The organism is Streptomyces sp. NPDC005574 (assembly GCF_040605435.1).
In the GTDB taxonomy this organism is placed as follows: domain Bacteria; phylum Actinomycetota; class Actinomycetes; order Streptomycetales; family Streptomycetaceae; genus Streptomyces.
Genome location: NZ_JBEXCW010000026.1, coordinates 24,576 through 81,118, shown reverse-complemented (window position 1 = coordinate 81,118; position 56,543 = coordinate 24,576). Strand labels below are relative to the sequence as shown.

The following is a 56,543-nucleotide window of genomic DNA, read 5'->3' as shown; positions in this document are numbered from 1 at the left end:
CCCACCCATGTCGCCACCACCGCCGCCGACCTGACCCCCGGAGCACCGCTGCGCCTGCTGGAGCACCGGCTGGACGTCCTGGCCGGCGAACTCCTGTCGTTTGTGACCTCACGGACGTCCCCCGCGTCCTTCCCCGTCCTCAGCTGAAAGGCCTCACCACCATGGGCTCCCATCTTCTGCTCCTCGCCGGGATCGGCGGTCACGCCCCTGCCGAGGCCCTCGACTCGCTCTCGACCGTCAGCGACAGCGTCAGCGTCGTGTACGTGAGCGCCTGGAACCCCTCCGACCAGATCCGCGCCGACTTCCAACAACGCGACCTGGGCGGTGAGTTCGTGGACGCGGCCGATCTGGACGCGGCCGTCACCGCGGCCGTCGCCCTGCACGGGCGCCGGCCGCTGGACGGCGTGGTGACCTACTCCGAACTGCTGCTGCGCCCCCAGGCCCAGATCGCCGACCGGCTGGGCCTGCCCGGCAACCCGCCCGAAGCGGTGGCCATCGCGCAGTCCAAGGCCCGCCAGCGCCTGGTCTTCGCCGAACACGGCGTGCCCTGCCCCGGCTTCGAGATCATCACCAGCGAGCGGGACCTCGCGGCGGCCGCCGCCCGCGTCGGACTGCCCGGCGTGTTCAAGCCGTCCCTGGGCGCCGGCAGCCAGGGCGTGCGCCTGGTGTCCACCTACGCCGAACTGATCCACTCCTTCACCGTGGCGCGCGCCGAGAAGACCGCCTTCCTGCAGTCCGACGAGGCCTACCTGCTGGAGGAGCAGCTGGCGCTGGAGGCCGACGGCGACAGCGGATACGCGGCCTACTGCAGTGTGGAGTCACTGCTGGCCGGCGGCAGCGCCCACCATCTGGCGATCTCCGACCGGCTGCCGCTGGAACACGGCTACGTCGAGGAGGGCGCCGTCCTGCCCAGCCGGCTGGACCCGGCGACCCAGGCGGCCGTCATCGACGTCGCCGACCAGGCGATCAGAGCCATCGGACTGACCAGCGGCGCCGTCCACACCGAAATCGCGCTCACCGCTCAGGGCCCGCGCGTCATCGAGGTCAACGCGCGCGCCGGCGGGCCGCTGCCCACCATGTTCAAGGCGGCCGCCGGCTACGACTACGCCGCCGAGATCGGCCGCAGCGCCCTGGGCCGGCAGCCGGCCGCGCGACCCGCCTTCGACCAGGTCGCCCTGCTGCGGTTTCTGCCCATCCCGGCCGGCTCCTGGCGGCTGGCCGCCCAGACCCCCGCCGACCAACTGCTGCGCGCCTTCCCCGAACTCCTCTACGTCTCCCCCCGCTTCCTGCCCGGACAGCGCGTCAGCCGGCAGCGCAGCATGCACCTGGCCAGCTTCCTGGTCAAAGCCGCCGACCGAAACGCGGCCCTGGACGTCATGCGGCGGGTGGAAAGGGCCCTTGACATCCGGCTGGTGCCGGGTTTCGGGGCGACGACGGGGGCCGACCGTGACTGACTCCCCTCCCGCGGCCAAGACCGGCGCGGCGGGGCTGCGCCGCTTCTACGCCGTCGGCCTGTGCGACGCGCTGGGCCTGGGCATGTATCTGTCGCTGTCGGTGCTGTTCTTCGCCCACGCGGCCGACCTGAGCAACCAGCAGGTCGGCATCGTCCTCAGCACCTCGGGCGTGGCGTCGTTGCTGGGCGCCATGCCCATCGCGCGGACCGCGGAACGCCACGGGGTGCGGGCCGTACTGGCCGCCCTGTTCACCATCCGCTGCGCCGCCTTCCTCGCGATGGCGGCCGTCTCCTCCTTCGGTCAGGCCCTGGGCGCGGCGGCGGTGGCCGGGCTGCTCAGCCGCGGCATCGGTCCGCTGATCGAGTCCGGGGTGATCAGCCGGGCCGGTGACGCCCAGGCGGTGGGCACCCTGGCGCGGCTGCGGACCCTGCGCAACGCCGGCCTCGCCGCCGGCGCCCTGCCCACCGGCGCGGCGATCGCCGCCGGCGAGGCGTGGGCGTACCGGACGGTGCTGATCGCCTCCGCCGCACTGTTCTTGTGCTGCGCGGTGATCTGCCGCGGCTTCCCCACCTCCCCCGCCACCGCCCGGCGCGGCGGGCGCGCCCGCGTCCTGCGCAACCGCGCCTTCCTCGCCATCACCACCCTCTACGGGGCGTTCACGCTGTCCGCGCTGCTGCTGGGCATCGGGATGCCGCTGTGGATCGTGCAGCGCACCCAGGCGCCGTCGTGGACGGTGACGCTGATCCAGTTGCTGAACACGGCGGTCGTGGTGGCGTTGCAGGTACGGCTGAGCCGGGGCTCGGACCGGCTGACGCGGGCGAGGGCGCTGATGTGCCGCGGGGGTCTGCTGGCGGGACTCGGCGCGCTGGCGGTGCCGCTGACGGTGCTGGGCGGCGGCCGTGTGGACCTGCTGGTCGTCGTCGTGGCGGCAGTCCTGCTGTCGCTGGGCGAACTGCTGATCACCGCGGGCACCACCGGGGCGGCGCTGCTGCACATCCCCCCGGGCCACAAGACCAGCCACCTCGCCGCCCTCAACCTCGGCTTCGCGGCGACGACGGTCATCGGTCCGCCGCTGATCAGCGTCAGCGTCGGCTGGAGTGGGGCCTGGGTGGGCTGGGCGGTGTTCTTCGCCCTCCTTGGCCTGCTCGCCCTGCGCGTGCCCGAACCACCGCCGCGCAGCGCCATGACCCCGGCCGCCCGGCCGCAGGGTGTCACCGCGGGCTGAGCGCGTACGGCGAGAAGAAGAGGCGCCATGCCCAACCGGCCGGTGGGAGGCATCGGTACGACCGCGGTGGCGTCCGCCGGATCCACCACGGTCCGGACCGGCGGGACCCGATCCTCTGCGTCGTGCCTCAGGAGGAGCACCGGCCTGCGCTCCTTCAGCTCCGGTTGCCGGCATCCTGTCCCCGCCCGAGGGCCGGAGGTCCCCAAAACAGGGGTGCGCAGGCGAGGTTGGGGGGAACAATGGCCGCCATGACGTACGAAGGCTCCTCCATCGACCCGGCCAAGCCCAGCATCGCCCGCGTCTACGACTACCTGCTCGGCGGCAAGGACAACTACGCCGTGGACCGTCAGATCGGCGACGTGTTCAAGCGCGACCTGCCCGGCTCGGTGGCCATCGCCTTCGCCAACCGCGCCGCCCTGACCCGGGCGGTCAGGGAGATCGCGAAGACCACCGGCATACGGCAGTTCATCGACCTGGGCAGTGGCCTGCCGACCGCGGACAACGTGCACCAGGTCGCGCAACGCCACGCTCCCGAGTCCCGCGTCGTCTACGTCGACATCGACCTCCAGGTGCTGGTCCACGGCCGCGCGCTGCTGGAGGACAACGACCGCACTCGCGTCGTCGCGGTCGACGTGCGCGACCCCGAAGGCGTCCGCACCCACCCCGACACCCTCGAAGTCATCGACTTCACCCGGCCCGTCGCCGTCATCCTCAGCGCCATCCTGCATCACGTCAACGACGACGAGGACCCGGCCGGCATCGTCCGCTACTGGCGCGACAACGTCCCCTCCGGAAGCTACTTCTTCGTCAGCCACTTCCGCTCCGGCGACAACCCGGAGACCGCGGAGGCCGAGAAGGTCCTCCAGCAGACGTTCGGCCGCGGCCGGTGGCGCACGGACGCGGAGATCGCCTCCCTGCTGGACGGCCTGGAGATCCTCGACCCCGGCATCGTCCCCGCGTCCCTGTGGCGCCCCGAGGAGAACGACAACCCGTGGAGCAGCGGCCGACGACGAGAGCTCACGGTCTGGGAACACCTCATCGCCGCCGGACTCGCCCGGAAGGCGTGAACGTGATCCGCCGTCCCTCGCCCCCGCGCTGACACCCGGACCGCTGCGGCGGCGACCGGCGGGTGCGGGGCCCGCGCCGTCCGGACGGGGGCGGGACGGTGCAGGGCCGGGGGGTCAGTCGATGACCGGGCCCTGGGAGCGGGAACGCTTGAGTTCGTAGAAGCCGGGGGTGGCGGCCAGCAGCACCAGGCCGTCCCACAGCCGTAGCGCGTCCGGGCCGCGCGGGGCCGGGGTAACGACCGGGCCGAAGAAGGCCCGCCCGGTGCCCTCCGGGCCCGGCAGTGCGATCACCGGGGTGCCGACCTCCTGGCCGACCTGGTCCATGCCCTCCTGGTGGGAGGCGCGCAGTTCACGGTCGTAGGTGTCCTGCTCGGCGTAGTCGATCAACTCCGGTGCCAGGCCCGTCTCCTGGAGCGCGCCCGCCATCGCCTCCCGGCCCGGGCCGAGGCTCTGGCGGTGGATGCGGGTGCCGAGCGCGGTGTAGAGGGGGCCGGTCACCTCCTCGCCGTACTTCTGGCGGGCGGCGGTCATCACGCGTACCGGCCCCCAGCCCTCGGTCAGCAGCCGGCGGTAGCGCTCCGGCAGGTCCTGGCGGCCCTCGTTGAGCACGGCCAGGCTCATCACGTGCCAGCGGATGTCCAGGGCACGGTGTCCGGCGACCTCCAGCAGCCAGCGGGAGGTCATCCACGCCCACGGGCACACGGGGTCGACCCACAGGTCGACCGGGGTGGGGGTGGCGTCAGTGGTGGACATGGTCGTCTTCTCCTTCCGGTTCGGCGACCCGCTCCAGCAGGGCCATGGCCCGCTGCCTGGCCGCCGTGGCGTCGCGGACGGGGAGGCCGGCCACGTCGAGCAGGTGCGCGAGCAGGGCGGCGAGGCGGCCCTCGCCGGCGTGCGGCAGGGCTATGGCGCCCTCCCACAGCACGGCGCGGATACGCTCCGCGGTCGGTTCGCCGTCCGCCGCCGACGCGTCGAGCAGCCGGCGGGCACTCCAGCGCTCCAGCGGACCGGGCCGCCAGGCCTCACCGGCCAGGTCCTGTGCGAGGGCGGCCGTCAACGTGTCGAGCCGGTCCACGGCCGGGGCGTCCTGCCCGCCCGGGGCGAGGGTGGTGTCACTCATGGGAGGTGGTTTCCGCTTCCTGTCGTACCTGCCCACGCGCGGTGCGTGCGGCGCGGGCGCCGGATCGTATGGCGTGCCCACACGGTCGGCCGGAGCGGTCGAGGCGCGACCAAGGACCGGTGAGGGGATGGCCAAGGCGCGACCAAGGGGCGGTGAGGGCGCGGCCAAGGGGCGGTGAAGGGGCGGGTGTTGGGCGGGCAGAGAGATGGTCGGGGAAGCGTGATGGGCCGGGCCGGCCCGCCCGAGGGTGGTGAGCCCGGGGTCCGACTGCGCTGTTTCGTGGACCAGGTGCCGTCCACGATCAGGACGGTGCCCCTGCGGAACCGCTTGCGCTGCTGGAGCGCGAGCGAGGGGCCCGAGGCGGTCGACGATGCGGTGAGGGGGTGACGCGCTTGCTGAACTGACGCGGACTCAGCACGGAGAACGGGGCGATCAGGAGGGCTTCGACGTCGTGTCCACACCAGCCACGACAAGGTCATGTTTCGGCCGGCTGGAAGCACTGGGGGCCGCCGTCTCCGTCCGACGGAACCGGCCGTCGGCACCGGGCGTCTGACGCCTCGGCAACCGATCGACCGTGGATCACCGACCAAGGACGTGACAGAGATGTCCCTCGCGTTCGCATCGACCACGGGCGGCCGACGTGCATCTGCCGCGTCGGCCGTCGCGCTGCTCCTGCTCGCCGTCGCCCTGAGCGGCTGCGACCGTTCCACTGCCCCGAAGACGTCCGTCACCTCGGGCGCCCTGCGGGCCGGCGCCTCCGGCTGCCCGAAGACCCGGCGCGATTTCGCCGCCCCCTGGCCGGGGGTCGCCTCGCCGGCCCGTCTCGGGCGGCTCTCCCGCCTCGACAAGGCAGTCGCGCCCGGCCGGCGGCCGGCCCGCTTCGACATCACCGTCACCAATCCCACTGCACGGACCACCCGTCGGGCCTCGCTCGCCTTCACCATCAGCGGCCCCCAGAAGATCCCCACATTCAGCGGCGGTCTCCAGATCCACTACCGCGACCGATGGTGCGAGATCGCCACCTGGATGCGGGCGGAATCCGAGGACTCCCCGTCCGTCTCCGCCGCGATCCCGCTCACGCTGGACCCGCGCGGCAGCACCGTCCTCCACTTCCGGCTCTCCGGTTCACGGCCGACACCCGGGAGCCGCTTCGAGGATGTCGTCGGCTACACCGTCGAGGTCAACCTGCTGTCCACCAAGGACCTCCAAGGCCACCACCTCCACTTCGACCTCGCCCCGGACTCGACAACCGGCCCGCCGTCGAGCCCCGCTTCCCCCTCGTGAGACGGGACGCGGCGCACGATTCTCCTGGCTGACCCGTCTAGTGCCGTGACCGGAAGGGTTCACCGGCTCGCGACGCCCGGCACGGCTCCAGGAACGGACCGTCTCGCGCGGTTCCAGGTGACGGGACAGCCCTCAGGTGGCCGGCCCGCCGGAGCGGCCCGGGCGGCGGGTGAAGCGGCGTAGGCCCCGGCGGGTGGGCTTGAGGGGTTTGTCCTCGGCCGTCAATGGGCCCTGGGCCGCGGTCAGGGCCGGGGTGTGCCCCGGGGCTCCCGGCAGGGACCAGCCGCCGTGTTCGAGGCGGCTGCGCACGGCCTGGGCCATCGCCTGGTGGGACGGTTCGAGCAGGCCCTGCTCGGACAGCCGCTCCCACATGTGCAGCAGTTCCTGGCCGCGGGTGGTGACCTGCCGGTCGTCCAGCAGCCGCTGCCACGCCGCGGTCGCGCGGGCCACGTCGGGTGCCGCCCGGCCCAGGTCGGTGCGGCAGCGGATGCGCGCGACGGCCAGCGCGAGGGTCACCGACAGCGAGTAGTCGCCGCGCAGATACGCCAGGTAGGCCTCGATCGAGCGGGCTTCCAGGGCGAGTTCGTCCTTGGCTCCCCGGCGCAGCGTGAGGTGTTCGCGCAGCGCGCTGGCCAGGACGAACGCGGCGTGCAGTTCCTCGCGCTGCGCGTGCTGGATGATGCGCTCGACGCGGGCCAGCGGCGGGAAGGCCGCCTCCTCCGCGGCGGTGCGCTCCAGCCCGGGCGGCAGGTCGTCCTCGTCGGCGATGGTCCGGCTCGAGCCGTCGGGATACACCCGCACGCGGGCCACCTGCTGCTCGGTGCGGTCGATGACGGTGGCCGCCACCGGCGCCCCCACGGTGCGGGCGAACATGGCCACCGCGTCGAGGATCGCCTCGTTCGCCGGCCGGGTGCCGCCCATGTCCAGCAGATGGCCGTTGACCACCGTCGAGCCGTCCTCGGCGACGTAGGCGTCCAGACGGATCAGCGGCTGCGCAACAAGCGCGGGCAGGTTCCCCTCACGGGGGGCCGGCGAGTGGGGCATCGGTTCAGGCTCCGGGTCGTACGACGCCGAGGATGGGCATGGAGGCGGCCGGCGCGATGGTGACCGTGCGGCCGGGCCGCGGGGCGTGGATGATCTGGCCGCCGCCGATGTACATGCCCACGTGCGTGGCGTCGCTGAAGTAGATGATCAGGTCGCCGGGCTGTGCGGACGCCAGGGCGACCCGGGTCAGGCCCTGCCACTGTGCCTGCGAGGTGCGGGGTATGGGGTGCCCGGCCGACGCCCAGGCCGTGGAGGTGAGTCCCGAGCAGTCGTAGGAGGAGGGGCCCACCGCGCCCCACACGTAGGGTTTGCCGATCTGGGCCCGCGCGAAGTCGACGGCCTGCGCGGCCGATCCGCTCGCCTTGGTCTTGCCGCCGCCCGAGCCGGTCGGGGCGGACGTGCCGCCGCCCGTGGTGGGGCCTGTCCAGCGGGAGGTGGCTTCCTGCGCCTGCTTCTTCTCCAACTGGGCGAGTTTGCGTGTCTGTTCCTTCTTCAGTCCCGCTTCGATCTGCTCGGCCTGGGCGATCTTCCCCTCGATCTTCTGCTTCGCCTCGGCCTTGTCCGCGCGGGTCTTCCTCAGCTCCCGCAGTTCTCTGGCGGCGGTGTCGGTCTGCCGGCTCAGCTGCGCGCGGGCGGCCTTCTGCGTCTGGGAGACGTTGACCAGGCTCCGCAGGGCCTGGCGGGCCTGGGACGCCTCGTCCAAGGCCTGGTCGGGGTGGTCGCCGAGCAGCAACTGGATGCCGGTGGCGGCGAGATCGCCCCCGCGGTACTGCGTCCGGGCGGCCGCGCCGGAGAGGTCGTGCAGATCGTCGACGCGCTGCTCGGCGCGGGCCAGGCCCTGGTGCAGCGACGCCAGCCGCTTCTCCTGCCGGTCCGCCTTCTCGTCCGCGGTGTTGTAGGCCTCGGTGGCCACCTCCGCCTGGCGGTAGAGGCCGTCGAGTTCGGCGCGGATGTCCTCGATCGACGGGTCGCCCTGCGGGCCGGGGTCGCTGGGAGCCGCGTAACTCGGCCCGGCCATCAGGGCGGTCGCTAAGACGAGGGTTGCTGCGGTGGCCCGGCTCCGCAGCCGTCTGCCGCCGGTCGACACGTTCATCCAGCTCCACTCCCCCAGGTCGCATGCGGGCGGCTCGGACAGACGCAAGGCCCTACGCGGTCGCCAATACGCCTCGTGGGGAGGTCCGTTCAAGCCTCGAACACACTATCGTCACCGCGACGGCCGGCCTCTTCCGCCCCGTGCGTGTCAACCCGCGCGTAAGCAACTTTTCTTCCCACCGTCCCCTCGACGCCCGGTGCGCACCGGCCTCTTGGCGCGGCGAACGGCCCGGGCCCCCCGGGGGGACGGGCGGTTGTTTGCGGGGGCGGCCGCGCGGCGCAGGCCTGTTCTGCTGTCGCCGGCGCCGGGTCTCAGAGGCGGGTGCCGACCGCGAGTGTGTCATTCCCCGCGAGCTGCAGGATCGCCCGGGTGATGATGCCCAGTCGGCGCTCATCGAGGCTCTGCGCTGCGGCGATGGTGATGTGACCGATGCCGACCATCGACAGCACCAGGCCGAGGAACGCCCGCTGCCGCTCGTCCAGGCCCAGCGTGTACTGGAGGCCCGACAGGCCCTCCCAGTGGCAGGTGGCCTCTCTGTGCCGGTTGTGGACGATCAGGTTGCGGCGGACGTGAGGCAGGGCGAGGATCGTCTGCTCGTCGACCAGGGCCTGCGCCGCCGCGCGGTCCCCGCCCGGCCTCGCTGTGCGGATGATGTGCCTGGCGAGCGTGTGCAGGTCGTCGTCCGCGTCGGCTGCTCGGTCCTCGGTGTCGATTTCGGTCGTCATGCTGATGCCTCCGTGGGGTGTCGGTACCCGCCGGGGCCGAACGCGGCGGCGAGCACGGCGGGATCAGTGAGGTGTCCGGACCCGTCGGGGCGCCAGAGCCAGAACCGGTAGTCGACGTAGGAGTTCATGGGCGGGCAGTGCAGGGACCAGCCGGCGGGGTGCACCGTCAGCTGACGCACGCCGGCCAGTTCCGCGGCGGCATCGAGCGGCACCAGCCACCAAGCCTTGTCGAGCTCCCCATCGGCGAGCACGGGCCCACGCTGGTCCTCACGGATACGCATCACTGCCGGCATGCCGGTGGTGATGCGGGACTCGGCCACGAGCCACCGCGTACCGCAGACGAGGGGGGCGAGTCTCTCGGCGTCCCAGACCTGGCGTACGAGGTCCGGGTGCGCGGAGCAGTCGGCGAGCCACGAATCCCCGGCCTGGTACCGCTGAGCGAGGTGCATCGGTAGGGCCATGACCAGCACCGTAGGAAGACCGGAGAATCAGCGTGCGCTCTGATTCGCGAATATTCGACCGCAGGCTGCGCTGATTCGCGGTGATACTCAGGTGAGGTCGGTGAAATGGGCGCGGGCCCGACCGATCAGGCGCCGGGCATGGGTGCCGTACACCGCCGACTTGTCGAGCGTCTCCCACACCCGCCGGTACAGGGCCACGCTGTCAGCGTCGTTGAGCCACAGCTCGGCGTGCCATTCCTCCACGATCGTCAGCCGGTCGTCGTACTGCCAGAAGCCATTGCCGGGCGGGAGGCCGAGGGGCGCGCCGAGCGGGACGATGCCGAGGCGGACAGTGTCCAGGCCGATCACGCTGGCCAGCCGGTCGAGCTGCGCGGCGAGGACGTCCGGCGGGGCGACGCCCGCAAGCAGGGCGGCCTCCCACATGATGAGGTGGAACTCCCGGCCGGGCTGGTAGAGCAGCTCCTGCCTGCGCATGCGGGCGCGCACAGCCTCCTCGACGTCCCGGGGCGACTGCTGCAGCTCGGACATCCGGGCGAAGACGTGACGGGCGTAGTCCGGCGTTTGGAGAATGCCGACGACCATGGCGCCCTGCCACGCCCGAAGAACAGTTGACTGCTCGTACTCGACGGAGAGGGCGTCCTGCACCGGGCGGTGGCCGGCACGCAGCTGGCGCCGCCATGAGCGGGTGTGCGTCTCCAGCCCCTGCAGCCGGGCGAGGAGCTCCTCGGCGGTCGCGGGCTGCTGTGTGGCCTGCGCCCACCCCATGAGGTCTTCAGGGGTGGCCGTCTGGCGGCCGGTCTCCAGCTTGGACACCTTGGCCTGTGGCCACCCCAGGACAGCCGCCAGCTCCCGCTGGGTCGCCGTGCCGCGCAGTTCACGCAGCCGTCGGCCGAGGGCCTCGCGGGCTTGCTGGAAGTCCGTGGTCACACAGCGAAGTTACCCGCGGAACTGGTCGTGCGGCACGGCGTGGTGCCAAGCGGCCTCGCGGGCCTGCATGTAGCGGAGGACGTCCACGGGGTCCGTGATCAGCTCGACTTGGGTGATCTCGTCGCCATCGTCGAAGTGGAGCAGGGCGACCACCCGCGAGTCGAAGATCCAGAAGTCTGTGTGCGGCAGCTGGAGTTCGCCTGCCTCGCTACGGCCCAGGACGCGGATGTCCTCGCCGACCGCAGCGTTGCGCCGCGCGTTGTCGAGGAGGTACCGCTGTCCCTCGGTGGGCGGCTCGTCGAGGATCCGCACCCGCTCGAACCGCTTGCCGAGCGCGGCCTGCTCGCGGCGGCCGCGGCACCATTCGTCGTCGAGATCCCAGGTGACCGGCTCGCCCGCGGTGAACTGCTGGTAGGTGTCGGTCGCCTCGTCGGACGCGTACCGCCGGCGGGTCTCCAGCCGCCAGGCGGAGTGCTTCACCTTGCTGAACATGCCGGCGAAGTCGTCGAAGCTGATGAACTGAGGCACGTGGACGGGCTCCTTGGGGCCGAAGTTCGCGAGCAGCTCCCTCGGGACGATGACGGCGTCCTCGTCCGCCGTGAGGTTCTCCAGCTGGCCGAGCTCACCGGAGTCGGTGACGCGGTCGCCCTGCACGACGAACCGGTCTGTGCCGGGGATCTCGTACAGGGTGGGGCATCCGTCGTTGCCGCTGTTGGTGCCGACCTTCCACAGTCGCCTGGTCATGGCGGGTTCCCTTCGTGGGGCTGGTGATCTGCCCGCGCACCGTAGCCGCCGCGGCGGCGGGCGCAACAGGGCGTCAGAAAGCAGCGCGCACGGGCGGGTGAACAGTACGGTGTCCGGACTCAACTCAGGCGGGTCTGATGAGCAATGGGAGCAGTGGGGCGGTCGACGCCGGCGTGTGTTCGTCGCCACGCTCGTGCTGCTGTACGTGAGCGCGGTGCAGGGCTGGGCGGTCCTCACGTTGCTGTGCGGGGTGGTTCTGATCGGCGTCATGGTGACGACCGCGGCGCGCCGCCAGCAGTCAGGCGGACGTACGCCAGGCGGCGGTGAGCGGCCATGGCGGCGCCGCGACTAACCACAGACCGCATAAGGGGTGCGGCTGGTTGGGTCTGGCCTGCGGTTTTCCAGGGGTGATGGCACTCGCTTGTCACACGTCTCGCGGGCCCGCAGAGGTCCGGCCCGCGGCCGAGTCGGGCGCGGTACGTAGATGCCGCGCTACTTCGGCTGCGACTTGAACGGGTCGAGGCGCAGCACGTGAATAACAGCCGTGATCATCAGGGCCCACCCAACGACACGATGGCGCTACCCAGGAAGTACAGGGCCGGCACCCACGCGGGGACGCCGCGTCGCCAAGCCACGGCGAACGGCAGGAATGCCAGCACGGACATGCTGACGAGCGGCACCGCACCCCAGCCCCAGCGGTGCCAGGGAGTGCGGAACATGCGAAGGCGTGGGGAGTAGGCCAGGTGAGCCCTCGGCGTGGGATCCCCCGATGCGTACATGTCGCACAGGATGGCCCGAGGGCGCGTACCGATCAGGTTGGTGGCTTCCTCCTGGCACCCGTTCTCCCACAGCCACGCAACCGCGTTGCACACGGCAGTGCTGGGGCGAAGTCCGTCAGCCCTGTGCTCGATCGCGGCAGCCTCGTACTGGCCGAGGCCATACAGGGCGGTGGTCAGGATCTCGGCGGGCACGGCCACGTGAGCGTAGGGGGCGGCAGGCTTCCGGGGCATGCGGTGCTCCTTCGTGGCGGTAGTCGGTTGTTCATCGCTGCATCGCTGAGTCGTTTCGTGGTTTCGTCGTCTTGTCGCTTCGTCGCCTTTCGTGACGGACGTCAGTCCTGTTCGACGTCCCGCGCGAAGTGCAGGGCCGCGATGCCCATCCGGCGGGCGTGGTAGAAGCGGTGGGCGGCCAGGTTGGTGGTGCCGGAGTCGAGTTCGAGACGGTGGCAGCCGAGCGTCCGGGCGCGCTCGGTGAGGTGGGTGAGCAGGATGGTGCCGATGCCGGCGGAGCGGCGGTCGGGGTCGGTGACCAGGTCGTCGACGAACAGGATCCGGCCGCGGCTGGTGGCCAGGACGCGGTGGGTGGCGAGCGCGACGCAGTGCCCGCCGGCGTCGTAGGCGGCGGTGAACACCAGTCCCTGCGCGTGCGCCTCCGAGGCGAACCGGTCGAAGCCGTCGTCGGTGAGGGCGGGCCGCAGGGCGCGCAGCAGGGGTCGCAGGTGTGCGGACATCTGCGGGGCGTCGGGGCTCACGTCGGTCAGGGTGTAGGACACGGCCGTCAGCGTAGGCACGCCTTCTCCCTTTGCGGGGGCCCGAGTTGACACACGACGGGCCGACCTGACGGACCGTGCCGCGCGATCGGCGCCGACCGCGCCGCAGGCCCGGGGGCGGTGCCAGACTCGGCGACCATGCGTGCCGCCTACATAACCCAGCTCGGCTCCCCCGACGTCATCGGTCACGGTGAACTGCCGCCGCCCGTGCCCGGTCCGCACGACGTGCTGGTCGACGTCGAGGTGAGCGCCGTCAACCATGTGGACACCTTCGTACGGTCCGGAGCGTGGCGCACTCCGCTGGAGTTCCCCTTCGTCATCGGCCGTGACCTGGTCGGCACGGTGGCCGCGGCCGGCCCCGGGGCGACCGGCTTCCGGGCCGGTGACCGGGTGTGGTGCAACAGCCTGGGCCACGACGGCCGCCAGGGGGCGGCCGCCGAGCAGGCGATCGTGCCGGTGGACCGGCTCTACCACCTGCCCGAGGGGGTCGACCCGGTGGACGCGGTGGCGCTGGCCCATCCGGCCGCCACCGCGCACCTGGCGCTGTTCACCCACGGACGGCTGCGGGCCGGCGAGAGCGTCGCGGTGCTCGGCGCGGGCGGCAACGTGGGCAGCGCGGCCGTGGTGATGGCGGCCCGGGCCGGCGCCCGGGTGATCGCCGTCGCCTCCGCCCGCGACGAGCCCTACGTACGGTCACTGGGCGCCGACCACGTGATCGACTACCGCTCCCCCGACGTCGCCGGGCAGATCAGGGCCGCCGCGCCGGACGGCCTGGACGTCCATGTCGACACCTCCGGCCGCAACGACCTGGAGACGGCGGTGGACCTGCTGGCGAGCCGGGGCCGCATCGTCATCCTGGCCGGGCTGCGCACCCGCCCGGTGCTGCCCGCGGGGGCGCTGTACCTGAGGGACCGCTCCGTGCACGGTTTCGCCATCTCGCACGCCGACACCGCCCAGCTCGCCGACGCGGCCCGGGGCATCAACGGGCTGCTGGCGGCGGGCCGGCTCGCCCCGCGCGCCACCGAGGTGCTGCCGCTGAGCGAGGCGGCCGTGGCGCACCGGCGGCTGGACGAGGGGAAGGTGCACGGCAAGCTCGTGCTGCGCGTGCGCGCCTGACGCGGCGCGCGCACGCCCGAGGGGGACCGGCCTGGTGAGGGCGCCGCGGCCACCGCCACGGCGCCCTCACCCGTTCCGCTCACCCGTCCTCCTCCCCCGCACCTGCCCGCCCCGGGCCGGCCCTTCCCGCCCAGCCCCGCGCCCGCCCTGCCCCGTCCGCCCGCCCGCCCGTCCGCCCGCCCGTCCGTCCGCCCGTCCGTCCGTCCGTCCGTCCGTCGGGGGACATCGCCCTCGCACGCGCCGCCGCACAACCGTGCCGCGTTCTCCCGTGACTTCACCTGATCTCGCGTGTTCTCACCTCTGTGCGGGCCGCGCATTGATCCACTGTCCACATTCCTGTCAACTTCCCTGACGCACAAGGGAATTCGACTTGACGGACACCGATCGGCTTCATTGCCCGGCTTCCGCGGGGATCGGCAGGATTGCCGGCATGACAGCGAACACTGACAGCGTCATCGACAATTCCCCGCTCTTCGAACTCGACGCCAGAATTCGTGTTTCCGTGTCCCCGGAGAAGACCTACTCCGTGGTCAGCGATCTGACGCGCAGCAAGGAGTGGAGCCCGGAGTGCATGGGCGGTGAGTGGATCGAGGGTGAGCCCTCGGCGGTCGGTTCGGTCTTCCGCGGCGAGAACCTGCGCAGCGAGAGTGTGGTCGGCTGGGCGCCGCTGATCCGCGGCACCTGGTTCACCGAGGCCCGTGTGGTGGCCGCCGAGCCGGGCCGGACGTTCCGCTGGATGATGCTCACCCATGCCCGTGAGGGCCAGGAGTCCGTGTGGGGCTTCGACATCGAGGACGCCGGCGAGGGCAGCTCCTGGCTGGTGCACCACTTCCGGATGGGCAAGGCCACCGCCGGCATCCACAAGATCGTCGCTGATCTCGACGAGGAGGCCCGCAAGCGGTTCGTCGCCGACTGGACCGCGAAGCTCGAGCAGGACCTCGACGACACCCTGGCCCGTATCAAGGACGTCGTGGAGAAGGACTGAGACAGGCGCCGTCTTTTCACCCGTACCGGCAGGCCGTCAGTTTTTTTGCCGGGCACCACCCCCCTTTCAGGATTCCGCAGCCATGGACGAGAGATCGGTTACATGTTTCTCCAGCGAATAGGAAGCAAGGGAATTCGGCTGGGCACGCTGTTCGATCGAGCGGCCGCCCGGCATCCGGCGAACTTCGTGATCCTCGACCACGACCTGGACATCGCCCCCGGCCTGGGCCGGCGGGCGACGTTGACCGAACTGGCCGATCTGGTGGACGACTTCGCCTCCCGGCTGTGGTCGGTGGGCGTGCGTCCCGGGGATCACGTCGTGGTGCACAAGAGCGACAACTTCGACATCTCCCTTCTGGCGTGTGCCGTCGCGCGCACCGGGGGCATCCCGGTGCTGCTGTCGCCGAAACTGGACGGCGCGACGGTCGCCGAGCTGCTGCGCCGGGTCGGGCAGCCGTTCCTGGTCACCGACCAGGACAAGCTCGAAATCGATCTGCCCGCCGAAGTGTTCGGCCTGTCCCGCACGGTGCTGCTGGCCTCCGGCCGGTTCGAGGGCGCGACCTCGTTCGCGGCGCTGGCCGGTGCGGCGCGTGTGCCGGCGGTGGACATGCCCATCGACCACCCCACGCTCATCACGCACACCTCCGGCACCACCGGCACGCCGAAGCTGGCCGTGCACACCGGGATGAGTTTCCAGTCCCGCTACCGGCCGCAGGCCACCGTCGTGGGCGCGGCGGTGCGCCGCAGCGAGCCCGTCGCCGTCCATGTGTCGTTCGTGCACTCGCGGATGTTCACGGCGATGCCCATCTCGATCCTGCAGGGCCACCCGCTGATCGTGCTGCGGGACGACGACCCGCAGGTGGTGGGTGATCTGTTCGCGCAGGTTCCGCCCGGGTTCATCGAGGCCCACCCCAACACGTTTTTGCGCTGGGAGACGCTGGCCGACGACCCGCGCGAGCCGCTGGCGAACGTGAAGTACTTCTCCTCCACCTTCGACGCCATCCACCCCCGGACCGTGCACACCCTGCTCAAGGCGTCGCGCCGCAAGGGCCGGCGCTTCGCCCAGGCCTACGGGCAGAGCGAGGTCGGTCCGATCGCCGCGCGCACCTACTCCCTCAAGGACGGCGCCGACTTCAACGGCCGCTGCGTGGGGGTGCCGTTCCCGGGCATGACCGGGGTGCGGGTGGTCAGCCGCAACGGCGCGCCGGTCACCCGGGAGAACCCCGGCTTCATCGAGGTCAAGAGCGACGGGCGGATCGTCACCTATCTCGGGGAGCACCAGCGCTGGCAGAAGCAGGTCAACGACGGCTGGTGGCGCATGGGTGACGTCGGCTACCGCACCCGGTTCGGCTGCCTGCACCTGCTGGACCGCGAGGTCGACGAGATCCCGGGCGTGCAGTCCACCCTGGAGATCGAGGACAAGCTGTTCACGCGGCTGCCGGAACTGGTGGAGGTCATCATCATCGCCGGGCCGGACGGGCGGGCGGTGCCGGTGGTGTGCACCCGCGACGACGCGCCGCTGGATCCGCTGGCGTGGAAGAGCGCGGTGATCGACCTGCCGGCGCTGGGCGATCCGGTCCAGTGGCGTCTGGAGGACCTGCCGCAGACCGCCACCACCAAGATCAAGCGTCTGGAGCTGGCCCGCCTGCTGGCCGCGGCACCCCAGTAGCAGTCGCTTGCGCGGATACCGCCGGGCGCCGTGGGAGCGGGGCCCGGCCGGGCCACGCACGCCCGGCCGCGGCCGCCACCCGCACACACCCGGCCCGCCTCTCCCCCGCGGACCGGCCCGCACCCGACCGGCCCGCCTCCCCCGGGGGCCGACCCCGCACACATCCGGCCCGCCTCTCCCCCGCGGACCGGTCCGCCTCCCCCGGGGCCCGCCCCGCACCCGACCGGCCCGCCACCCTCCGGGGGCCGACCCCGCACACATCCGGCCCGCCTCTCCCCCCGCGGTCCGGCCCGCCTCTCCCCCCTGCGGACCTGCGGGCCGGACCCCGCCGCCCTGCCTCCCCCCCCGTCCCTTTCCTTTTTCTGTCTGTTGCCGGTGGCCGGCCGGCCGTTCACGTCCCTGGCCGGCCGCCGGCCACCCCCTGCCCAGAAACGGAGTATCCGCATGAGCAGCACCCTCGAGGTGTGCATCATTGGTGCCGGCCCGCGCGGGCTGTCGGTCCTGGAACGGCTGCTGGCCAACGAGCGCCGCAGCCCGGCGCACAGCGCGGTCACGGTGCATGTCGTGGACCCCTCGGCGCCCGGCGCCGGCACCGTGTGGCGCACCGAGCAGTCGCAGCACCTGCTGATGAACACGGTGGCCTCGCAGATCACCGTCTTCAGCGACGACAGCGCCACCATCGACGGCCCCATCGAGCCCGGCCCCAGCCTGCACGAGTGGGCGCAGAGTCTGGCGCTGCTGGGGGATCCGGCCGAGCTGGACGCCGGCGTGGTCGCCGAGGCGCGCCGGCTGGGCCCCGACTCCTATCCCACCCGCGCGTTCTACGGCCGCTACCTGCGGGACTGCTTCGAGCGGATCGTGCGGGGCGCGCCGGACCATGTTCGGGTGCGGGTGCACCGCTCGCGGGCGGTGGCCGCGGCGGACACGCACGGGGTGCCCGGCGGTCCGCAGGGCATCCGCCTGGAGAACGGCACCCGCCTCAACGAGCTGGACGCCGTGGTGATGGCGCAGGGCCACGTCCGGGCCCGGCTGTCGGCGCGTGAGGCGCGCACGGCGAGCCTGTCGCGCATCCACCACCTCACCTACGTCACCCCGGCCAACCCGGCCGACCTGGAGCTGAGCGGCATCGAGCCGGGGCAGAACGTGCTGCTGCGCGGGCTGGGCCTCAACTTCTTCGACCACATGGCCCTGTTCACACTGGGCCGCGGCGGCCGCTTCGAGCGGGCGGCCGGCGGCGGGCTGGTCTACCGGCCCTCCGGCCAGGAGCCGAAGCTGTACGCGTTCTCCCGGCGCGGAGTGCCCTACCACGCGCGCGGCGAGAACGAGAAGGGCGCCACCGGCCGCTACTTCCCCCGGCTGCTGACCGCCCAGTACATCGCGGGGCTGCGCGAGCGGGCGGCCGGCGGGCGGCCGGTCACCTTCGGTGAGGACCTGTGGCCGCTGATCTCCCGCGAGGTGGAGAGCGTCTACTACGGCGCGCTGCTGGCCGAGCGCGGACAGGCCGAGCTGCGGGAGGAGTTCACCGGGCGGCTGCTGGCGCTGGCCCCGGACGCCGACCCCTCGGCCCTGCTGGACGCCTACGGCATTGCCGCCGCCGAGCGGTGGGACTGGGAGCGGCTGTCGCGGCCGTACGGGGAGCGGGTGTTCGCCCATCGCGCGGACTTCACCGGCTGGCTGCTGGACTATCTGCGGCGCGATGTGGAGGAGTCCCGCAAGGGCAACCTCTCCGGTCCGCTCAAGGCCGCCCTGGACGTGCTGCGCGACCTGCGCAACGAGATCCGGCTCGCGGTCGACCACGGCGGCCTGGAGGGCAACTCCCACCGCGACGACCTGGAGGGCTGGTACACCCCGCTCAACGCATTCTTGTCGATCGGCCCGCCGGCCTCCCGTATCGAGGAGATGATCGCGCTGATCGAGGCGGGTGTGCTGACGGTGACCGGGCCGGGCACCCAGGTCCGTATCGACACCACCGCGGGCACCTATGTGGCGACGTCGTCGGCGGTGCCGGGCGAGCCGGTGCGGGCCACCGCGCTGATCGAGGCCCGGCTGCCCGAACCGGACCTGCGCCGCACCGACGACCCGCTGCTGCAGCACCTGCTGGACACCGACCAGGCGGCGCCGTTCCAGATCGCGGGCGCCGGCGGCTCCAGCTACCAGACCGGCGGCCTCGCGGTCACCGAGCGGCCCTACCGGCTGCTCGACGGCCGCGGCCGCGCCCACCCGCGGCGCTTCGCCTACGGCGTGCCCACCGAGTCGGTGCACTGGGTGACCGCGGCCGGGATCCGGCCCGGCGTCGACTCGGTGACCCTGGGCGACTCCGACGCGATCGCCCTGGCGGTGCTGGCGCTGCCGCCGGTGGCCCATGTGCCCGACGGGGTACGGCCGGTGGACACCGACAGTGAACTGTCCGGGGTGATCGTGTGAGCCTCCCGCCGGCAGGAGCGGGCGATGTGGGGCTGCTGTCACCGGTCCGGGCCGGCACCCCGGTGGAGGCGGCCACCGGCGACCAGGCGTGGCTGCAGGCCATGCTGGACGCCGAGGCCGCCCTGGCCCGGGCGCAGGCGTCGCTGGGCACCGTGCCGAAGGAGGCCGCCGAGACCATCTCGGCGGCCGCCGACGCCGGCCGCCTGGACGTGCGGGCTCTGGCGCTGGCCGCCCGGGAGACCGCCAACCCGGTGGTCGGCCTGGTGAAGGCGTTCACCGCGGTGGTGGCCGAGGCCGACCCGCGGGCCGCGGAGTACGTGCACCGCGGCTCCACCAGCCAGGACGTCTTCGACACCGGCGCCATGCTGGTGGCCGGCCGGGCGCTGCGCATCGTGCGCGCCGACCTGGCGCGCACCGGGCGCGCCCTGGCCCGCCTGGCCGCCCACCACCGCGACACGCTCACCGTGGGCCGCACCCTGGCCCTGCACGCCGTACCGACGACGTTCGGGCTGAAGGCGGCCGGCTGGCGCCAGTTGGTGGGGGACGCCGAGGCGCGGCTGGCCGCCGTCCAGGAGGGCGGGCTGCCCGTCTCGCTGGGCGGGGCGGCCGGCACGCTGGCCGGCTACCTGGAATACGCCGCCCTCGACAACGACAACGACAACGACGGCGACGGCGACGGCGACGGTGGTGGTGGTGGCGGGGGCGGGGGGCGTGTCGATCCGGGCGTCTATCTGGACCGGCTGGTCGACGCGTATGCCGCCGAGACGGGGCTGGCGCGGCCCGTGCTGCCCTGGCACGCGCTGCGCACCCCCGTCGCCGACCTGGCCTCCGCGCTGGCCTTCACCGCGGGCGCGCTCGGCAAGATCGCCGTGGATGTGCAGTCGCTGGCCCGCACCGAGGTCGGTGAGGTCGCCGAGCCCGCCGTGGAGGGCCGCGGCAGCTCCTCGGCGATGCCGCACAAACGCAACCCCGTGCTGGCCACTCTGATCCGCAGCGCGGCGCTGCAGGTGCCGGCCCTGTCCGCGGCGCTGACGCAGTGCCTGGTCAGTGAGGACGAGCGGTCGGCCGGCGCCTGGCACGCGGAGTGGCAGCTGCTGCGCGAGTGCCTGCGGCTGACCGGCGGCGCCGCGCACACCGCGGTGGAACTCACCGAAGGGCTCCAGGTGCGGCCCGAACGCATGCGCACCAACCTGGACATGACGGGCAGTCAGATCGTGTCGGAGCGGGTGGCCGCCCGCCTCGCCCCGCTGCTGGGCAAGGCGGCCGCGAAAAGACTCCTCACCCAGGCCGCGGACACCGCCGAGGCGACCGGCCGGCCGCTGGCGGAGGTGTTGGCCCGTCTGCCGGGCCTGCCCGCCGGCGTCGGCGGCCGGCTGGCCCGGCTGTGCGATCCGGCCCACTACACCGGAGCGGCCGGCGCCCTCGTCGACCGCGCGCTGCAGCACTGATCCCCCTACCCCCGCCGCCACCCTCGCGGCCCGGCACGGCCCCCGGGGCCGTACGGGAGGCCGCCTGGAGAAAGCCGAGGAGAACATGACCAGCGCACCCCCCGCCCGAGGGCGGTGGATCGAGAACTGGGACCCCGAGGACGAACAGCGGTGGGAGCAGGGCGGCCGGCAGGTCGCCCGGCGCAACCTGGCGCTGTCGGTGCTGTCGGAGCACATCGGGTTCTCGGTGTGGAGCATGTGGTCGGTCCTGGTGCTGTTCCTGTCGCCGCGGATCGGCTTCGACTTCCAGCCCGACGAGAAGTTCCTGATGGTGGTGGTGCCGACCCTGTCGGGGGCGCTGCTGAGACTTCCCTACAGTGCGGCGGTGACCCGGTTCGGGGGCCGCAACTGGACGGTGTTCGCCTCGCTGGTGCTGCTGGTGCCCACCGCCGCGACCACCTACGTCGTGCAGCACCCGGGCACCCCGCTGTGGGTGTTCCTGCTGATCGGCGCGGCCGCCGGGGCGGGCGGCGGGAACTTCGCCTCCTCGATGACCAACATCACCGCCTTCTATCCCCAGCGCCACCAGGGCTGGGCGCTGGGGGTGAACGCGGGCGGCGGCAACCTGGGCGTGGCCGCGGTGCAGTTGCTGGGTCTGCTGGTGATCTCCGTCGCCGGTGACACCCACCCCGCCTACGTCGCCGCCTGCTACCTGCCGCTGATCGCGCTGGTGTCGGTGCTGGCCGCGCTGCGCATGGACAACGTGGCCGTGGTGCGCACCGCGCGCGGCGCGCAGCGTGAGGCCGCCAAAAATCCGCACACCTGGTGGATCTCGCTGCTGTACATCGGCACGTTCGGCTCCTTCATCGGGTTCGGGTTCGCTTTCGGGCTGGTGCTGCAGAGCCAGTTCGCCTCCACACCGCTGGAGGCGGCCTCGTTCACCTTCCTGGGGCCGCTGCTGGGCTCGGTGGCGCGTCCCCTGGGCGGCCGGATCGCCGACCGGTGCGGCGGGGCGCGGGTGACGCTGTGGGCGTTCGCCGGCATGGCGGCCGCGATCGGCATCCTGCTGCCGGCCGGCCGCAGCGGCTCCTTCCCCCTGTTCGTCACCGGGTTCACCGTGCTGTTCGTGATGAGCGGCGTCGGCAACGGCTCGACGTACAAGATGATCCCGGCGGTCTTCGCCCGGCAGGCGGAGGAGGCCGTCACCTCCGGCCGTGACGCCACCGCCGCCTTCGCCCGCTCCCGCCGGCTGTCGGGCGCCGTCATCGGCATCGCCGGCGCGGTGGGCGCGCTCGGCGGCGTCGCCATCAACCTCGCCTTCCGCTCCGCCTACGGCCATCTGGGCAGCGGCGAGCCCGCGTTCTACGCCTTCCTCGCCTTCTACGGCCTGTGCGCCGCGGTGATCTGGACGGTGTACCTGCGTGGCGCCCGCGCCGCCACCGTCCTGCCCGACACCACGCGACAGCGTGCCTCCCATGTCCGCTGAGCGCGACATACGCAGGCGGCCCGCGCGCGCGGAGGCCACCACGCACGGGCCGGTGCCGCCCCGGGCGGGACGGCGTGCGCCCGGCAGGAGCGCGTCTTTCCCGGGCGTGGCGCGGCAGACGCGCGAGGGGGCCGCGCCGGAGAGTGCGACGCACTGCCCGTACTGCGCGCTGCAGTGCGCCACCGTGCTGTCGGGCGGGCGGGAGCGCACGGCCGTGCGGCCCGCGGCCGACTTTCCCGTCAACCGGGGCGGGCTGTGCCAGAAGGGGTGGACGGCGCCCGCCCTGCTCGCCGCGCCCGACCGGCTGCTGAGCCCGCTGGTGCGCGGCGCGGACGGCGAGCTCGCGCCGGCCGGCTGGGAGCAGGCGCTGGACCTGGTCGCGGGCCGGCTGCGGGAGATCTCCGCCCGGCACGGCGCGGACGCGCTCGCGGTGTTCGGCGGCGGCGGCCTGACCAACGAAAAGGCGTACACGCTCGGCAAGTTCGCGCGGATCGCCCTGGGCACCGCTCAGATCGACTACAACGGCCGCTTCTGCATGTCGTCGGCGGCCGCCGCGGCCGGCCACGCCTTCGGCCTGGACCGCGGGCTGCCCTTCCCGGTCACCGACCTGGCCGAGGCCGATGTGATCCTGCTGGCCGGGGCCAACCCGGCGGAGACCATGCCGCCGCTGATGCGCCACCTGGAGCGGGCCGACCTCGTCGTCATCGACCCCCGCCGCACCCGCACCGCCGAAAGCGCCGCCCTGCATCTGCAGCCGGCCCCCGGCACCGACCTCGCCCTGGCGCTGGGCCTGCTGCATGTGGCGGTCACCGAGAACCTCCTGGACACCGCCTACGTCCAGGCGCGCACCACCGGCTTCGACGCGGCCTGGGAGAGCTGCGCCGCCTGGTGGCCCGAGCGTGTGGAGGAGGTCACCGGGGTGCCGGTGAGCGACCTGCGCACCGCGGTACGGCTGCTGGGCGGGGCGCGCCGCGCCTACGTGCTGACCGGGCGGGGCGCGGAGCAGCACAGCAAGGGCTCCGACACGGTCGCCGCGTTCATCAACCTCGCGCTCGCCCTGGGTCTGCCCGGCCGTAGCGGGCGCGGCTTCGGCACCCTGACCGGGCAGGGCAACGGGCAGGGCGGCCGCGAGATGGGCCAGAAAGCCGACCAGTTGCCCGGCTACCGCTCCCTCACCGACCCCGCCGACCGCGCCCACATCGCCCAGGTGTGGGGCGTGGCGGCCGACGCGCTGCCCGCGCCGGGGCGCAGCGCCTACGAACTGCTGGACTCCCTGGCCACCCCCGGCGGGCCGCGGGCCCTGCTGGTGTTCGGCTCCAACCCGGCCGTCTCCGCGCCCCGGGCCGCCCATGTCAGCGAACGCCTGCGCGCCCTGGACCTGCTGGTGGTCGCCGACTTCGTGCCCTCGGAGACGGCCGCGCTCGCCGACGTGGTGCTGCCGGTGACGCAGTGGGCGGAGGAGGAGGGCACCCTCACCAGCCTGGAGGGCAGGGTGCTGCGCCGGCGCGCCCACCTCGACCCGCCGCCGGGGGTGCGCACCGACCTGGAGGTGCTGCACGCGCTCGCGGTGCGGCTGGGACAGCCCGCGCACCGTTTCCCCACCCGCCCCCGCGAGGTCTTCGAGGAACTGCGGGCCGCCTCGGCCGGCGCCCGCGCGGACTACTCCGGCATCAGCTACGCCCGCCTGGACGCCGGCGAGGCACTGCACTGGCCCTGCCCGTCAGGCGATCATCCCGGCACACCGCGCCCCTTCCTGGACCGGTTCGCGCACCCCGACGGGCGCGCCCGGTTCGCCGCCGTCGACCACCGCCCGCCCGCCCAGACCCCTGGCCCGGCCTTCCCGCTGTATGCGACGACCGGCCGGGTCCTGGCCCACTACCAGTCGGGTGCGCAGACCCGGCGCGTGCCGGAGCTGATGGCCGCCGCACCGCAGGCGGTCGTCGAGATGCACCCGGACACCGCCCGCCGCTTCCACCTCGCCGAGGACCAGCTCGCCGACATCACCTCCGCCTACGGCACCACCCGCGCCCGGGTACGCCTGACGCGTGCGGTGCGGGCCGACACCGTGTTCGTGCCGTTCCACTTTCCCGGCGCCGCCCGCGCCAACCTGTTCACCGGCGACGCGCTGGATCCGCGCAGCCGCATGCCGGAGTTCAAGGTGAGCGCCGTCCACGTCCGGCCGGCGGGTGAGCGGCCGTGAGCGGGGTCGTCATCGCGGGCGGCGGCCCCGCCGCGCACCGGCTGGCCGCCCGGCTCCTGCAGCACGGCTACCCGGGCCGGGTGAGCGTGATCGGCGCCGAGCCGCGGCCCGCCTACCACCGGGCCCTGCTCGCCTCCGTCCTGGACGGCACCCTCGATGCCGGCCGGCTGGCGCTGCCCGCACTGCCCGCCGCGGTACGGCAGTTGACCGGGGTGACGGTCCGTGCGGTGGACCGGGCGGCCCGCACGCTGCGCACCGGCGACGGCCGCACCCTGGCCTACGACGTGCTGGTGCTGGCCACCGGCGCCCGCACCCCACTGCCGCCGGTGGCGGGCCTGGTGAGCGCGCCGGGACACCTCGCCGACGGGGTGCGCACGGTGCGCGGCGCCGCCGACTGCCGGCCGCTGCCCGAGGGGCCGGTGGTGGTCCTCGGCGGCGGGCTGCGCGGCGTCGAATCGGCGCTGGCGGTGCGCCGCGCCGGCCACGAGGTCACCCTCGTCCACCCCGGCGGCCGGCTCATGGGACGCCACCTGGATCCGGTCGCCGCCGCGATGCTGGCCCAGTGGCTGACCGGGCAGGACATCACCCTGCAGCTGGGCCGGCGGGCGAGCGAGTACACGCCGGGCAAGGTCGTCCTGGACGACGGGCAGGTCCTGGCGGCGGCCACCGTCCTGCTGTGCACCGGCACCCTGCCGGAGACCGGCCTGGCCCGGGCGAGCGGCCTGGCCGTCGGCGCGGGCGTCCTGGTCGACGACCGGCTGCGCACCACCGACCCGCACATCCACGCCATCGGCGACTGCGCCGAACACGCCGGCCTGCCCGGCGCGACCGTGCTCGGCGCGTGGGAGCAGGCCGAGACCCTCGCCCGCGTCCTCACCGGCCACGACGCCGCCTACACCCCCGGGCGGCGGGTGCTGCGACCGCGCACCCCCGGCCTGGACCTGGTCGTCGTCGCACCCACCGGCCCGCCCACCGGTCCGGGCGAGGAGCGGAGGATCTCGCTGGTGGACCGGGCGCGCGGCCGCTACGCCCGTCTCGTGCTGCGCGGCGACACCCTCCACGCGGCAACCGTGATGGGCTCGCCCGCCGCGGTCGCCGCCGTCAGCGGACTGCACCTGCACGAAACGCCCCTGCCCGCCGACCTGTTCGCCCTGCTCGGCGGCGGCGACGGCCACTACGCCGGACAGCAGACCCTCGCACCCGAGGCCGTCGTGTGCCACTGCAACAACGTCACCCGCACCGGCGTCGAGGACGCCTGGCACGCGGGCGCCCGCGACCTGCCGGCGCTGGCCCGCGCCACCCGCGCCACCACCGGCTGCGGCGGCTGCGCCCCGCTGGTGCGCACCCTGTGCACGGCGCTCGCCGCCGGCCGGAACGGAGAGACACCGTGAGCACACGCACGCTGGTGGTGGCCGGCCACGGCATGACGGGCCACCGGCTGGTCGAGGAGATCCTCACCCACGACCGCCACGGACACTGGCGCGTCGTCGTCCTGGCGGAGGAACCACGCCCCGCCTACGACCGGGTGGCGCTGTCGACCCTCCTCGACGGCGCCACACCCGGCACCCTCACCCTGCCCACCCGGCAGGTACCCGACGACCGGCGCCCGCACCTGCGCCTGAACGCCCCCCTCACCGGCGCCGACCCCGCAGCCCGGACGGTGACCTGCGCCGACGGCGCCACCTTCGGCTACGACGCGCTGGTTTTGGCCACCGGCTCCCGCCCGTTCGTGCCCCCGGTGCCCGGACACGACCTGCCGGGCTGCTTCGTCTACCGGACGGTGGAGGACATCGCGGCGATCCGCGCCGCCGCCGCGCCCGGGCGCGACGCGGTGGTGGTGGGCGGCGGACTGCTCGGCCTGGAGGCGGCGGGCGGCCTGCGGCTGCTGGGCATGCGGCCCCACGTCGTCGAGCACGGCCCGTGGCTGATGTCGCGCCAGATCGACGAGGGCGGCGGACGGGTACTGGCCAGGGCCGTCGACCGGCTCGGGGTGGGTGTGCACTGCGCCACCAAACTGCGCGCGCTCACCGCGGGCCCCGCCGGCCACGTCGAGCGGGCCGAACTGAGCGACGGCCGGGTCCTGGACGCCGCCCTGGTCGTCTTCGCCGCCGGAGTACGCCCCCGCGACGAACTCGCCGCCCCTCTGGGCCTGGACCGCGGGGAACGCGGCGGCTTCCTCGTCGACCGGTGGTGCCGCACCGGCGACGAACACATCTGGGCGATCGGCGAGTGCGCGGCCGTCGAGGGCCGCTGCCACGGACTGGCCGCACCCGGCTTCCGCATGGCCGAGACCGTCGCCCGCCAACTGCTCGGCGACAGCGGCGAGGCGTTCACCGGCGCCGACGCCTCCGCCACCCTCAAACTCCTGGGCGTCGAGGTGGCCGGCTTCGGCGACGCACACGCCCACACCCCCGGGGCCATCGAGTACGTCCACGACGCCCCGCACACCGACACCTACGCCAAGGTCGTCCTGGCCGCCGACGGCCGCACCCTCCTCGGCGGCGTCCTGGCCGGCGACACCACCGCCTATCCCCTGCTGCGCACGCTGACCGGCCGCCACCTGACCGCCTCCCCCGACACCCTGCTGACCACCTCCGCGCACGGAGCATGAGGAGGGTCCTGCGCGAGGCCACGCCGGCCCCACCACGATGCGGATCGAGGTCACGCCGGCCCCACCAGGATGCGGATCGTCGAACGGCTCGCGGCCACCCCCGCGTCGGTGATGTCGCGGCGCACCGGGCCGCGACACGCTTCAGCTCCTGTCCGCGGGGCGGGAACAGGAGCTGTCGGGGCGCTCACCGGCGAAGCCCGATCAGGACGGGGCCGCCGGCTCGTCGTGAGCGGTGGGGTGGGGTGTGCCGGCGCGCTGTCCCTCGCCCGGTGCGCGCCGGCACACCTGGATGGACCCTGCCCGGGCTCCGGGTGGGGAGCCGAACGCTGGGCGGGGTCGCTGTGTGCGGGCCCGTGTCGGGGGTGGGCACGGGCCCGCGGTCGGTGGGTGGTGCGGGTGCCGGGCCGGTGGCGCCGGGGGTGGGGCGCGGCCGGGGACGGCGGGTCTGGTGGCCGCGGGCCCGGGGGTGGTGGGCGCAGGCGGCCGTGCGGCGGGATCGCCGGCGGGTCGTCAGTTGTCGTAGGGGCGGCGCGTCTTGGCCTCCTTGGTGGCCAGTGCCCACCAGCTCAGCCGGTCCCACAGGACCTTGGCGGCGGCCTCGGCGTCGGACGGTTCGGTGAGGGTGCCCTCGGAGTCGAACTGGGCCCAGGGGCCGTGGAAGCTGACGCCGTCGCGGATGGTGACGGCGTGCAGCTCGGTGAAGATGTGCTTGAGCTGCTGGACGGCGCGCAGGCCGCCGGCGAGTCCGCCGTAGCCGACGAAGCCGACGGGCTTGGCGTGCCACTCGTTCTGGGTCCAGTCCACGGCGGCCTTCAGGGCGGCCGGGAAGCTGTGGTTGTACTCCGGTGTCACCACGACGAAGGCGTCCGCCTGGGACAGCCGGGCCGAGAACGCGCCGAGGAGTTCGGCGACCTCGGGTTCCGGCTGGTCGCTCAGGGCGGTGGGGAGCGGGAAGTGCGCCAGGTCGACCAGGTCGACCTCGATGTCGTCGCGCTGGTCGGCGGTGGCCACGAACCAGTTCGCGATCGTGGGACCGAACCGGCCCTTGCGTACGCTCGACAGGATCACGGCCACGCGGATGCGATCACTCGACATGTCAGCCCTTTCACGGCGGTCATTCCTCCATCAGGAGAACAAACCCGCATGCGGGTATTCAACTGGGATCGAAGAATTCGATACGCCTACGACCGCCGGGCCCGCCCCCGTTGCGTGGTGGGGGCGGGCCCGGCGGTCGTGCGGTGCGGTGCGCGGCCGGATCAGTCGACGCTCTGCAGGATGTGCGGTTCGGCGAGGTCTTCCTCGTAGCCGGCCAGGCGGATGGGGGCGGAGCGTGCCCACACCTCCAGGAAGCCCGGGTCCGGGGCGGCGGGGCCGCGCCGCGTTTCCTGTACCGGCACGTGGGCGCTTTGATGCACTGTCACCCGTGCACTCCTTCCACTCGCTCGGCCGCCGAACCGTTCAGCGGGCGACGGCCCCGCTCCGTTGCGGGGTCGTGGTCGTGGGGGCCGGCTGTGGCGCGTCCTGCCCGGTGAGGGTTTCGGCCAGCTGGCGGGCCAGCTCCAGCCGGCGGATCTTGGCGGTGGCGGTGCGCGGCAGGTCCGTCAGCCGGCGCTGGACGGGGGCGGCGAGCGCGGGGTGGTCGGCGACGGCGGCCTTCCAGCGCTCGGGGTCGAGCGGCTTGTCGCCGCGGGTGCACACCACGGGTATGGCCTGCTGGTCGGGGCCGGGGACGACGACCAGTTCGGTCAGCTCCTCCAGCCGGTGCAGCACCGCGTCCTCGATCTCCAGGGTGGAGTCGATGCCGGGGATGACGTCGACCTCCCGGTCCAGCAGGTGCAGGCAGCCCCACTTGGTGCGGTAGCCGACGTCGCCGCCGCGCCACCACTCGCCGATGACCTGCTTGTCGAAGCGGTCGGCCTCGCCGAAGTAGGTCAGTGCGCGGCCGGCGGTGGCGACGTCGATGTAGCCGGGGTTCTCCTTGGACGGCTTGGCGCCGCCGCGGGAGACCAGGCGGTATTTGGTCATGCCGGGGGTGGGGTAGCCCTGGCAGCGGCCGTCGGCCTTCAGGGCGTTGCGGCGGCGGTAGGTGCGGCCGGCCAGCGGGCCGCACTCGCTCTGGCCGTAGACCTGGAGGAAGACGGGGCTGCGCCGGTCGGAGGCGTGCAGGAACTTGTGCATGGTGGAGGGGTGGATCGCGTCGAAGGTGCTGTTGAAGTACTTGACGTTGGAGATCGGCCGGCGCGGGTCCTCCAGCATCTCCTCCCATTCCAGGAAGGAGTTGGGGTGGGTCTCCAGGACGCCGGGGCGGTGGCGGACCAGCATGTCGGCGACGTGGGCGGGGCTGGAGTCGTTGAGGAAGACCATCGGCATGCCGCGCGTCTGCAGCACGGCCAGGCCCAGGTACATCCGCGAGTGGACGTAGCTGACGTGCATGGCGACCGTCTCGCGGGTGCGGATGAGGGAGACGACCTTGTCCTGCCAGTTGCCGCGGGCGCCCAGGGAACGCGCGGAGTGCACCACCAGCTTGGGGATGCCGGTGGTTCCGGAGGTGTGGGTCATCAGGGCCGGCTGGTCGCAGTCCAGCAGGACCGGGCGGCGCGAGGGCGCGCCGGCGAGGTCGGCCAGGGAAAGGGCGCCGGGGTGGGAGCCGGTGACGGTGACGACCCGTGCGGTCAGCTCCCCCAGCGGCAGGCCGGCCAGCGCCCCGGTCAGCTTGGCCTGGTCGGTCAGCAGGGTGGGGCGCTCCAGGCGCCTGAGCAGTTCACCGATGCTCTGCCCGTCCAGGTGCGGCGAGAGCATCACCGGCACGGCGCCGATCCGGGCCACGCCGCAGGCCAGCACGGTGATGTCGAAGCTGGAGGTCTTGTGGACGGCCACGTGTTCGCTGGGCCGTACGCCCGCGGCCCACAGCCGGTCGGCGGTGTCGGCCACCAGGCCGGCGAACTCCGCGACCGTCAGTGTCCGGCCCACCTCGGGGAAGGCGTCCATGTCGTGGTCGAGCGTGATGGGGGTGCTGCCGTACTTCCGGGCCGCCCGCTCGGACACGACACCGAGGTAGAGGAACTTCTTGCTCTTCGGCACCTTAAACAACATCAGAACTCTTCCTCCGAGAACCGGCACACGAAAGGGGGAAATCCTTTCGGAAAATCTCCCACAGGTATGCACCGGCGGAAAGGAGAAGCCGGTTAGTTCGTCATCTCGCGGGAAATGGGAAAAGCCGGTCCGCGGCTGCGGACCGGCTTTTGGAAGAAAAGGGGGCGGGGTCAGTTCTTGAGGCCCTTGCGGAGGGCTTCGGCGACCTTGAGGGTGCGTACGGTCTGGTAGCCGACGGCGGCGAGGTTGTCGTCGGTGACGTTCTGCGCGAGGTGGCCGGGGATGGCCTGCAGGCCGGAGGTGGCGCTGACGCCGTAGGGGTTGCCGTTGCTGGGGGTGAGCAGGATGTCGTCGGTGACGCCGGGCGGCACGATGACCGCGCCCCAGTGGTAGAAGACGTTGCTCAGCGACAGCAGGGTGGATTCCTGGCCGCCGTGCGGGGTGCCGGTGGAGGTGAACGCGGACATCGCCTTGTTCATCAGGCCGCGGCGGGCGTGGAGTTCGAAGGTCTGGTCGATGAAGTGCTTGAGCGGGCCGGCCAGCAGGCCGTAGCGGCCCGGGGTGCCCCAGACGACGGCGTCGGCCCAGTCCAGGTCGTCGATGGCGGCCACCTGCACCTCGCGGGCGGCGGCGGCGTGTTCGTTGTTGGCCTGCGTCCATTCCCTGTAGTTGGGTGCCAGGGGCTCGTCGGTGATTTCCGCGACCCGGCGCAGCCGTACCTCGGCCCCTGCCTTCTCCGCCGCCTCGGCAGCGGCGACAGCCAGCTTGTGGATGTTTCCGGTGGCCGAGTAGTAAACGATGGCGACATTGGTCATGGCCGTACTGCTCCCTCAATTTTTTTGGTTCGGTGCTCACGCCGCGGACCGGCTGGGTGCGTGGTCCATCCTGTCGCCGGCCGGGCGGGGCTGCCATCCGAAGATCAGAAGTCCGTCAAGTCCCCTCCGCGGCCGGCGGGCCGGGCCGGCGGGGCTTCAGGCTCCCACCTCGACGCCGGGCGGGTTGTCGATGATGTAGCGCCACAGTCCGTCGCCTCCGCGGCGGGCCACGTCGGTGGCGGTGCCCTCGAGGTGCACGTGCCGGCCGTCGGGCCCGGTGCCGTCGATGACGAAGTCGCCGATGATCAGGGCGGTGTCGTCGAAGACGTAGGTGTGGCGGACGCTGATGTCGATGGGGACGCCCAGGGCCAGGAAGCTGCTGGTGGCCTGGCGGCGGCCGTCGCCGCTCACCACCACGCCGGGCCGCAGCACCCGCACCGCGTCCGGTTCGAAGAGCCGGTCGATGGCGCTGAGGTCCTTGGCGTTGAACGCCTCGACGAACGTCGAGGGCAGCTGGGCCGGGTCGCTGACTGCCATGAGGGGTCTCCTTCCGTGCGGGCGGGGCGGGTTCAGGCGGCGGCCGGGGCGGGCGCGGCGGCCTTCAGGGCGGCGGCGACGTGCAGGGTGCGGCGCGTCTGGTAGGCGATGGCGCCGACGTTCTCCTCGTGGATGAAGCCGGCCTTGCTGCCGGCGACGGTGCTGGCGCCGTAGGGGTTGCCGTTGTTCTTCTCATACAGCACCGGGTCGGCGGAGCCGGTGGCGACGATGACCGCGCCCCAGTGGCAGATCGCGTTGTGCAGGGCGAGGATCGCCGTCACCTGGCCGCCGTGTTCGGCGGAGCCGGAGGCGAAGGCGGAGACCGCCTTGTTCAGCAGCCGGCCCTCGATGGACAGCGCCGAGGAGGTGTTGATGAACTGCATCAGCTGCGGGGCGGCCAGTCCGAAGTGCACGGGCGAGCCGAGCAGGACCGCGTCGGCCCAGTCCAGGTCCTCCAGCGTCGCCTGGGGTATGTCCGCGACGCGGGCGGCGTGCTCGCTGGAGCCGGGCCGTCCGGTGGCGGCCAGCTCGGGCACCCGGCGCAGCCGCACCTCGGCGCCCTCGGCGGCGGCGGCGTCCGCGGCGGCCTGGGCGAGCCGGTGGGTGGAGCCGGTCGAGGAGTAGTAGATGACGGCGACGTTGGTCATGATCGGGCGCTCCCTGGGCGTACGGAGGTCATCAGCGGGCGGGGTGTGGGGCTGTGCGCATCGTGGTCGGCCCGTGGCGGGCGGGGCAACGGGCGGGCGGTGAGTGCGTCAGGTCGTGCGGCCGGCGCGCAGGACACCGCCGGCGGCCAGGGCCAGGGCGCCCCCCAGGAACACGGCGAGTGCGGCGAAGTGGGTGAAGAATGCGGCGAGTTGGGCGCCCGCTCCGGCTCCCACGTTGAGGGTGAAGCCGTACAGGGCGATCGCGGTGGTCTGCGCGGCGGCCTGGGCGCGGGCACCGACCCACTGGATGAGGGCGGGGCCCAGGGTGGAGAAGCCGGCCATGAACGCGAACAGGGCGGCGCCCAGGGCGACGGCGTCGTCGGCGCCCAGCACGGCGGCCGCCATCGCGGCGACGCACACCGTGAGCGCTCCGGCGGCCCGGCGGTGCGCGCTCACGCGGGACAGGGCGGGGGCGGCCAGGACGGCGGCCAGCAGGGCCGGCAGGGCGCTGGCGCGCAGCGCGAGCAGCGCCGCGCCGCCGCCGGCCACGGCCGGCGGCCCGTACAGCTGGACTCCGGTGTACAGGGCGGTGAGGCTGCCCGCGCCCACCAGGATGACCAGGTACAGGCCGATCAGGCGGCCGTCCAGGGCGCTTTTGAGGGCGGAGGTGCCGGGCGCGGCGGTGAGCGGGCGGGCTTCGGGCAGCAGGACCCGCCAGGACAGGGCGGCGCCGGCCAGCAGCAGGGGCACGGTCCCCCAGAACACCCACGCCCAGTCCAGCACGGAGGCCACCAGCTGCGCTTCGAGCTGGCCGATGAGGACGGTGGCTCCCATGGAGGCGGAGACCACGGTCAGGGCGAAGGAGACGCGGTGCGGGGCGATGCGGGCGTGCAGGTAGGCGTAGGACATGGGGATGAAACTGCCGGCGAACAGTCCCTGCAGGGCGCGCAGGGCGACACCGGTGCCCAGGGAGGCGGCGAGCGGCAGGAGGGCGGTGACCGCGGCCATGGCCAGGACGTTGGCGACCATGACGGTGCGCCGGCCCAGGCGGGTGGAGAGCGGGCCGCTGAGCAGGGAGCCCACCGCGTGGGCGAAGGCGAAGGCGGTGGTCGAGGCGGCGGCCGAGCCGGCCGGTACGTGCCAGGCGTCGGCGAGTTGGGGCATGAGCGGGATGGTGACGTACATCTGGCCGACCACCAGGACGCCCATGACCGACACGGTCGCGACGGTCGCGGCCAGCGGTGCGGTCGGTGTCAGCGTGGGCGGCGGGCCGGCCACCGATGTTTTCGACATGCACCGATCCTGGAAGGGGGGCGGGGGCGGCGGCAATCAGCCGCCGCATCATGCGTCAAGTCCCCCACCGGTGTGGGGGGTTGAGGCATGATGCGGCGGCTGGAGGTGCCGGGCCCCGGCGCACCCGCGGGGGAACGTCGGTGCGTGGGGCCCGGCGTCCGGCGCACCCCGTGGGGGGTGCGCCGGAGCGGGGGGGGTCAGACCTGGGCGGTCTGCGGCTGGTCGGCGACCGCGGCGGCCGGGGCCGCGCCGGCGGCGGCGGGTGCCGCAGCCGGGGCCGGCTTGCGCAGGCCGAGGGCGACCAGCGCGGTCAGGGCGATGCCGCCGGCGGCGATGAGCACCGCGGTGCGCAGGCCGTCGTTGGTGGCCGAGCGCAGTGCCTGGCCGGACAGGCCCTCCAGGTGGGAGTTGGCGATGGCGACCAGGATGGCCAGGCCCACCGCGCCGCCGATCTGCTGGGTGGTGGAGGCCCAGCCGGAGGCGATGCCCTGCTCGCTGGGGTCGATGCCGACGGTGGCGGCGCCGAACATCAGCGTGTAGCCGGCGCCCTGGCCCAGTCCCATGACGATCATGCCGGGCACCAGGGCGAGGTAGGAGCCGTCGGTGGACAGGGTCAGGCCCACGATGACGGTGCCGACCAGGCCCACCAGCAGGCTGGCGATCATGATGGCGCGCAGGCCGTACCTGGTGGCCAGGCGGCCGGCGCTCTGGGCGCCGACGGAGATGGCGACCATCGGGACGAGGAAGGCGAGGCCGGTCTCCAGGGCGCTGTAGCCGTGCACGCCCTGGAAGTAGACGGTCAGGAAGTACAGCAGGGTGCCGAAGGTGGCCATGTAGAAGAAGGTGATGCCGGCGCCGGTGCTCAGGTTGCGGTTGCGGAACAGGCGCATCGGCATCAGCGGGTCGCTGCTGCGGCTCTCGATGACCAGGAAGGCGGCCAGCAGGGCCACGCCCAGGACCAGGGCGCCGACGATCAGTGCCGAGCCCCAGCCGGACTCCGGTCCCTGGACCAGGGCGAAGACGACGGAGGTGGTGCCGACGGTGGAGGTCAGCGCGCCGGCCAGGTCGAAGCTGCGGCGGCTGCCGGCGGCCGTGTCGGGGGCGATCAGCGGGAAGGCGAACAGGACCGCGAGGACGGCCAGCGGCACGTTGACGAAGAACACCGACTCCCAGCCGAACGCCTCGGTCAGGACGCCGCCGAGCAGGGAGCCGAGGATCATTCCGGAGCCGCCGGCGGTGCCCCACACGGCGAAGGCGCGGTTGCGTTCCTTGCCCTCGGCGAACTTGGTGGACACCAGCGTCAGGGTGGCGGGGAAGAGGAAGGCGCCGCCGATGCCCTGCACCGCGCGGGCGGCGACCAGCACCCACGGGTCGGTGGCCAGGCCGCCCAGCAGCGAGGACACCCCGTACAGGGACAGGCCCAGCACGAAGATGCGGCGCGGGCCCCACAGGTCGCAGGCGCGGCCGCCCAGCAGCAGGAAGCCGCCGAAGGCGACGGCGTAGGCGCTGATCACCCACTGCAGGGTCTGCGCGGAGAAGCCGAGGCCGTCACCGATCTCGGGGAGGGCGACGTAGACGATGTTGTAGTCGATGGAGATGATCAGCTGGGCGAACGCCAGCAGCGCCAGGAGGAGTCCAGAGCGCCGGCGTGGTGCCTCGGTGGGGGCGCCTGCGGCCGAAGACGGCATGACTGTGCCTTTCACTACGGGGTCGGAAGGGTCGTCCGGCGCGCGCGGCGCCGACTGCCGGGGATCAGGCCCGACGGCGTACAAGAAGTGCTGTGGTGGTCGTGAGCGGGGGGTGTGCGGGGTTCAGTGCGGGGTGTGGTGCGGGGTTCAGGGTTGGTTCAGGGTTGGTCGAACCAGCGGCGTACGTGTTCGGGTGCCGCGGGGTTGGCCCGCTGCACGGCGTCGGCCAGGTCGGCGATGCTGCGGCCGGCCAGGTTGCGGCGCCATTCCAGCTCCGCGAGGGAGAAGGCCTGGGCGATGGTGCAGGGGGTGCGGGCGTCGGCCTGGCCGGTGATGCGGCCGGCCGGGCCGTGGTGGCGGATGCCCGTGCACAAGAAGGCCTGGGCCGAGCCGTCGATGGCCGCCGCCACGTCCATCAGGGTGATGTCCTGCGGCGGGCGGCCCAGCCGGAACCCGCCGCGGGGGCCGGAGCGGGAGGCGACGATGCCCTCCCGTCCCAGCGCGTTCATCTGCTTGTTCAGGTAGGCCGTGGGCAGGTCGTGGAAGGCGGCCAGCCGGGCGGCCGGCACCGTGGTGTCAGGGGAGACCCAGGACAGGTTGATGCAGCAGTGCACCGCCCATTCCACGCCCTCTCGCAGCTTCATGTGATGGACATTACGCATCGGGAATGTCCACCAGAAGGGCCCGCCTCTTTTAATGTCAAGTCGCCCCGGGGAACACTGTTTCAGCTGTTCAGAGCGGTTTTCAGTTCGGTTTCCAGGCGGTCGAGATCCTGCTGGTGGCCGTGTGCGGCGATGTGCCCGTCGGGGCGCACCAGCCAGTAGCCGGCGCTGCGGCAGCCGGTCGCGAAGGCCGCCTCGGGCCGGCGCAGCACCACCGTGCGCACCGCCGGCCCGTAGCGGGCGATCACATGGCCGGCCTGGGTCTGCCAGCTTGGTGAGGGCGGCGCCAGGACGAGGCTCCAGGCGTGCGGGTCGACGCCGGGGCCGGCGATGGCGTGGGCCAGTGCCGGGCGGCGCGGGAAGACGGCGCCGTCCTTGAGGCCGCCGGGCAGGCGGCGCAGCAGGCGGCAGCCCAAGCGCCCCGAGGGGAGCTGGGTGTCGCGCTGGGGCGGGTAGGCCAGCCGGCGTCCGGCCATCACGGGCGTGTAGTAGCGCGAGACGACACCGGTGCGGTCCAGCAGCTGGAAGGCGGCGTCGCGGGCGGCGACCTTGGCGCGGCTGTCGGCGACCCAGGCGCGGGTCTGCAGGTCGGTGTCGCGCACGATCTGGCGGGTGGCCTCGGAGCGTTCGCTGCCGTAGCTGGCCAGCAGGGAGGCGGGTGACTCGCCGCGGATGACGGCGGCCAGTTTCCAGCCCAGGTTGTGGGCGTCCTGCAGGCCGTTGTTCATGCCCTGGCCGCCGGCCGGGCTGTGCACGTGCGCGGCGTCACCGGCCAGGAAGACCCGTCCCACGGCGAAGTCGCTGGCGTGGCGGGCGTGGACGCGGAAGACGGCCTGCCACACCGCCTCGGTCAGGCGCACGCCGCGCGGCCCGCGTTCGTCGAGGATGTCCTGCATCATCTCCAACGACACCTCGCGCCGGCCCTGCGGCATGACGGACAGGAAGCGGTGGATGCCGCCGGGCATCGGCACCACCACCAGGGCGCCGCTGGGCGCCTGGTAGAACAGGCACTCGTCGGGCGGCAGGTCGCCCTCGGTGCGGGCGTCGATGAGGGCGAAGGCCATCTCGTAGGTGCTGCCGGCGAAGCCGATGCCGAGCTGGCCGCGGACCGCGCTGCCGGCGCCGTCGGCGCCGACCACGTACGGGGCGCGGATGCGCTCGACGCTGCCGTCGGGCCGCTCCACCACGGCGGTGACGCCGTCGCCGGCGCCGACGCCGCCGGCGAAGTCCACGCCTTCCAGGGCCAGCAGCCGCACCCCGCGTTCGACCTTGCCGCCGAGTTCGGCCAGCCGCTGGGCCAGCAGCCGCTCGGTGACGTGCTGCGGCAGCACCCGGCAGGCGGTGTCCTCGGTGAGGGCGAAGGAGGCCAGCGGTTTGCGCTTGGAGAAGTAGCTGAGCCGGTTGACCTGGAGGGACTCCTCCAGGACGGCGTCGCCCAGGCCCGCGTCGCCAAGGATGTCCAGGGCGCGCGGCCACACCGACAGTGCCTTGGGGGTGGTGGCGGGCTGTTCGGCGCGGTCGATGACGCGGACCCGGATGCCGCGGCGCACGAGCTCCACGGCCGTCAGCAGTCCGGTGGGGCCGGCGCCGACGACCAGGACGTCCAGATCGGATGCGTCGGTGGTGTGGTCGCTCATCGCTCTCATTCCGTCCGCACGCCGGCGGTGACGCCTCCGGCGGGCTCGTCGGGCAGCCGGTCCAGGCTGATGTCGAAGTACTCCTTGTAGGCGCTCAGCGCCTCGCTCTCGCTCTCCAGCAGGCGCTTGGAGCGCTGTTCGCCGGCGACCATGCTGACCTGCTTGTTGCCCTTGAGGGTGATCAGGCCGTCGGGGGTGCGGATGGAGGCGAACAGGCCCTGCAGGAAGGAGGAGTCGGGCGAGGTGCGGTACCACCACAGGGTGGGGGCGAAGTCGGCGATGGTCACCGGCCGGTCGGCGACCCGGTACAGCGGCTTGCCGCCGAGATGGACGTCGACGGCGCCCTCGCCGGCGTCGTGCAGCTGGTAGTCGCCGTGCGGGTCGTGCTGCACCTCGCGGGAGGCCAGGTCGAGGGGGAAGCGGCTGTTGCGGCCGAAGCCGACGTCGACCAGCCACTGGCGGCCCTCGGCCTTCACACGCAGCGCCAGGTGGCCCAGGAAGGGGCCCAGGACACCGCCGGGGCGGTGCACCCAGCCGGGCACGATGTCCAGTTCGTAGCCCACGTCCTTCAGCAGGAACGACAGGGCGGGGTTGACCTCGTAGCAGCCGCCGCCGCGGTTGCCGTGGACGATCTTCTCCAGGGCGCGTTCGTCCATGAAGATGTCCTCGTCGAGGTGGTAGCCGAGGTTTTCGAAGGGGACCGACAGGAGGTGGCGCTCCATGATGTGGCGCAGGCCGGCGAGGTCGGCGCGCTGCGGGCGCCGGGCGTCGATGCGGCGCAGGTAGTCGTCCATGATGCTGTCCGGCATCAGCGTCTCCTTTTAGAGGTGGGGGGTGCGGGGTGAGGGGTGGATGTGCTGCCAGCGCAGCAGCGACAGGCCCATCGCCATGCCGCCGCCGAAGCCGGCCAGCAGGACGAGGTCGCCGTCGCTGAGCGCTCCCGAGCGGGCGGCCGCGTCGAGGGTGACGGGGATGGAGGCGGCTCCGGTGTTGCCGAAGTCCTCGTAGGTGGTGTGGGTGTGCCGCTCGGGGACGCCGAGGCCGGCCGACAGGTCGGCGAGCATGCGCCCGTTGGCCTGGTGGGGCACGAAGTGGTCCAGTTGGCCGGCGGTGAAGCCCGCCTCCCGGATGAAGGCGGTGATGGCGGGGGCGACCGTGGCGGTGACGAAGTCGCGGACGCCGCGCCCGTTCATGGTGAAGTAGTGCAGGCCCTGGTCGAGGGTCTCGGGGCTGGCGGGCAGGCGGCTGCCGCCGGCCGGCACCTCGATGAGGTCGCGTTCGGCGCCGAAGCCGGCCAGTCGTCCGGCCAGCAGGCCGCGTCCGGGCCGGGCCGGGCCCAGCACCACCGCGCCGGCTCCGTCACCGAAGAGGATCGCGGTGCGCCGGTCGGCGGGGTTGAGGATGCGGGAGTAGATGTCGGCGCCGATGACCAGCGCGTAGGCGCAGTCGGAGCCGGCCAGGATGTGCTGGGCGGTGTTCAGCGCGAACACGAAGCCGCTGCAGACGGCGTTGACGTCGAAGGCGGCGGTGCCCTGTCCGGCGCCGAGACCGTCGGCGACGACGCTGGCGGTGGGCGGCTGCGGCGAGTCGGGGGTGGAGGTGGCGACGATGACCAGGGACAGGTCCGCGCCGGTGATGCCGGCCGCCTCCATCGCGGCCCGGCCGGCGGCCGCGGCCAGATCCGAGGTGGCCTCGTCGGGTTTGGCCCGGCGCCTGCTGGCTATGCCGGTCTTGGCCCGGATCCATGCGTCGCTGACCCCGGCGGCCGCGCCCACCTCGTCGTTGCCCACGACGTGGGAGGGCAGGCACGAGCCTGTTCCCAGGATCGCGACGCCAGGACTTCTGCGGCCGGACCGGGCGGTACCCGTGGTGATCATTGTGTGACCCTTCTGTCGGAGTTCGGGCCTCCCCGCGCAGCCAGATGGTCCCCAGGCCGCGCGGTGGCGGGCAAAGCCCGGGGATCGAACCCGTCAGGTCGCCGGGCAGTACGTCAACTGGCGCCGGCCCCCGCCCCTCCCCCACCCCCGGCCCGCCTCCGGCCTGGCTTGTCCCGTCCCCTTGTGGGGTCTGGCGTGGCGTGGCCGAAAGGGGGGCCCTGCGGTACGTCGGAAGGGGCCTTCCGGTGTGCCGGAAGGCCCCTTGTGGGGTGGCGAGTTGGGGGGGGTGGGTGGGGTGGCGGGTCGGGGGCGGCCGCGCGGGGTGGTGGGCGGTCGCGTGGGGTGTCGGGGTCGCGTGGGGTGTCGGGTGGTGGGGCGGGGGTGTCAGGCGGCGGGTGCCAGGGGGGAGGGGGTCAGCAGGCCGTGCACCAGGTCGCCGGTGATGCCCACGCCGTTTTGGGTGAGGACGGACTCGGGATGGAACTGCATCGACGCGAAGTGCGTGCCGCGCAGTGCGTGCACCTCGAGGCTGTCGCAGTCGCGGGAGATCTCCACGATGCCGGCGGCGGTCTCGGTCTTGTCCTCGGTGCTGGTGGCGGTGAACGTGTTGTAGAAGCCGACGCGTTCGCGGCGTCCGAACAGGTCGATGTCGCGCTGGACGCCCTGGTTGGGCACGGCCCGGCGTACCAGGTCCAGGCCCAGGCGGCGGGCGAGGACCTGGTGGCTGAGGCAGATCGCCAGGAACGGGCGGCGTTCGGTGAGCAGGCGGGTGAGGGTGGCGTCCAGGTGGGCGATCTTGGGGTGGGACAGGTCGCGCGGGTCGCCGGGGCCGGGGCCCATCACCACCAGGTCGTGGCGGGAGAGGTCGTAGGGCTCGTCGAAGCGTGCGAGGGTCACCTCCAGGCCCAGGCAGTGCAGTTGGTGTCCGATCATCGAGGTGAAGGTGTCCTCGGCGTCCACCACCAGCACCCGCCGGCCCGCCGGCGGCCGGCGGGCGGCCGGCGCGGTGGTGCCGGCGAGCCAGAAGCCGGCGATGGTCTCGTTGCGGCGCTCCAGCGCGCGGCGCACCTCGGGGTGGGCGGCGAAGCGGGAGGGGCTCGCGCCGTCCAGGGCGGCGAGCAGGCCGGCGGCCTTGGCGCGGGTTTCGGCCACCTCCGACAGCGGGTCGGAGTGGCGCACCAGGGTGGCTCCGACGCCGATGCGGACCGTTCCGGTGGGGTCGATGTCGGCGGTGCGGATGCAGATCGCGGAGTCCAGGACGGAGCCGCCGGCCGCGTCGCGGCCCATCAGGGCCAGGACGCCGCTGTAGTAGCCGCGGCCCTGCTGTTCGTAGCGGGCGATGACCTTGGTCGCGCTCTCCAGGGGGGAGCCGGTGACGGTCGGCGCGAACAGGGTCTCGCGCAGGATGTGGCGCGGGTCGCTGTCGGTGCGGCCCTCGATGAAGTACTCGGTGTGCGCCAGGCGGGCCATCTCCTTGAGGAAGGGTCCCGTCACCCGGCCGCCGTCGGGGCAGATCCGGGCCATCATCTTCAGTTCCTCGTCGACGACCATGTACAGCTCGTCGGCCTCCTTGCGGTCGGCGAGGAAGTCCATCACCTCCGGCAGGGTGGGGCCGGAGGCGGGGTAGCGGTAGGTGCCGGAGATCGGGTTCATCACGGCGCTCGCGCCGTGGACGCTGATGTGCCGTTCGGGGGTGGCGCCGACCAGGGTGCGTTCACCGGTGTGCACGATGAACGTCCAGTAGGCGCCCTTCTCGCGTTCCAGGAGCCGTTTGAAGAAGGTCAGGGCGCTGCGTGGGGTGTAGTCGCTGATGTCGACGGTGAAGGTCCGTTTGATGACGAAGTTGGCGCCTTCGCCGGTGCCGATCTCGTCGGTGATGATCTGGCGGACGGTCGCGGCGTAGGCGTCGTCGTCGACGTCGAAGCGGGCGCCGGTGGTGTGGATGGCGTCCTCGGGCAGTTGCTGCAGGACGGCGGCGAGCGGGGCGCTCTCCTGGCGGGTGACGCTCAGTGCGACCAGCGGGGTGGCGTCGTCGTGGCCGGTGAAGCCGCGTTCGGTGATCTGCCGGTAGGGCACCAGGGCGAGCACCTCGTGGCGGGGCTGTCCGGTGGCGGGGGCGGGTGGCGGCAGCGGGATGCCGGCCAGGGTGTCGGGGTGGGAGATGTCGCCCAGCAGGATGTCCAGGACGCCGGGGCCGGTGGCCTCGGGGCGGTGCAGCAGCGCGAAGGGCGGCGGGCTGGGGGTGAGGATCTCATCGAGCAGACTGCCCTGGTGGGGGCGGCCGGCGCGGATGCCGGTCATGCGAAGACCTCCTTGGCGGTGGTGAGGACCGCGCAGCGCGCGGCCGCGTACTCCAGGGCCATGCGGTGGTGGCTCTCGTCGAAGTCGGCGACGGCGTCGGCGACCAGGAACGTCTCCAGGTCGTTGCTGAAGGCCTCCACGGCGGTGATCAGGACGCCGACGTGGGCGTAGATCCCGCACACGATGAGCTGGTCGCGCTGGTGGAACCGCATCCGGGTCAAGAGGTCGGTGTGGTGGAAGGCGCTGTAGCGCCACTTGGTGACCAGCCAGTCGCCCTCGCGGGGGGCGAGGGCGTCGACGACCGCGCGGTCGGCGGGGGTGGGCTGCATGCCGGGGCCCCAGAAGTCCTTGAGCAGGCCCCGCTGGTGGGTGCTCATGCCGCCGGGCTGGGCGGTGTAGGCGACGGGGACACCGAGTTCGGCGCAGCGTTCGCGGACCTGGACGGCGTTGTCGATGAGGGGCTCGCGCAGCGGCTGGGGGAAGGGTTTGAGGAAGTAGTTCTGCATGTCGTGGATCAGCAGCACCGCGCGGTCGGGGTCGGGCGTCCAGGGCGCGGTGTTCGCCGGCAGGTCCGGCGATGTCGGCAGGGGGTAGGACTCGATGGGCGGAAGACCGGCCATGCGGACTCGGTGTCCTCTCTCGGCGAAGGGGGGGGCTGCTCGGGGCGGGGGCGGGGGTGGGGTGTGTCAGCAGGCGCCCAGGGCCGCGCCGCCGTCGACGGTCAGGGTGTGCAGGGTGATGTGGGAGGCCTGGTCGGACAGCAGGAAGGCGACGGCCTCGGCGACGTCGGCGGGGCGGGCGAGTTTGCCCAGCGGGATGCCGACGCGGAAGGTCTCGGTGCAGCCGGTGAGGGTGGCGCGCGGGCCGGCGTCGTCGCGCCACATGGAGCTGAGCATGGGGGTGTCGGTGGAGCCGGGGGCGACGATGTTGCAGCGGATGCCGTGCCGGGCGACCTCCAGGCCCAGGCTCTTGGTGAACATCTCCGCGGCCGCCTTGGAGGCGGCGTAGGCGGCCATTCCGGTGCGGGGGGTGGCGGCGGCGTTGGAGGCGACGGTGACGACGGCTCCGCGGCCGCGGCCCACCATGCGGCCCACCACGGCCCGTGACAGGTGGAAGACGCCGGTGGTGTTGACGGCGAAGGTGCTGTTCCAGTCGTCGTCGCTGAAGGTGCTCACCTCGCCCAGGCGCAGCACGCCGGCGGCGTTGACGAGGTGGTCGATGGGGCCCAGGCGCTGTTCGATCTCGGCGACGACGGCCTCCACGGCGGCGCTGTCGGTGACGTCGGCGGCGAACGGGGCGACGGGCAGTCCGTCGGCGCCCAGTTTGCCGATCACCTCGGCGAGCTGGTCGGCGTCGCGGTCGACGGCGGCCACCGCGACGCCCCGTTCGCCAAGGACGCGGGCCACGGCCGCGCCGATGCCGCCGGCGGCGCCGGTGACCAGGGCCAGCCTGGTTTCGCTTGCGCTGTGCATGTCTGTTTCTCCTTCACATGCCGTGCGGGCAGGGACGGTTGCGGGTGCGGGGGGCGGTCAGCCGTGCCAGGCCGACACCACGGAGATGGCCTGGCCGGCGTTGAGGCGCGGGTCGCAGAAGCTTTCGTAGGCGTCGCCCACCAGGTCGGCCGAGCGGGCGTCGGGCACGCATTCCAGGACGGCGTCGGGGGTGGCCTCCAGGTGCAGGCCGCCGGCGACGCCTCCGCTGTCGACGACCGCCCGGTGGAAGGCGACGACCTCGCGTTCGGCCGCCTCCACGTAGCGGGTCTTGAAGCCGCCGGGGGTGGTGACGGTGTTGGCGTGCAGCGGGTCGGTCAGCCAGATCACCGGGTGGCCGGCCGCCCGGACCGCCTCCACCAGCGGCGGCAGCGCGTCGGCGACGGTGTCGGCGCCCATGCGGGCGATGAGGGTCAGCCGTCCCGGCTCGCGCCGCGGGTCCAGGCGCCGGCACAGCTCCAGCAGTTCCTGCGCCGTCATGCGCGGGCCGACCTTGCAGGCCACCGGATTGCTCACGCCGGCCAGCAGGGCCACGTGCGCGCCGTCGGGCCGGCGGGTGCGGTCCCCGATCCACGGCCAGTGCGTGGAGGACAGCAGCGTGCCGTCGTCCTCCTCGCGCAGCAGCGGCACCTCGTAGTCCAGCAGCAGTGCCTCGTGGCTGGTCCACACCGCCGGGTCGATGCGGTCGGGGCCGCAGGAACGGTGCCAGCCCAGGTGGCGCATGATGTCGTCGGCCGCCATGTAGCCGGTGAGCAGGCGCAGCGGGTCGGGGCGGCGGCCCTCGGGGGTGGGGTCGGGGTCGTTGACCATGTGGCCGCGGTAGACGGGCAGTTCGACGCCGCCGAGCTGTTCGGTGGACTGCGAGCGCGGCTTGGTGAACTGTCCGGCGATCCGGCCCACCCGGATCACCGGTTTGGCGGTGATCAGGCGCAGCGCGCCGGCCAGCAGGTCCAGCAGGGCCGCCTTGCGGGCGACATGGCCGGCGGTGCTCTCGTCCGGGTTCTCCGCGCAGTCCCCCGCCTGCACCACCAGGGCCTCACCGGCCGCGACACGGGCCAGCGAACGGCGCAGGGTGCGCACGTCGGCGGCGGACACCAGATGGGGCCGGCCGGCGAGGTCGGAGCGGACCCGCCGCACCTGCGCCGGGTCGTCCCACTCCGGTTGCTGGGGGGCGCTTTTCAGTTCGATGTCGACCAGGGAATCGTCCACGAAAGGGTCTCCAGACAGACGGCGGGCGGCACGGCACACAGGCCGGGCCACGGGTGCGGGTGGATGTCGGTGAGGGGCGCGTACGTGGGGGGATGTGGGGTTCAAGGGGCCGGCCGACCGGCCGGGCGGCCGGGCGGCGGCGGTGGAGGCCGGGGGTGGCGGTGGGAAGCCAGGGGTGGGTGCGAGTGCGGGTGGGGGTCAGAGGCGGGGGGCCCAGCCCACCGCGTCCCAGAAGGCGAGCTGGGCGAGCTTGGGGGTGTGCTCCACCTGGGCCACCCGCGGGCCGCCCAGCACCAGCGTGCTGGGCGCGTCGGGGGTGAACGGCGGCCAGTACGGCGTGTTCGCGGTGTGCGGCAGGGAGGTACGGGCGAACGCGGCGACGGTGTCGATGAGGATGTCCGACAGCAGCCGCTGCACCGGGCCGTCGCCGAAGATCTCGGCGTACTGCGGGAGCCGGTGGGTGCCGAACAGGAACGGCGAGGTCGCCTCGTGCGGGGTGCCGGTGTGCGGCGCCCGCGCCGGATGGGCGAACTCCATCGCGTACAGCGGGGTGGTGCCCTGGCGGGCGTGGCGCTCGGCGAAGCGGACGATCTGGTGGCGGAAGTAGGCGTCCCCCCAGATCTCGCTCCACAGCGACAGCGGATCGTCCGGCAGGCGGGCGTCGCGGGCGGCGGCCCGGTAGGCGGTGGTGCAGGCCTGCGCGAGGTCCGCGCCGGCCTCGGGTACGGCCAGCCGCAGCACCTCGGTGACCGCCGCCCGAAGCTCGCTCTCCTCACGCGGGGCGGGGGCGGGCTGCGGGGAGGCGGGGCCGGTGTAGAAGGAGCCCTCGGTGCTGGTGTGGATCGACAGCACGGGCACGGCGGGGCTTGCCAGCGTGTGGTCGGGGGCGGGCATGGTGCGCCCGTCGACGACCGGGCCGCGATACCAGCGTCCGCTGGCTATCGCGCGCTGTCCGGCGGGCGGCGCGAACAGCTCCTGCCAGGCCCCGGCCAGCGCGGCGGCCGGCACCTTCCGCAGTCCGGCGACAGTGGTGCCCAGCCGGCCGGCCACGCTCTCGTAGGCGGTGCGGGCATCCTGCGGGGTCAGGGCCGTCGCGGGCGCCAGGGCGTGGCTGGGGCTGATGGACACGATGCGCCGCAGCAGGCCGCGCACCCGGGGCAGCAGGGCCAGCTGCCAGGCGCTGGCGCCGCCCGCGGAGGTGCCGCACACGGTGATGTTGCCGCTGTCCCCGCCGAACGCGGCGGCGTTGGCGTGCACCCAGCGCAGCAGCGCCTCCTGGTCCTGCAGGCCCCAGTTGGCGCAGTGCCCGCTCAGCGGGTCGGTGAGGTCCTCGTGCAGGCCGAAGCCCAGTACGCCCAGCCGGTAGTTGAAGGTGACCACGACGAGGTCGCCGCGCAGGGCGGGCCGGGCCCCGTCGTAGACGGGCATGCTGCCCGCGCCGGCCTGCCAGCCGCCGCCGTGGATGTAGACCAGGACGGGCCGCCGGCCGTGGGGGTCGGGCGTCCACACGTTGGCGTACAGCGAGTCCTCGCTGCTGGGCGGGACCGGCCGGTTGGGGATGACGCTCTGGAAGGAGACGTCGCTGAAGTGCGTGGCCGGGCGCACACCGCGCCAGGGCCGGGGCGGCCGCGGGGAGGCGAAACGCAGGGCGCCCACCGGGGGGCGGGCGTAGGGCACGCCGCGGAAGACGGCGACGCCGCCGGTACGGCGCCCGGCCACCAGCCCGCCCGACGTGCGCACCACGACCTCGGATCCCCTCGCGGCGGTGGGGCGGGGCGGGTCCGTGACGACGGCGGACGCACCCCGCTGCTTGCCTGCGGCCTGCGGCTGGCTGGCCATGGTGAACTCCTCGGCACTCGGACGGGCTGGTCCGCCGATCGTGTGCCGCCGGTTGAAGGGTCACCAAAGGACGTCCGGGCAATCCGTCAGCTGCCGCAGTGAGTCCGTCAGCTCGCGGCCCCGGCCGGCCGCGGAGCTGACACAACGCAAGGAAGGATGCCGGGCACTTCCCCGCCACAGCCCTACACTGCGCCGCCGCCCGCGCGGGCGCTCACACGGTGGAGCGGGCGCTTGCGCGGGTGCGCGGGGAGGGGGGCGGGGTGCTTTTGGGGGTGCGCGCGCGGTGGGCGGGGCCGCTTCCGCGGGTGCTCATGCGGTGGGGCGGGTGGTTTTCGCGGGTGCTCGTGGAGTGGGGCGGGTGGTTGTGGTGGGTGGTCACGCGGGGCGGGTGGTCGGGGTGGGTGGTCACGCGGGGCGGGTGGTCGGGGTGGGTGGTCACGCGGTGGCCTGGGTGGCTTCCGCGGGGGTGTCGGCGGTGCCGGACAGGACCGCGACGGCGTGGGCGGCGGAGGCGAGGGTGGCGTGGCGGTGCCAGCCGCTGTAGGAGCGGCCGGAGAAGTCGCGGATGCCGACCTGTTCGGCGGTCTGGGCGAAGTCCCGCTCCACGCGCCGGGTCAGCCGGCTCAGCCGCAGCAGCTGGGCGGGGTGCAGGTCGGTGAGGTCGGTCAGCCACAGCTCGCCCGGCCAGCGCCCGCCGTTGTCGCCGACGCCCAGCAGCAGCAGGTCGCGGCTCCAGGAGGGGCGGCGCGAGGCGCGCTGGGGCAGCCGCACCCGGACGGTCGCGGCAAGACCGGCGTGCACGGCGCCGCCGCCGGGGCCGGGCCGGCGCTGGATGACCGGCTGGCGCAGCGGGCGGGCCATCAGCATCAGCTGGTGTGCCGTCATCTCCGTCTCGGTGGCGCTGCGGGGCAGGCCCGGGTCGATCGCCGACAGCCGCAGGTTGGCGCTGACCCGCAGCAGCATCTGCGCGCCCGCGGCCTGCAGCGGGCGCACGGTGGCGGCCACGTCGGCCTCGCGGGCGTCCATGACGGCCGGACGCACCGGCAGTTTCCAGTCTCGGGTGAGGCTGAGGTAGGCCTCCACGCAGCACTGGTCCATCGTCTCGGGTGAGGCGCTCTCGGGGATCGACGCCTGGCGGCGTCTGGTGGCGTCGTCCAGCCAGGTGTCGGACAGGTGCAGACGCCAGTTGACGGGCGTGCTGTGCTCCTCGGACACCGCCCACACGCCCACCGCCTGCTGGGCGTTGGTCATCTGGCCGCGGCTGGGGTCGAAGCGGCGGTCCACACCGACCGAGCTGTCGCCGGCCTTGGGTATCACCATCGGCCGCAGCACGTAGGCGCGGGCCGGGGAGATCTCCTCCAGGTGGCGGGCCAGGGCGCGGCGGACCGGCCCCCAGTCCCAGGTGGAACCGCTGATGAAGTGGTGCAGGCTCTGCTCGGCCGCCTCACCGCCGAACAGCGAGGAGATGTTCCGTATCGACTTACGGCCCTCGACACCGAGCAGGCCCTGTACGTACTCCATGCCCCGGCGCCGTTGGTCGCTGCGCGGCAGTGACTCGAAGAGCACCGAGCTGAGTTCCTCCAGCATGCTCTGCCGGGACGCGTCCCCCGCAGGAGGGAACAGCTCGCCTTCCGCGGTGTGCCTGTGCAGCGTCGTCTGCATCTCATCCCACCTCGCCCTTCGGTCCCGTCTGCCTGCTCCGGCAGCCTCGGACGAGGCGTCCAAGGGCAGACCAAGGCACGGGAAACGCGCAGGCGGGGGCGGGGGCGGGGTTGGGGGAATGCGACCCGGGGTGGTCGGGTGCAGGTCAGCCGCGGGCGGCGGGACCGGTCAGGGGATGCGCACCCAGACCTTGCCTCGCTGGGAACCGGTCACGAGCAGAACCGCGCGGGCCTTCTCGGCGTAGACCACGCGCCAGCCGTCCCGGTGCATCGCCAGCAGGGGGCCGCCATCTTCCGGCGTGCGCGAGGACTTCGGGCCGCCGGGCCGCAGCGGAACGGTTTGCTGTCCGCCGGCGTCGTCCCTCTGCGGGGCGCGATGGCCGTGTCCGGGAAAGAGGAGACCGGGTGCGTACGGGCGGCTTCGCCAAGTGGACCAGGCGGTTCGAGGACGAACGGGAGCTCCGGCGCACCCGTGGTGAGCCTGACTGGGGGCGGAGCGCGACGCTGCATCCGGCGGTGTGGGCCAGCATCCAGCGCTTCCAGGTGGGCGAGGACGGTGACGGCGCCAACCTCGCCGGCAAAGCGGACCAGGCCGGCGACGCCGACTACGCGCAGGCGGTGCGGCTCTTCATCGCCGAGGAACAAAACCACGCCCGCCTACTTGCCCGGCTCCTGGCCGCGGGCGGCATACCGACGCTGAACGGCCACTGGAGCGACACGGTCTTCGTACGGCTGCGCCGCCTGATGGGCCTGCGCGTGGAGCTGCTCGTGCTGATGATCGCGGAAGTGGTGGCGTTGCGTTATTACCGGGCCCTGCGCGACGGCACGAACGACTCGCTCACTTCGGATGTGGCGGGGCGGATCCTGTCTGACGAGCAGCGCCACGTCCCGTTCCACTGCGAGCGACTGCACGCCTCTGTGGCGGAGTTGCCCCGCGCCGCGCGCCGGCCGCTGATGATCCTGTGGCGGCTTCTTCTGCTCGCGGTCACCCTCGTGGTCGCCGCCGACCACGGCCTGGCACTGCGCCAACTCGCCCTCGGCCGCCTGCGCTTCGTGGCCGATGTCATGACCTCGTCCGGCGCGGTGGTCTCCGCGGTATTGGCGCCCCGTCCAGACGCATGGACGAGGACGGGGTGACGACCAACAGCCCCACAGGGCATCAGCCGGGCGAGCCTCCCCGAGGGCAACTCACCCGCCACTCCCCCCGAGTCCGGGCACACCTGGCCGACCGTGCCTGCAGGCCCCGCCTGCGTGAGCGTCGTCCGCGAGTGTCAGGGCTGCTTCACCCCCTGACACTGCTTCACCCTCTGATATATTCGATCATGTATATTGATACACTATCTGGTGTATATGGAGGTGGGGTTCATGAGCAGAACCGTCATCGATCTCGACGACGACGCCCTGGAAGCCGCGGCGAAGGAGCTGGGCACTTCCACGAAGCGGGACACCATCAACACCGCCCTACGGGAGATCGTGGCCCGCAACCGGCGCCTGCGGGCCCTGCATGAACTGCAGGATCTCGCGGATGAAGGCGCGCTCGATGCCGGACTCCTCCTGGACAAGCGCTCCTATCGAGGTGGTTTTGTCCGGTGAGCGTGGCCGACTACCTCGTCGATACGTCTGCTCTGGCTCGCGTTCTGCTGCGTCAGGCCACCGACGAGTGGGAACAGCGGATGGGCGCCGGGCTGATCGCCCTGTGCGACCTCACCGAACTGGAGATTCTCTACTCCGCACGTTCTGCGAAAGACCGGGAGGCCGTTCAAGAACGACTGAACCAGTTCACCTGGTGCCCCATGCCCGAGGGCATCTACCGGCGCGCTCGCGTCGTTCAGCGCGAGCTCACTGCCAAGGGTGAGCACCGCAGTGCCGGAGCCGTCGACCTCCTTGTGGCCGCAACCGCGGAAGAAGCGGGGCTCACCCTGCTGCACTACGACCGCGACTTCGAAAGCATCGCCCGCACCACGGGGCAGCCGGTCCGAATGATCGATCTCAGGTAGCCGTAGGCGTTCTGCTTGGATCAGGTCATGACTTCTGTCGGAGCACCGGAGGAAACACGCCAGGGGGCGGAGCTCGCCGTCTGGTTCGGCGGGGCGTCCTTGGCGTGCTGGCTCTGTTGCCCGTTCTGGATCCTGGTCAGCTTCGTCGCGCTGCCCCTGGCCCTCGCCGGCCTCGTGCGGGCCCGCGTCGAGTACCGCGCCTCGAAGTCGGGCCGAGCGAGCAGGCCGCGAGCCGTGGTGGGCGCCGCGTTGTCCCTCCTGGGGGCGGCAGCGGCGATCACCTACATGGTCTTTTCGGCCCGCCATCCCGGCCTTCCCGTCCAGGGGTAGGAGCAGCCGGGGCGTCCGGCGCGTGCGGCCGTGTGTCAGCCCGCCAGGTGGTTGATCTTGCGGATCTGCCGGTCGAAGGCTCGGGCGGGAACCAGACGGCGCAGGGTGCTCACGCGTCCTGCCGGCATTTCTGGGGCGGAGCGGCCGGCGCTGCGCGCTGGGTCGCGGTCGTCGGAAGGTCTGGCGCAGGCCGGCCGGCCGGGGTGTGGTTCAGGAACGCGCCGCCCGGTAGGGGCTGCTCCACTCCCCCGCGCCGGTGGTGTGCCCGCTGGGGGCCGCCGCGTCCGGGGCCGCCGTAGGGCCCGGGGCGGCGTCCTGGCGGGCGGGCGGGTGGGGGCGGCAGTGGTGGCAGGTGGCCGCGCACGGTGGGTCGAGGTCTATCTCCACGCCCGCCGGAACCATCAGCCAGCGGGCCGGTATCGCCTCGTGCTCATCGCGCCGCATGGGGCCTCCTCAGCTCGGACCGGGCCGCACCGGCAGGTACGGCCGCTGTGGCCAGCGTCGGTCCGGCCGGTCCAGCGGGGTTGAAGCCCCGACCAACGGCCTGCACCCGGGCCCTTTTGCCCCCGGGGGCCCCGCCCTTTCTGCGGCGCCCACATGCCGGAGCGGGTGGACGCCCACAGGGCTGCGGCCCGCCCCCGGTGTCCCGGAACCGGAATGGCGCGCCCTGTCCGGCCCCTGACAGCCAGGCGGCCCGGCAGCCCGGCAGCCCGGCGGCCCGCGTTCCGGAAGCGGTGCGGGCCCCGGCGGCCCGTACTCCGGAAACGGCGCCGGCCCCGCGCGCGGGCGGGTGTCCGGGCCCCCCTTTGGCCCGGGCGGCTCGGTTCCCTTCAGCTTCCGGCGGCCGGCTGCCGGCATCCGCGAGGACACTCCGGCCGGAGGGGTGCTCCGGCCGGCGCTCCCGAGGACGGTCCGGGCAGGGGGATGCTCCGGCCGGCACCGGCCTGCGCCCGGCCGTCTCGGGCCGGGCGGCGCGGGCCGGGCGGGCGGCTGCTTCGGCCGGTGGCGGTGAGGCGGCCTGTGTGCCGGAAGGGGTGCGGGCGCCGCCGGGGCGCGGGGTGGGGGGCCGGGTGGGTGTGCCGGGTTCTGCTTGGTTTCAGCCGGTGGCGGTGAGGACTCCGGAGATGGTGCGGACGTTGAGTTCGCGCTCGGCGCTGGGCAGGACGTGCAGTTGGGCGTCGTGGGCGGAGGGCAGGGACATCCGGATCAGGTCCGGTACCCGGAAGGCGAGGAGGGCGGGGTCGGGCTGGTCGACGCGGGTCACGACGTGGTGGTCCAGGAGCTGGCCGACCAGGGACTGCACGCTCCAGGTGTCGCCGCCCAGCAGGCGGCGGGCTCGCGGGATGTCGAAGGAGACGGCGCCGGCGGCGGCGAGCAGGGCCAGGGCGCGGCGCAGGGATCCGGGCAGCCGGGCGATGGCGCCGGCGGTGCGGGCCAGGACGTCGCAGGCCTCGTCGTGCAGTTCGGCGGCGAGGTTTCCCTCGTCCATCAGGCCCAGGGCCAGGTCGGGGATCGTCCACATGGGGCGGGCGGCGAATTTCTCGCCCACGGCGCGCAGGGAGAGCGGGAAGTTGCCCATCAGCGCGGTCACCTCCCGCAGTGCGGCGGGGTCGGCGGTGGTGCGTTCGGGGCCGGCGACGCGGGCGAAGAAGGCGGCCGCGTCGGGGGCGGAGAAGGGGCCGAGGTCGAGGGGGCGGGCGCCGGGCAGGCCGGGCAGGCGCAGGCGGGAGGTGACCAGGGCGAGGCTGGAGGCGTCGGCGGGCAGCAGCGGCAGGACCTGGTCGGTGCCCGCGGCGTCGTCCAGGAGCATCAGCAGGGAGCGGCCGGCGGTGAACGCGCGGAGCATGCCGGCGAGTTCGTCGGTGTTCTCGGGCAGTGCGGCGGTGTCCAGGCCGCACTCGCGCAGCAGGGAGCGCAGGACGGCGGCGGCCGGCCTCGGCCGGTCCTGGCCGTCGTGGAGGCGGGCGTGGAGGAATCCGTCGGGGTAGCGGTCGGCCAGCCGGTGCGCTCCGCGGACGGCGAGGGCGGTCTTGCCCGCGCCGGCCGGTCCCAGCACGACGACGACCCGCGGCCCCTCGCCGCCGACGTGGGCGTTGACGTGGTGGCTGTCAGGGCCGGCGTGGGTGGTGTCCTCGCCGGTGAGCGCGTCCAGGCGGGCCAGTTCCGGTTCGCGGCCGGTGAAGTCGGGTGTGTCCAGGGGGAGCTGGCCGCGTACGGGGGGTGCCGGGGGCCGTGCGGGGGCTGCCGCCGTCGCAGCTGCCGCATGGGCGGGCGTGGGGGCGGGGGGTGGGGGTGCGGGCTGGGGCAGGGCTTCGTTCAGGACGTCCTGCTGCAGTTTCTGCAGCCGTTCGGAGGGTTCGATGCCCAGTTCGTCCACGAGCCGGCGGCGCAGGTGGGTGAAGGCTTCCAGGGCGGTGGCGCGCTGCCCGGAGCGGTGGGCGGCGAGCATCAGCTGGGCGGTGAACTCCTCGTGCAGGGGGTGGTCGGCGGTGAGCTGCTGCAACTCCCCCACCAGGGTGCGGTGGTGGCCCAGGTGCAGGTCGGCGGTGATGCGCAGTTCCAGGGCGCTGAGCTTGGAGTCGGCGATCTGCGCGATCTGCGCGGCGAGCAGTGGTCCGCTCTCCAGTCCGGCGAACGGCTCGCCCCGCCACAGGGCCAGTGCCTCGCGCGCCAGGGCCGCCGCGGTGTGGGGGTCGCCTTCCTGCAGGGCGGTGCGGGCGCGGGCGACGCCGTGTTCGAACTCCCACCAGTCCAGCTCGCCGGGCTTGAGGTGGATGCGGTAGCCGTTGGGGCCGCTCTGCACGCGCTCGTCCGGATCGGCGGGGCAGCGCAGTGCTTTGCGCAGCTGGTAGACGTAGGTCTGCACCGTCTTGCGGGCCAGGCGCGGTGGCGCGCTCTCCCACAGTTCCTCGATGAGGGCGGGGGTGGAGACCAGGCGGTTGGCGTTGAGCAGCAGCACCGACAGTGCGCGCCGGGCCATGGGTGCGGTGGGGGTGCGGTCCTGGCCCTGCGCGCGGATCTCCAGGGGGCCCAGCACCCCGATCCGCAGCGCACCGTCCTTCGCGGTGGCCGGTGCGGTGTCGTTCATGGTGGGGTTCTCCTTTTCGTTGCCCGGGTCGGGGTGGGTCGTTCCCGCGTCGCGGGCGGGGCCGAAGGCAGGGGCGCCGGCGGGGGCGCCGGAAGGGCGCCGGCTCTCGTACCAGTGCCGCATGCGGGAGCGGCGCAGTTTGCCGATGCCGGTCCGGGGGATGTCGCGGGGGCTGATCGCCACGAGGTGGGTGGGGTGCAGGCGCAGGCGCTCGGCCAGGTGCGTGCGGATCGCGGCCGCGGCCAGGCCGGGCGGGGTGGGTGGGCGGGGGTGGAAGAAGACGGCGAGTTCCTCGCCCCTTTCGCCGGTGACCGGGGTGGCCACGGTGTGGGCGGGGGTGACGCAGTCGAGTTCTTCCACCGCGGCCTCGATCTCGTGGCTGTGGCAGGCCACCCCGTCGTAGTCGAGGAGGTCCTCGGCGCGGCCGGTGACGGTGAGCAGGCCGCCGTCGATGAAGGCCAGATCGCCGGTGCGGAACCAGCCGTCGGCGGTGAAGGCGCGGCGGGTGTGCTCGGCGTCGTCGAGGTAGCCGGAGGTGACGGACGGTCCGCTGACCTGGAGGTGTCCGAGGGTGCCGGCGGCCACCGGGTCGCCGTGGTCGTCGACGCAGCGCACCAGGGTGCCCGGCTGGGGGCGGCCGGCGGGAACGTAGCGCAGGGCGGCGGTGTCGAGGTCGGACAGGCGGCAGTCGACGACGCCGGAGGCCGTCTCGGACATGCCCCAGCCGGGGAACATCGCCTCGCCCGGCAGGTGGAAGGGGGCCAGCAGCCGCAGAAAGCGCTGGGCGACGCCGGTGTGGACGGCTTCGCCGCCGTTCATGACGTAGCGCAGGCAGCTGAGATCCCAGGTGTGGCCGGGCAGCCGGCCGGCCTGGTCGTTGACCAGGGCGAAGGCGAAGTCGGGGGCCCAGGTGGTGCAGGCGCGGTGCCGGTCGACGGCCGTCAGCCAGCGCAGCGGGTCGGCCAGCACCCACTCGGGGCGGGCGTGGACCTGGTAGGCGCCCAGGAACACGTCCCGCACATGGAACAGCAGCAGGCCGCCGGCGTGGTCCAGGGGCATCCAGTTGACGCTGCGGGTCGCCGGGGTGAGCCGGTTGGTGTGGGCGGTGGCCGCGCTGCGGCTGAGGATGTTGCGGTGGGTGAGCATCACGGCCTTGGGCACGCCGGTGGAGCCGGAGGTCAGCAGCAGGACGGCGAGGTCGTCGGGGCCGGCCGGGTGGCGGTGGTGGTCGGGCTCGGCCCGCAGCAGGCCGGGGTGGCCGAGCCAGGCGCCGGCCCAGCGCGGGTGCGTGCGGGTGGCGGGCAGAAGGTTCTGCGTCCGGCCGGTGACCACGTGGGGGTGGCCGTAGCGGTGCCACACCGCGTCCAGCAGGCCGGGCGCCGCGGCCCGGGCGGCGGGGGTGGCGCCGGCGCCGACCAGCAGCGGAACGAAACCGCCCAGCACGCACGCCCAGAACACGCTCAGCAGTTCCGGCGCGTCCTCGATGTGCACGATCACCCGCTGCCCGGGGCGCAGCCCGGCCCGGCGCAGGCCGGCCAGCACACCGGCCGCCTCCTGCCGCAACTGCGCGTAGCTCCAGCGCTGTTCGCCGCCGTCCGCGCCGATGAAGCACAGGCCGCCGGCGCCAAGATCGCGCGCGGCCCGCTCCAGCGCCTGGCCGAGGGTGGCGCATCCCACGGCGGGGGCGGGCCCGCCGTCCAGCAGGGACATGCCCGCACGCAGGGAGCCGGTCATGAACTGCCACGCTCCTTGCGGTAGTCGCGGGGGGTGAGGCCGTAGCGGTCACGGAAGAGGCGGCTGAAGTGCGACGCCCCGTACAGGCCGGCCCGCTCCCCGATCAGGGCGACGGGCAGGTGGTCCAGGCCGGGGTCGGCGAGTTCGCTGCGGCAGCGGGCCAGCCGCTCGTCGCGGATCCAGCGGGCCGGGCTGATGCCGTACTCCTGGAAGATCTTCTGCAGGTAGCGCAGCGAGATGTTGTGCCGGCGGGCGATGGTCACCGGGCTCAGCTCGGGCTCGGCGAGCTGCTCGCGGACGTGGGCCTGGATGCGGAGCATCAGCGTCTGCCGGGCGATCTGCGCGTCCTCGGCGACCTCCCGCATGCGTTCGCTGAACAGTGCCGCGGTCAATCCCGCGACGCTTCCGCCGAGCAGGTCCACGGCCGTCTGGACCTCCCGGCCGTGGCGGCCCAGCCCCTCCAGCAACGACGTCAGCAGCGCGGCCAGCCCCTCGGTGCCCGACCACGGCCGGGCCGTCAGACGCTGCGCCTCACCGCCGGTCAGGCCCACCAGGTGGTGCGAGACGGTGACGTCGACCAGACGGAAGTTCTCCGGCATCACCACCTTGTAGGGGCGGGTGCTGTCGAAACACACCAGCTGCGGCGCGCGGACACTCGTATGCCGGCCGTCCTGCGCCACCCACACCGCGCCGCTCAGCGGCCGCACCACCCGCAGGCAGCCGGCCGTCAGCGGATCGATCCGCCGGGCGGGCCGGATCAGTTCCCGCGACCCGTCCCCCCTGACCAGCGAAAGGCGCACCCCGCCGAACTGGTGCGTCAGCGTCGTCCCGGCGAAGGGCTCCTCGTGCTCGCGGACGATCTGCACTCCCCCGCCCCCGGGCAGCGGCCCTCCCGGCGCTACGGCGGACACGGCGCCGGACGCCGCGACGGCGGGAGCGGCCGCGCGCACGGCGGTGTGCGCCGGCGCCGGCATCAGCTGCGGCTTCGGTGCCGGCAGGGGCATCGTCGTGGGCATCGGCGTCCGCTCGTCGAGGCGTTGCACCGCATCAACCTCCATCCGTGCTTCGGGCCGGAGCCGGCCGTGGTACGTGATGCTCCGTCCCCCCACACCATCAAAACATACCCGCATGCTGGTATCGCAGTCATATCGGAGGGTTCGATGGCACGCAACCCCCACAGGCGTTCGAACCACCCGGGCAGGGAGCGGGCGGGGGCACGGGCGGGGGGTGGCGCGGCCGGTGATGCCGGGCGGGCTGCGGGACCGCGCGACCGGCGGTGCTGCCGGGACACGGGACGGCGTTGCCCGGCGGCGGGGCCACGGGGCGGGGAGCGGCGGGGCGAGGGAGCGGTCGCCTGCGCCCGGTGCGCGTGGCTGCGTGACTGTGTGGCTGTGTGGCTGTGCTGGGGTGTCCTGCCGGGTGGTCGGGCCCTTGGATGCCGGGGTGCAGCGGATGCGGGCGGCGTGGAACAAGAAGCCCGCCCGCGGTGGTCCTGCATCAGGATGCGGGAGAGCGATTTCCTCGAACCACGCATGCGGGTGCGGGAGTTGGCTGATCCAGAGGTGGCGCATGGTGAGAGCGGCGGGCCGCTGCGCGTGGACTTGCCGGAGCTGACCCGGTTCGGCATGCGGCGTCGCGATCGCTGCCCGTCGGGCGTCGTCATCGCTGCCCGTCGGGCTCTGGGCCCAGGGCTTCAGCGGCACATCACCGTCGGGCTGCGGCGGGGACTGGTCCTACCGGCGGGAGACGTGCACCCTCGTCCGCGGTCCTGGGCCGGCACCGACGATCGGGGCGTGACGACCACGTACGAGTGGCGGGGCCCACCCGGGCTCAGTCCACACGGAGCGTTGCCCGGGCTTGCTCTGGCCCGCACGAGGCGGGCGACAGGAGGCGGCCGGTGCCGGCCGGAGGGAGGCGCGGCGCACCGCCTGGAGTGCGAGCGAGCACGTGGGCCGACGCCGTCGACGGCTGCCCTCTCTCAGGTCATCGGCCGTGATCCTGGCCATCCGGCGGGGGCCGGGGCGGGGCCGGGGCC

At 73.4% G+C, this 56,543-nt stretch carries 50 protein-coding genes (1 of these 50 only partly in view); 19 read left to right on the top strand and 31 right to left on the bottom strand.

Annotated features, from left to right (window positions below; genetic code table 11):
- From ABZT03_RS19140 to ABZT03_RS19125, 4 genes are all read left to right on the top strand, one after another.
- A protein-coding gene (locus ABZT03_RS19140) for an NADPH-dependent FMN reductase (RefSeq protein ID WP_356040812.1) crosses the window boundary here: on the top strand, positions 1-147 show its end. 411 nt of this gene lie to the left of the window's left edge; the window shows 147 of its 558 coding nt (coding positions 412-558); the start codon falls outside the window, past its left edge; it ends in the stop codon at positions 145-147.
- Positions 148-161: 14 nt separating this feature from the next.
- A complete protein-coding gene (locus ABZT03_RS19135; protein WP_356040810.1) occupies positions 162-1,454 on the top strand; it encodes an ATP-grasp domain-containing protein in 1,293 nt (430 codons plus the stop codon).
- Positions 1,447-2,679 (top strand): MFS transporter, encoded by a 1,233-nt coding sequence (locus tag ABZT03_RS19130; RefSeq protein ID WP_356040808.1) that lies wholly within the window; start codon positions 1,447-1,449, stop codon positions 2,677-2,679. Before ABZT03_RS19135 ends, ABZT03_RS19130 begins: the two co-directional genes overlap by 8 nt.
- 239 nt (positions 2,680-2,918) lie before the next feature.
- A complete protein-coding gene (locus ABZT03_RS19125; RefSeq protein ID WP_356040806.1) occupies positions 2,919-3,746 on the top strand; it encodes an SAM-dependent methyltransferase in 828 nt (275 codons plus the stop codon).
- Positions 3,747-3,860: 114 nt separating this feature from the next.
- On the opposite strand, the gene ABZT03_RS19120 is transcribed toward ABZT03_RS19125, so the two are convergent.
- Both ABZT03_RS19120 and ABZT03_RS19115 read right to left on the bottom strand, forming a co-directional pair.
- A complete protein-coding gene (locus ABZT03_RS19120) occupies positions 3,861-4,499 on the bottom strand; it encodes a disulfide bond formation protein DsbA (protein WP_356040804.1) in 639 nt (212 codons plus the stop codon).
- Positions 4,486-4,866 (bottom strand): hypothetical protein, encoded by a 381-nt coding sequence (locus ABZT03_RS19115; RefSeq protein WP_356040802.1) that lies wholly within the window; start codon positions 4,864-4,866, stop codon positions 4,486-4,488. The genes ABZT03_RS19120 and ABZT03_RS19115 overlap by 14 nt, the downstream gene beginning before the upstream one ends.
- Before the next feature lie 603 nt (positions 4,867-5,469).
- On the opposite strand from ABZT03_RS19115, the gene ABZT03_RS19110 reads away from it, so the two are divergent.
- Positions 5,470-6,150 (top strand): hypothetical protein, encoded by a 681-nt coding sequence (locus ABZT03_RS19110; RefSeq protein WP_356040800.1) that lies wholly within the window; start codon positions 5,470-5,472, stop codon positions 6,148-6,150.
- A gap of 132 nt (positions 6,151-6,282) precedes the next feature.
- On the opposite strand, the gene ABZT03_RS19105 is transcribed toward ABZT03_RS19110, so the two are convergent.
- The 6 genes from ABZT03_RS19105 to ABZT03_RS19080 form a co-directional block, all read right to left on the bottom strand.
- Positions 6,283-7,194 carry a hypothetical protein gene (locus ABZT03_RS19105; RefSeq protein WP_356040798.1) on the bottom strand — a complete coding sequence of 304 codons (912 nt, stop codon included), beginning with the start codon at positions 7,192-7,194 and terminating at the stop codon, positions 6,283-6,285.
- A gap of 4 nt (positions 7,195-7,198) precedes the next feature.
- Complete coding sequence (locus tag ABZT03_RS19100; protein ID WP_356040797.1) at positions 7,199-8,287, bottom strand: NlpC/P60 family protein; 1,089 nt, start codon at positions 8,285-8,287, stop codon at positions 7,199-7,201.
- A 311-nt stretch (positions 8,288-8,598) separates the two neighbouring features.
- Entirely contained in the window at positions 8,599-9,012 is a 414-nt protein-coding gene (locus ABZT03_RS19095; RefSeq protein ID WP_356040795.1) for a hypothetical protein, read from the bottom strand.
- Positions 9,009-9,473 (bottom strand): hypothetical protein, encoded by a 465-nt coding sequence (locus tag ABZT03_RS19090; RefSeq protein ID WP_356040793.1) that lies wholly within the window; start codon positions 9,471-9,473, stop codon positions 9,009-9,011. The genes ABZT03_RS19095 and ABZT03_RS19090 overlap by 4 nt, the downstream gene beginning before the upstream one ends.
- A gap of 87 nt (positions 9,474-9,560) precedes the next feature.
- Complete coding sequence (locus ABZT03_RS19085; protein WP_356040792.1) at positions 9,561-10,400, bottom strand: helix-turn-helix transcriptional regulator; 840 nt, start codon at positions 10,398-10,400, stop codon at positions 9,561-9,563.
- Positions 10,401-10,409: 9 nt separating this feature from the next.
- The gene (locus ABZT03_RS19080) at positions 10,410-11,144 is read right to left on the bottom strand and encodes a DUF6879 family protein (protein WP_356040790.1); all 735 of its coding nucleotides are present in this window, start codon (positions 11,142-11,144) and stop codon (positions 10,410-10,412) included.
- A gap of 175 nt (positions 11,145-11,319) precedes the next feature.
- Here ABZT03_RS19080 and ABZT03_RS19075 point away from each other — a divergent pair, with 175 nt between their 5' ends.
- Complete coding sequence (locus ABZT03_RS19075) at positions 11,320-11,496, top strand: hypothetical protein (protein WP_356040788.1); 177 nt, start codon at positions 11,320-11,322, stop codon at positions 11,494-11,496.
- 199 nt (positions 11,497-11,695) lie between these two features.
- On the opposite strand, the gene ABZT03_RS19070 is transcribed toward ABZT03_RS19075, so the two are convergent.
- Positions 11,696-12,115 (bottom strand): hypothetical protein, encoded by a 420-nt coding sequence (locus ABZT03_RS19070; protein ID WP_356040786.1) that lies wholly within the window; start codon positions 12,113-12,115, stop codon positions 11,696-11,698.
- Between the two features lie 140 nt (positions 12,116-12,255).
- The gene (locus tag ABZT03_RS19065) at positions 12,256-12,714 is read right to left on the bottom strand and encodes a GNAT family N-acetyltransferase (protein WP_356040784.1); all 459 of its coding nucleotides are present in this window, start codon (positions 12,712-12,714) and stop codon (positions 12,256-12,258) included.
- Between the two features lie 117 nt (positions 12,715-12,831).
- On the opposite strand from ABZT03_RS19065, the gene ABZT03_RS19060 reads away from it, so the two are divergent.
- From ABZT03_RS19060 to ABZT03_RS19020, 9 genes are all read left to right on the top strand, one after another.
- A complete protein-coding gene (locus ABZT03_RS19060; RefSeq protein ID WP_356040783.1) occupies positions 12,832-13,809 on the top strand; it encodes an NADPH:quinone reductase in 978 nt (325 codons plus the stop codon).
- 430 nt (positions 13,810-14,239) lie between these two features.
- The gene (locus ABZT03_RS19055; RefSeq protein ID WP_356040781.1) at positions 14,240-14,794 is read left to right on the top strand and encodes an SRPBCC family protein; all 555 of its coding nucleotides are present in this window, start codon (positions 14,240-14,242) and stop codon (positions 14,792-14,794) included.
- 102 nt (positions 14,795-14,896) lie between these two features.
- A complete protein-coding gene (locus tag ABZT03_RS19050; protein ID WP_356040779.1) occupies positions 14,897-16,462 on the top strand; it encodes an AMP-binding protein in 1,566 nt (521 codons plus the stop codon).
- Between the two features lie 444 nt (positions 16,463-16,906).
- Positions 16,907-18,886: an FAD/NAD(P)-binding protein gene (locus ABZT03_RS19045; protein WP_356040777.1), complete on the top strand. Its 1,980-nt coding sequence runs from the start codon at positions 16,907-16,909 to the stop codon at positions 18,884-18,886.
- The gene (locus ABZT03_RS19040) at positions 18,883-20,334 is read left to right on the top strand and encodes an adenylosuccinate lyase family protein (RefSeq protein ID WP_356040775.1); all 1,452 of its coding nucleotides are present in this window, start codon (positions 18,883-18,885) and stop codon (positions 20,332-20,334) included. Before ABZT03_RS19045 ends, ABZT03_RS19040 begins: the two co-directional genes overlap by 4 nt.
- Positions 20,335-20,419: 85 nt before the next feature.
- Positions 20,420-21,799: a nitrate/nitrite transporter gene (locus ABZT03_RS19035; protein WP_356040773.1), complete on the top strand. Its 1,380-nt coding sequence runs from the start codon at positions 20,420-20,422 to the stop codon at positions 21,797-21,799.
- Positions 21,789-23,999 carry a molybdopterin oxidoreductase family protein gene (locus tag ABZT03_RS19030; protein ID WP_356040770.1) on the top strand — a complete coding sequence of 737 codons (2,211 nt, stop codon included), beginning with the start codon at positions 21,789-21,791 and terminating at the stop codon, positions 23,997-23,999. Before ABZT03_RS19035 ends, ABZT03_RS19030 begins: the two co-directional genes overlap by 11 nt.
- Entirely contained in the window at positions 23,996-25,390 is a 1,395-nt protein-coding gene (locus ABZT03_RS19025; protein ID WP_356040767.1) for an FAD-dependent oxidoreductase, read from the top strand. Before ABZT03_RS19030 ends, ABZT03_RS19025 begins: the two co-directional genes overlap by 4 nt.
- Entirely contained in the window at positions 25,387-26,610 is a 1,224-nt protein-coding gene (locus ABZT03_RS19020; protein ID WP_356040764.1) for an FAD-dependent oxidoreductase, read from the top strand. Before ABZT03_RS19025 ends, ABZT03_RS19020 begins: the two co-directional genes overlap by 4 nt.
- Positions 26,611-27,120: 510 nt before the next feature.
- Here ABZT03_RS19020 and ABZT03_RS19015 read toward each other — a convergent pair.
- The 18 genes from ABZT03_RS19015 to ABZT03_RS18930 all read right to left on the bottom strand — a co-directional run bounded on the left by ABZT03_RS19015 (position 27,121) and on the right by ABZT03_RS18930 (position 47,360).
- A complete protein-coding gene (locus ABZT03_RS19015) occupies positions 27,121-27,705 on the bottom strand; it encodes an NAD(P)H-dependent oxidoreductase (RefSeq protein WP_356040761.1) in 585 nt (194 codons plus the stop codon).
- A gap of 161 nt (positions 27,706-27,866) precedes the next feature.
- Complete coding sequence (locus ABZT03_RS19010) at positions 27,867-28,031, bottom strand: hypothetical protein (RefSeq protein ID WP_356040848.1); 165 nt, start codon at positions 28,029-28,031, stop codon at positions 27,867-27,869.
- 37 nt (positions 28,032-28,068) lie between these two features.
- Entirely contained in the window at positions 28,069-29,703 is a 1,635-nt protein-coding gene (locus ABZT03_RS19005; RefSeq protein WP_356040759.1) for an AMP-binding protein, read from the bottom strand.
- Positions 29,704-29,873: 170 nt separating this feature from the next.
- Complete coding sequence (locus ABZT03_RS19000) at positions 29,874-30,518, bottom strand: NAD(P)H-dependent oxidoreductase (RefSeq protein WP_356040756.1); 645 nt, start codon at positions 30,516-30,518, stop codon at positions 29,874-29,876.
- A 156-nt stretch (positions 30,519-30,674) separates the two neighbouring features.
- Positions 30,675-31,055: a DUF4440 domain-containing protein gene (locus tag ABZT03_RS18995; protein WP_356040753.1), complete on the bottom strand. Its 381-nt coding sequence runs from the start codon at positions 31,053-31,055 to the stop codon at positions 30,675-30,677.
- Positions 31,056-31,087: 32 nt separating this feature from the next.
- A complete protein-coding gene (locus tag ABZT03_RS18990; protein WP_356040750.1) occupies positions 31,088-31,702 on the bottom strand; it encodes an NAD(P)H-dependent oxidoreductase in 615 nt (204 codons plus the stop codon).
- A gap of 108 nt (positions 31,703-31,810) precedes the next feature.
- A complete protein-coding gene (locus ABZT03_RS18985; RefSeq protein WP_356040747.1) occupies positions 31,811-32,995 on the bottom strand; it encodes an MFS transporter in 1,185 nt (394 codons plus the stop codon).
- A gap of 197 nt (positions 32,996-33,192) precedes the next feature.
- Positions 33,193-34,683, bottom strand: coding sequence for an MFS transporter (locus ABZT03_RS18980; RefSeq protein ID WP_356040744.1), 1,491 nt, complete (start codon positions 34,681-34,683; stop codon positions 33,193-33,195).
- A 158-nt stretch (positions 34,684-34,841) separates the two neighbouring features.
- Positions 34,842-35,327 (bottom strand): Rrf2 family transcriptional regulator, encoded by a 486-nt coding sequence (locus ABZT03_RS18975; RefSeq protein WP_356040741.1) that lies wholly within the window; start codon positions 35,325-35,327, stop codon positions 34,842-34,844.
- An 80-nt stretch (positions 35,328-35,407) separates the two neighbouring features.
- Entirely contained in the window at positions 35,408-36,982 is a 1,575-nt protein-coding gene (locus ABZT03_RS18970; protein WP_356040738.1) for an FAD-dependent oxidoreductase, read from the bottom strand.
- Between the two features lie 5 nt (positions 36,983-36,987).
- Complete coding sequence (locus tag ABZT03_RS18965; RefSeq protein ID WP_356040735.1) at positions 36,988-37,791, bottom strand: arylamine N-acetyltransferase; 804 nt, start codon at positions 37,789-37,791, stop codon at positions 36,988-36,990.
- A gap of 12 nt (positions 37,792-37,803) precedes the next feature.
- Positions 37,804-38,859: a ketoacyl-ACP synthase III gene (locus tag ABZT03_RS18960; RefSeq protein WP_356040732.1), complete on the bottom strand. Its 1,056-nt coding sequence runs from the start codon at positions 38,857-38,859 to the stop codon at positions 37,804-37,806.
- 384 nt (positions 38,860-39,243) lie between these two features.
- Positions 39,244-41,160 carry an anthranilate synthase family protein gene (locus ABZT03_RS18955; RefSeq protein ID WP_356040730.1) on the bottom strand — a complete coding sequence of 639 codons (1,917 nt, stop codon included), beginning with the start codon at positions 41,158-41,160 and terminating at the stop codon, positions 39,244-39,246.
- Entirely contained in the window at positions 41,157-41,780 is a 624-nt protein-coding gene (locus tag ABZT03_RS18950; protein WP_356040728.1) for an isochorismatase family protein, read from the bottom strand. Before ABZT03_RS18950 ends, ABZT03_RS18955 begins: the two co-directional genes overlap by 4 nt.
- A 66-nt stretch (positions 41,781-41,846) precedes the next feature.
- A complete protein-coding gene (locus tag ABZT03_RS18945; RefSeq protein WP_356040726.1) occupies positions 41,847-42,632 on the bottom strand; it encodes a 2,3-dihydro-2,3-dihydroxybenzoate dehydrogenase in 786 nt (261 codons plus the stop codon).
- Between the two features lie 57 nt (positions 42,633-42,689).
- A complete protein-coding gene (locus ABZT03_RS18940) occupies positions 42,690-43,859 on the bottom strand; it encodes a 3-deoxy-7-phosphoheptulonate synthase (protein WP_356040724.1) in 1,170 nt (389 codons plus the stop codon).
- Between the two features lie 198 nt (positions 43,860-44,057).
- Positions 44,058-45,698 carry a carboxylesterase family protein gene (locus ABZT03_RS18935; RefSeq protein ID WP_356040722.1) on the bottom strand — a complete coding sequence of 547 codons (1,641 nt, stop codon included), beginning with the start codon at positions 45,696-45,698 and terminating at the stop codon, positions 44,058-44,060.
- A 435-nt stretch (positions 45,699-46,133) separates the two neighbouring features.
- Complete coding sequence (locus ABZT03_RS18930) at positions 46,134-47,360, bottom strand: transposase (protein WP_356040720.1); 1,227 nt, start codon at positions 47,358-47,360, stop codon at positions 46,134-46,136.
- A 404-nt stretch (positions 47,361-47,764) separates the two neighbouring features.
- Here ABZT03_RS18930 and ABZT03_RS18925 point away from each other — a divergent pair, with 404 nt between their 5' ends.
- The 4 genes from ABZT03_RS18925 (at position 47,765) to ABZT03_RS18910 (ending at position 49,686) form a co-directional block, all read left to right on the top strand.
- Positions 47,765-48,496: a ferritin-like domain-containing protein gene (locus ABZT03_RS18925; protein WP_356040718.1), complete on the top strand. Its 732-nt coding sequence runs from the start codon at positions 47,765-47,767 to the stop codon at positions 48,494-48,496.
- 228 nt (positions 48,497-48,724) lie between these two features.
- Positions 48,725-48,952, top strand: a complete 228-nt coding sequence (locus tag ABZT03_RS18920; protein WP_356040716.1) for a type II toxin-antitoxin system VapB family antitoxin — start codon at positions 48,725-48,727, stop codon at positions 48,950-48,952.
- Positions 48,949-49,356 carry a PIN domain nuclease gene (locus tag ABZT03_RS18915; RefSeq protein ID WP_356040714.1) on the top strand — a complete coding sequence of 136 codons (408 nt, stop codon included), beginning with the start codon at positions 48,949-48,951 and terminating at the stop codon, positions 49,354-49,356. Before ABZT03_RS18920 ends, ABZT03_RS18915 begins: the two co-directional genes overlap by 4 nt.
- Before the next feature lie 27 nt (positions 49,357-49,383).
- Positions 49,384-49,686, top strand: coding sequence for a hypothetical protein (locus tag ABZT03_RS18910; protein WP_356040712.1), 303 nt, complete (start codon positions 49,384-49,386; stop codon positions 49,684-49,686).
- Between the two features lie 210 nt (positions 49,687-49,896).
- On the opposite strand, the gene ABZT03_RS18905 is transcribed toward ABZT03_RS18910, so the two are convergent.
- The 3 genes from ABZT03_RS18905 to ABZT03_RS18895 all read right to left on the bottom strand — a co-directional run bounded on the left by ABZT03_RS18905 (position 49,897) and on the right by ABZT03_RS18895 (position 55,551).
- The gene (locus ABZT03_RS18905; protein ID WP_356040710.1) at positions 49,897-50,130 is read right to left on the bottom strand and encodes a hypothetical protein; all 234 of its coding nucleotides are present in this window, start codon (positions 50,128-50,130) and stop codon (positions 49,897-49,899) included.
- Between the two features lie 652 nt (positions 50,131-50,782).
- Complete coding sequence (locus ABZT03_RS18900) at positions 50,783-54,508, bottom strand: AMP-binding protein (RefSeq protein ID WP_356040708.1); 3,726 nt, start codon at positions 54,506-54,508, stop codon at positions 50,783-50,785.
- Positions 54,505-55,551 carry a helix-turn-helix domain-containing protein gene (locus ABZT03_RS18895; protein ID WP_356040706.1) on the bottom strand — a complete coding sequence of 349 codons (1,047 nt, stop codon included), beginning with the start codon at positions 55,549-55,551 and terminating at the stop codon, positions 54,505-54,507. The genes ABZT03_RS18900 and ABZT03_RS18895 overlap by 4 nt, the downstream gene beginning before the upstream one ends.
- Positions 55,552-56,543 lie beyond the last annotated feature (992 nt).

What these genes read in the sequence shown, in the direction of transcription:
- ABZT03_RS19005 (WP_356040759.1), bottom strand. Translation starts at nt 29,703, where the DNA reads ATGTTGTTTAAGGTGCCGAAGAGCAAGAAGTTCCTCTACCTCGGTGTC.
- ABZT03_RS18930 (WP_356040720.1), bottom strand. Translation starts at nt 47,360, where the DNA reads ATGCAGACGACGCTGCACAGGCACACCGCGGAAGGCGAGCTGTTCCCT.
- ABZT03_RS18970 (WP_356040738.1), bottom strand. Translation starts at nt 36,982, where the DNA reads ATGAGCGACCACACCACCGACGCATCCGATCTGGACGTCCTGGTCGTC.
- ABZT03_RS18920 (WP_356040716.1), top strand. Translation starts at nt 48,725, where the DNA reads ATGAGCAGAACCGTCATCGATCTCGACGACGACGCCCTGGAAGCCGCG.
- ABZT03_RS19120 (WP_356040804.1), bottom strand. Translation starts at nt 4,499, where the DNA reads ATGTCCACCACTGACGCCACCCCCACCCCGGTCGACCTGTGGGTCGAC.
- ABZT03_RS18910 (WP_356040712.1), top strand. Translation starts at nt 49,384, where the DNA reads ATGACTTCTGTCGGAGCACCGGAGGAAACACGCCAGGGGGCGGAGCTC.
- ABZT03_RS18955 (WP_356040730.1), bottom strand. Translation starts at nt 41,160, where the DNA reads ATGACCGGCATCCGCGCCGGCCGCCCCCACCAGGGCAGTCTGCTCGAT.
- ABZT03_RS18985 (WP_356040747.1), bottom strand. Translation starts at nt 32,995, where the DNA reads ATGTCGAAAACATCGGTGGCCGGCCCGCCGCCCACGCTGACACCGACC.
- ABZT03_RS19000 (WP_356040756.1), bottom strand. Translation starts at nt 30,518, where the DNA reads ATGACCAATGTCGCCATCGTTTACTACTCGGCCACCGGAAACATCCAC.
- ABZT03_RS18990 (WP_356040750.1), bottom strand. Translation starts at nt 31,702, where the DNA reads ATGACCAACGTCGCCGTCATCTACTACTCCTCGACCGGCTCCACCCAC.
- ABZT03_RS19095 (WP_356040795.1), bottom strand. Translation starts at nt 9,012, where the DNA reads ATGACGACCGAAATCGACACCGAGGACCGAGCAGCCGACGCGGACGAC.
- ABZT03_RS19030 (WP_356040770.1), top strand. Translation starts at nt 21,789, where the DNA reads ATGTCCGCTGAGCGCGACATACGCAGGCGGCCCGCGCGCGCGGAGGCC.
- ABZT03_RS19100 (WP_356040797.1), bottom strand. Translation starts at nt 8,287, where the DNA reads ATGAACGTGTCGACCGGCGGCAGACGGCTGCGGAGCCGGGCCACCGCA.
- ABZT03_RS19110 (WP_356040800.1), top strand. Translation starts at nt 5,470, where the DNA reads ATGTCCCTCGCGTTCGCATCGACCACGGGCGGCCGACGTGCATCTGCC.
- ABZT03_RS19125 (WP_356040806.1), top strand. Translation starts at nt 2,919, where the DNA reads ATGGCCGCCATGACGTACGAAGGCTCCTCCATCGACCCGGCCAAGCCC.
- ABZT03_RS19080 (WP_356040790.1), bottom strand. Translation starts at nt 11,144, where the DNA reads ATGACCAGGCGACTGTGGAAGGTCGGCACCAACAGCGGCAACGACGGA.
- ABZT03_RS19035 (WP_356040773.1), top strand. Translation starts at nt 20,420, where the DNA reads ATGACCAGCGCACCCCCCGCCCGAGGGCGGTGGATCGAGAACTGGGAC.
- ABZT03_RS19050 (WP_356040779.1), top strand. Translation starts at nt 14,897, where the DNA reads ATGTTTCTCCAGCGAATAGGAAGCAAGGGAATTCGGCTGGGCACGCTG.
- ABZT03_RS19105 (WP_356040798.1), bottom strand. Translation starts at nt 7,194, where the DNA reads ATGCCCCACTCGCCGGCCCCCCGTGAGGGGAACCTGCCCGCGCTTGTT.
- ABZT03_RS18960 (WP_356040732.1), bottom strand. Translation starts at nt 38,859, where the DNA reads ATGATCACCACGGGTACCGCCCGGTCCGGCCGCAGAAGTCCTGGCGTC.
- ABZT03_RS19045 (WP_356040777.1), top strand. Translation starts at nt 16,907, where the DNA reads ATGAGCAGCACCCTCGAGGTGTGCATCATTGGTGCCGGCCCGCGCGGG.
- ABZT03_RS18900 (WP_356040708.1), bottom strand. Translation starts at nt 54,508, where the DNA reads ATGACCGGCTCCCTGCGTGCGGGCATGTCCCTGCTGGACGGCGGGCCC.
- ABZT03_RS18905 (WP_356040710.1), bottom strand. Translation starts at nt 50,130, where the DNA reads ATGCGGCGCGATGAGCACGAGGCGATACCGGCCCGCTGGCTGATGGTT.
- ABZT03_RS18995 (WP_356040753.1), bottom strand. Translation starts at nt 31,055, where the DNA reads ATGGCAGTCAGCGACCCGGCCCAGCTGCCCTCGACGTTCGTCGAGGCG.
- ABZT03_RS18945 (WP_356040726.1), bottom strand. Translation starts at nt 42,632, where the DNA reads ATGCACAGCGCAAGCGAAACCAGGCTGGCCCTGGTCACCGGCGCCGCC.
- ABZT03_RS18935 (WP_356040722.1), bottom strand. Translation starts at nt 45,698, where the DNA reads ATGGCCAGCCAGCCGCAGGCCGCAGGCAAGCAGCGGGGTGCGTCCGCC.
- ABZT03_RS19115 (WP_356040802.1), bottom strand. Translation starts at nt 4,866, where the DNA reads ATGAGTGACACCACCCTCGCCCCGGGCGGGCAGGACGCCCCGGCCGTG.
- ABZT03_RS18975 (WP_356040741.1), bottom strand. Translation starts at nt 35,327, where the DNA reads ATGAAGCTGCGAGAGGGCGTGGAATGGGCGGTGCACTGCTGCATCAAC.
- ABZT03_RS18950 (WP_356040728.1), bottom strand. Translation starts at nt 41,780, where the DNA reads ATGGCCGGTCTTCCGCCCATCGAGTCCTACCCCCTGCCGACATCGCCG.
- ABZT03_RS19055 (WP_356040781.1), top strand. Translation starts at nt 14,240, where the DNA reads ATGACAGCGAACACTGACAGCGTCATCGACAATTCCCCGCTCTTCGAA.
- ABZT03_RS19015 (WP_356040761.1), bottom strand. Translation starts at nt 27,705, where the DNA reads ATGTCGAGTGATCGCATCCGCGTGGCCGTGATCCTGTCGAGCGTACGC.
- ABZT03_RS18980 (WP_356040744.1), bottom strand. Translation starts at nt 34,683, where the DNA reads ATGCCGTCTTCGGCCGCAGGCGCCCCCACCGAGGCACCACGCCGGCGC.
- ABZT03_RS18965 (WP_356040735.1), bottom strand. Translation starts at nt 37,791, where the DNA reads ATGCCGGACAGCATCATGGACGACTACCTGCGCCGCATCGACGCCCGG.
- ABZT03_RS19060 (WP_356040783.1), top strand. Translation starts at nt 12,832, where the DNA reads ATGCGTGCCGCCTACATAACCCAGCTCGGCTCCCCCGACGTCATCGGT.
- ABZT03_RS19090 (WP_356040793.1), bottom strand. Translation starts at nt 9,473, where the DNA reads ATGGCCCTACCGATGCACCTCGCTCAGCGGTACCAGGCCGGGGATTCG.
- ABZT03_RS19135 (WP_356040810.1), top strand. Translation starts at nt 162, where the DNA reads ATGGGCTCCCATCTTCTGCTCCTCGCCGGGATCGGCGGTCACGCCCCT.